Consider the following 57,671-nt stretch of genomic DNA (forward strand, 5'->3'; position numbering starts at 1 on the left):
GCGCGTTGTAGCCGGCGCTTTGGCCAAATTGGCGCTCCGCCAGTTGGGAGTCAGCATCACCGCTTATACATCGCAGGTAGGCGGCATCAAGCTGGAAGGTACGTATTCTGATTATGACCTCGACCTGATAGAAACCAACGACGTACGCTGTCCCGACCCGGAAAAGGCGAAGGAAATGGCGGACCTTATCTATAAGGTGAAAGGCGAAGGCGATACCATCGGCGGCACGCTGACCTGTGTCATCAAAGGATGCCCCATCGGACTGGGACAACCTGTTTTCGGTAAACTTCATGCTGCCCTGGGCAATGCCATGCTAAGTATCAACGCTGCCAAAGCATTTGAATACGGCGAAGGATTCAAGGGATTGAAGATGAGAGGTTCCGAACAGAACGATGTTTTCTACAACAATAACGGACGGATCGAAACACATACCAACCACTCCGGTGGTATCCAGGGCGGTCTGAGCAACGGACAAGATATCTATTTCCGTGTTGTCTTCAAACCTATCGCCACCATATTGATGGAACAGGAAACAGTCAACATCGACGGAGTAGACACCACATTGAAAGCCCGCGGACGCCACGACGCCTGCGTACTGCCGCGTGCCGTGCCTATCGTCGAAGCAATGGCAGCCATGACCATACTCGATTATTATCTGTTGGATAAAACTACACAGCTTTAATTTTTATTTAAGTTATGAACGAAATCAAGAGATATATTGCCGCGAACGAGTCAAAGATAATGGAAGACTTGTTCAGCCTCATCCGTATTCCAAGCATCAGCGCACTGCCGGAGCATCACGACGACATGTTGGCGTGTGCCGAACGTTGGGCGCAACTGTTAGTGGAAGCCGGAGTAGACGAAGCACTGGTAATGCCCTCTAAAGGCAACCCGATTGTCTTCGCCCAGAAAATAGTAGACCCGGATGCCAAGACTGTGCTGGTCTACGCCCACTATGACGTTATGCCTGCCGAACCGTTGGAACTTTGGAAAAGCCAGCCGTTCGAACCGGAAATACGGGACGGGTATATTTGGGCGCGTGGCGCTGACGATGACAAAGGACAATCTTTCATTCAGGTAAAAGCGTTCGAGTATCTGCTTAAAAACGGTCTGTTAAAGAATAATGTGAAGTTCATCTTCGAAGGAGAAGAGGAAATCGGTTCTCCCAGTCTGGAAGCGTTCTGTGAGGAACACAAGGAACTTCTGAAAGCAGATGTAATCCTCGTCTCCGATACGAGTATGCTGGGAGCGGAGCTTCCTTCGCTGACCACGGGCCTGCGCGGACTGGCTTACTGGGAGATAGAAGTCACCGGACCGAACCGGGACTTACATTCCGGTCACTTCGGTGGCGCGGTGGCCAATCCCATCAACACGCTTTGCCAGATTATCAGCAAAGTGACAGATGCCGACGGACGGATTACCGTCCCCGGATTTTATGACGACGTGGAAGAAGTTCCGCAAGCCGAACGGGACATGATTGCGCATATTCCTTTCGATGAGAAGAAATACAAAGAGGCAATCGGTGTGAAGGAAGTGTTCGGGGAGAAAGGATATAGCACGTTGGAACGCAACAGTTGCCGTCCGTCTTTTGACGTGTGCGGAATATGGGGCGGATATACAGGAGAAGGTTCGAAGACTGTACTCCCTTCAAAAGCATACGCTAAAGTTTCCTGCCGGTTGGTTCCGCATCAGGATCATCATAAGATTTCCCGGATGTTTGCTGATTATATCCGCAGCATCGCTCCCGATACGGTGCAGGTGAAAGTTACTCCGATGCATGGCGGACAGGGATATGTGTGCCCTATCTCTCTTCCCGCTTATCAGGCGGCAGAGAAAGGCTTCGAGATAGCTTTCGGCAAGAAACCGCTGGCTGTGCGCCGCGGCGGCAGCATCCCTATCATTTCCACTTTCGAGCAAGTGTTGGGAACCAAAACCGTATTGATGGGATTCGGACTAGAATCGGATGCTATCCATTCTCCGAATGAGAACTTTTCACTGGATATTTTCCGTAAAGGTATCGAAGCAGTGGTCGAGTTTCATAAGGAATATGCGAGACTCTAAAAGTGGGAGATACCACACCCGATAGAAAGACATAAAAAAGAACGGTGGACAAATGCTTGGGTACAAGCCTGTCCACCGTTCTTTTTTATTTATAGATAACGAGTCTTTACATCACCGGAGTTTGGAAAAGGAATGTAAATGATTTGCTATCCTTCAAGTCCTTCACTGCGTCACCGGCATATATCTCACCATTCGCCAAAGACAATTTCTTGATACCCGCTTTCGGACTGAAATCAATCTTCTTCAAATCCAGCCAAAACAAGTTCGGGGTTAAAGTCGATTCAAAATAATAGACTTTATTCTTTTGGTCGGAAACGGTACGCCAACGCGTAGAAGAAATGTAGGGTTTGTCGGGAGTTGTGATTCCGAACGGAACGGAAACATTACGCATTACGCTCAACACACTGGGTACAGCTATTTTAGCATCGGAAGTCTGAGGAATGGCATGGATATAGAAAGAGGCACGTACAAAACGGTCGCTCGAGCGATTGGTTCCCGGCAGCATTTGCAGACCGCCTACTTCTTTCCAATAGTCATTGATAGCCAACTGGTATTCATAACGGGGAGAGTTTGTCATCACCTGGTATTGTTTTCCTTCATGAATACTCAGTTTCCCGTCCAGATATTCCAATATGGCCGTATTTCCCGTTTCATCGGTAATAGCAAGATGCAGCGTCGATTCCGAACCATTCGGCAGACGTGGGGCGTCAATACGGAATGTTTCTTTCTTCAATTCATCCACTGCTTCACGCACGGTGGCAAAATTATCCAGTACGTATTGCGTCCAGATGCTTATTCCCATCACCGGACGGGTATCTCCCGGCAATGAATAGATCGTCTCCGGCAGGAAGAGCAGACTCGCCACCAATCCTTTTTCATTCATTCCGTCGCAAGTACCTATATCATAACCTGCAGCAACGATACTTCCATATTTGGCTGTCCAGTTCAATGTCTTCTCCTTATTGTGTCCCGTACGCTGGATGCCACGTGGAAACACGTAAAGATTTGATTGGAGATCTTCCTTCCAGTCCATCGTACGACCGGTTATCACCATTTGCTCCGGCCCTATATATACTGCGCGCGTACACGCTGCTACAGGCTGCGTGCTTCCCAGGGAAACGGCAGCCAATAATAATGCAACTCCTGTTAACTTCTTCTTCATTTTCTTTTTGGTTTAAATAATTGGTTACTCTTTTATAAATAACAACTGTATGATAACTATTGCCTGAAAGAAAGACGATTTTAATGAAAATAAAGAATTTATCCGAGTATTTCTCCGGCCTTTCAGTATCGTCCTAGTAAAAAAACTTGCCATTGGAAGGAAATATTATTTACTGCTTGCTATTCCACTCTCCTTTCGCTATTTTGGTAAATGAAGTTTTTACTAAACTAAGTGTGCCGGGCATCGGGCTCTTCAATAACGCTTCGTTAGGCTATCACTTAATCGAATTTTTTCTCATCGTGATAAGAACATTTTCTCACGGTGATAAGAATTAATTCTCATCCCTATGAGAATATTTTCTCATCGCGATGAGTATTTTTTCTCATAACGATGAGAATTGTTTGAGAATATAATAAGGTATATTATGCTATGTATTAACCTAATAACTATTTTACATTTCTCGTTTTACACATCCTAATTCATCGTTCAAAAAGCTCTTAATCTCTAAAAACATGTTTTTTACTGCATTTATTGAAAATGTATCGGGGATAATCCCGTTCTTTTACTCTTTTTTAAGCCCGAAAACGGTTAGTCCATAACCGTGCGAAAAGGAACTAAATAAATAGATTCAACTCATCAAGATAACATTTCCACCATAGTAAAAAGGATTCAAGAAAAAGATATCGGTCGTTCAGAAACCTGCACTACTCAAAATTCTTTCGGTACGTACATCCGTTTCTCCATTCAGAGCATCCGTAGGCTGTTTTCCCTTTTATAATCGTTCCCTTACCACAAGCCGGACAAGGTTGTCCGACAAATGAATCCGGATTATTGACCGGGGATGAAACGGGAGCAGGAGCTGATGCAGGAACTGACAGCGTTTCTGCTTTTGCATTTTCTATCCCTTTTGTTTCGGGCTTCGCTTTCTTCTCTTTGGGTGCACTTGCCGCTTTCCGTTCGCGCTTTTTAGGTTCTTTCTTCGCTTTCTCGTCGGCTTTGGCAGTTACTGCGTCTTGAATAGTAATACGACGATTCGTGTTATCAGACAGTACACTCATCACGACTTCCGAAACCATTTGCTTCAGTTCTTCGAGGAATTGGCGGGCGTCATATGTTTTCTTTTCAATCTCGCGCAACTTCTTTTCCCAAATACCTGTCAATTCCGCCGATTTCAAAAGTTCTTCGTGGATTAGTTGCACCAGTTCCACTCCTGTCGGTGTGGCAATCAGGTTCTTTCTCTCTTTGCGGATATAATTTCGTTTGAACAAGGTTTCTATAATAGCTGCACGGGTAGACGGACGACCGATACCATTCTCTTTCAAAGCATCGCGAAGTTCATCATTATCCACCAGTTTTCCGGCTGTTTCCATTGCACGGAGCAAAGTCGCTTCCGTAAAAGGTCTTGGTGGCTGCGTCCATTTCTCGTTCAAGTCGGGAATGTGAGGACCGCTCTCTCCTTTCACAAAGGCAGGAAGAACATTTTCGTCCTCGTCTTCTTTCTCTTCGGCAGAGTCTTTCACGTCTTTAGCGAATACTACACGCCAGCCCGGTTCAAGAATTTGTTTTCCGGTGACTTTAAATTCTATCTTATCCACTTCGCCCATTACAGTAGTAGTCGAAATCTTACAATCGGGATAGAACACTGCTATAAAACGACGGGCTATCAAGTCGTAGACACGACGTTCCATATCGGTAAGGTTTTGAGCATACACTCCGGTAGGGATAATAGCGTGGTGGTCTGTCACTTTCGAGTTATCAAATACCTTTTTTGATTTAGGTAGCGTGGAACCGTTCAGCGGAGCTGTCAAAACTTCGTAGTCACGAAGTCCTTTCAGAATACCGGGACATTTCGGATAAATATCATCACTCAGGAAAGTTGTATCGACACGCGGATAGGTAGCCACTTTCTTTTCGTAAAGAGACTGGATAAGTTTCAGTGTCTCATCGGCGGAATAGGCGAATTTCTTGTTACACTCCACCTGAAGAGAAGTCAAGTCGAACAAGCGCGGAGCGTATTCCTTTCCGTCTTTCTTGCCGACACTGGTTACTATAAATGGCAGGTCTTTGATACGTTCCACCAAAGCTTCACCTTCTTCACGATTGGCAATGGGGTCGATGCCCGGATTGTCTATTTTCTTTTTTCCACCGTTCTTCTCTTCCTCCGCAGCTATTTCTTCATCACTCTTGCGGATGAGGGCAGAGAAGGTAGTGTTGCGATAGTTTGTTTTCAATTCCCAATATTGCTTGGGTTGGAAATTGGCGATTTCCAACTGGCGGTTGACAATCAATGCCAAAGTAGGCGTTTGCACACGACCGATAGAGAGCACCTGCTTGTTTTGACCGTACTTAATCGTATAAAGGCGGGTAGCGTTCATTCCCAACAGCCAGTCACCTATTGCACGAGAAAGTCCCGCCTCATACAACGACTGAAAATCAGACTGATCTTTCAACTTGGAAAAACCTTCACGAATAGCTTCTTCCGTCAAAGAAGAAATCCACAGTCTCTTCACCGGACAGCGTGCTCCAGCCTTCTGCATCACCCAACGCTGAATCAATTCTCCTTCTTGACCGGCATCACCGCAATTGATGATTTCATCCGCATTCTGCATCAGCCCTTCGATGATATGGAATTGTCTTTCAATACCCGGATCATGCCCAATCAGCTTGATACCGAAACGTGGCGGAATCATCGGCAAACTCCCCAGGCTCCATGACTTCCACTTCGGCGTATATTCATGCGGCTCTTTCAAGGTACAGAGATGCCCGAACGTCCAAGTCACCTGGTATCCGTTTCCTTCTATATATCCTTCTTTTCTGGTATGAGCGCCGAGTACTTCGGCTATATCGCGTGCTACAGATGGTTTTTCGGCTATGCAAACTATCATTCTTTCTCCTCTTGTTTTTATACTAACAGTTTGCAAAGTTACACGAATATTTGTCTAAAAGAACAATATTCTGCAGAATATGTTACTCCTACCAAAGTAAAGCACTCATAATGAGAATACGAGCAAAATAACATCCCGTTTCTTCATTCTATCTATCTGGAGTGAAAAAACGGGATTATTACATTTTAGTCAATTAGTATCCATATAGCATTCCGCACCCAATCATGTTTTATTTCAGACCTGTGAAGTCACAGAAGAGAGGATAGTGTGAAGAAGCGGTCGCAACGTCGGCTCCGGTCAGATATTCCATCACGTCGGCTTGCGTCACAGTAACGTCATGGTCTTTCAAAGATACAATAAAGTCCAGACGACGCTGTTTTCCACCGTTTTCGGTCGACTTGTCCGCACTAAGAAGATTCCAATCTTCCTTTACTTTCTTGAAGAAGTCGCTTTCCAAATTACCTTCATTGAAATAGCCAGCCAAGAATGCCGGCTTGTTATAAGCGGACAACTTCGTATGCAATGTCTGAAGCGCCTCAATACGTTTAGCCATATCCGTATCAAAATTCGTACTGGCTACCACAAATTTCTCATATTCCACTACCATTGCCGCACGCATCTCACTCTTTCCCGGCATCTGATACCTGTCCACACTGATTGGTTCGTCTTTCGTCAATATACCTACGCCAAACTCTCCGCCCTTGTAATCAATCGCTTTAGCAAAATAATCATGCATATTACTCTTTTGCGCCAATGTATTCAACTGGTCTATGCCGCTTGAGCGCTCCGTCTCCTTATCCAGTCCCTGCAAGCAGATAATATCGGAATTCATTTTATTTATAACAGCAGCGATGCGGTCATAGTCAATAATTCCGTCCGTACCGGCACAGTTTTTCATGAAGTAATTAGCTATGCGCAAATCGCCCGCGGCTTTCGGAAATTCTTCGAGTGCCGTCACCTTGCGAAAATCGCAATAAAGAGGATAATGGTCGGAAGCCATCGAAACGTTAACACCGTCCAGATTATACACGACATTCGATTTCACCACACTCGTTGCAGGACTCTTCAATGCCACAACAAAGTCGATGCGCTTGGTAGATTGCCCCGTAGGAAAAGTATTTTCCGTAGAACTAACTACATTCCATTCCTTTTTCAACTCCGTAAAGAATGCCCCGTTCATCAAGTCTTCATTAAAGTCACCTGCCATATACACTACCTTTTTGTATTCTTTGGCAAGCTGTGTCAATAACTTCGCAGACTCTATTCTGTTATTTTCTTCCAGAGCCAGATGCGTGGAGATGACTACATAATTCTCAAATTCGGCTATGGCAGCAGAACGAAGTTCGGCACCGGGAAGCGGGTAAGTCCGTGTACTGACCGGTGTTCCTTTAAATAAAAGACCGTTTCCGTATTCACCTCCCTGATAGCTGATTGACTTACTGAAATAGTGGTTCATTCCTGTTTTATCTGCCAAGATTTTCAACTGGTCGACTTTATTGCTGCGGGTAGTCATATAGTCCACTTCCTGCAAGCAAACAATATCAGGCTCCATTCCATTGATAATAGCGGTAGTTCTGTCATAATTAATCACGCCATCGCTGCCAGCACAATGCCTTATGTTAAAAGTCAGTACTCTGAGATTATCCTCTCCTTTCGGGTAAGTATAAGAAACCTCCTGCTTGCCGTAGGGTATCATATTATCGAACTTGGAGTTGTCCATGTCATCGGCACAGGACAAGTTGGCAAACACTGCTGCCAGAAGACATATATAAGAAATCATATTTTTCATAAGAATTTATATTTCTGAATCTAATTAATTAAAGTTCAATCCGTCATTCCAACCGGGATTCTGTGTGACTGCACCATTGGACAAAGTACGTTCGCTGATAGGAACAGGATATAAATAATCTCTGTCTTCATTCCATTTTTTAGTAATCAGACTATGACAGATGATATAACCGCTCTCACCGTTCGACAAACGAATCTGTTCGCCAATTTCCAGATATAAAGGTACATTTCCGGCAGGTTTCGTTCCAACGTAGAAGCAGACATCATCCGTACCGTCCTGGTCCAAATCGTAAGTACCCGGACCGGGGATATAGATTCCCAGCAAGTCATTCTCGAATAATTTCCCTTCTTTCCAGCGCATGATATCGTAATAGCGGAAACCTTCCATCGCCAGTTCGATAGTCCGTTCACGGCGAATTTCAAGAATTACCCCCTGGTTAGCTCCTTTCACATTCGGATAACCTGTGGCAGCACTCATCAGGTACGGATCCGGTTTTGAATTAGCCAGTTCCATATCCAGATTCCCCATCCCTACCCTGTCTCTAAGTAACTTGATGGATTTATTAATATCCGCCTGCTTCAAAGTTCCCAATTCGGCTTTTGCTTCTGCAAAATTCAAGTATACCTCTGCCGTACGGAACAGTGGAATATCATTGCATGATTTATTATATTCATCATAATTAGCCGTCATCGAATATTTTATCAGGTGATATCCCGTCATTGTGTAAGCAAGGTTCGGAGCCTCTTTCTTTGTACTTCCTATTCTCGTATATCCGGGAGTACGGATAGTTTGTGCCAATCGTGGGTCCCGATTCTGACATTCCTGCTCGAAAGTCATTGTTTCATAACCGACTTTATCCGTGAAACGGCTTCCGTCCGCCATCAGATAAGAATTCACAATCTTCTTATTTAATCCCGGGCGCCCCATCGTAGTGGCATTCTCATAATTCTGCACATTATGAAGAACAGAAAGAGAGGCTTCATAGTCGCGACCGAAAATGATTTCATCCGCTTGCAGATTCATGGAAGCGAATAAATCCCTGTAAGGTGTGCTGCCCGATTTATAGAGCGTATATCCGCTTTCATTCATAAAAGTTTCGGATGCCGAGACACAAGCATCCAAATATTTCTCATAATCCTCTAATCCGTGATATTTTCGGAAAGTCCCCTCGAACAGACAGACACGGGATTTCAGTGCTAAGGCTGTCCACCGGGTCAGTATATATGCATTTTTTGTTTTCGGAAGATTGGTAATCGCAAAATCCAGGTCGGACAACATTTTCTGCATGACGAATTCCCGTGAATCCCGGGCCTTATACAAATCCGGGTCGTCCGAATCAAGTGCTTTGTCATACCAGGGAATGTCACCGTACCTCTTCACCTTCTCAAAATAGAAATAAGCTCTGAAAAAACGGGCGACACCATCATAACGGTTACGGGCATTCACATCCGTGCAGTTGTGAGAATACTGCAAATAGAAATTAATATCCCGGAGTGCAGTAAAATTCCAGCCGTTTCCCTCATCGGGGATGATACGCTGCCCGGACATTTCGAGCATCAAATCGGACTTGACAATTAAATCGGATGATTCGGAATAGATATCGGCGGCAGCCGGAATCAAGTTATTATAAAACTGATTCGTAAACAACCGCAACTCATCCTCAGTCTTGAAATACACATCAGGATACAGACGGTCTTTAGGTGTCTTATCCAACCAATCGTCGCAAGATACGAAAGATACCGCCAATGCGAGCAACCAAGATACTATATAAACAGGTTTCATAATTCAGATATTATTTAGTTTAAAAAGTTACGTTCACTCCAAAAGAATAGGTCTTCGACCAAGGATACAGTTTAGCGTTACCATTTGCCGACTTAATGGAGTTCTCCGCCGATGCCTGTTCCGGATCAATGTAATCACTCTTTAGTGGAGAGAAAGTAAACAGGTTCTCGCCACTGAAATAGATATGCAGGCGTTCTATCTTCACTTTCTTCGTCCATACGGCGGGAATCGTATAACCTACTGTTATATTTTTTACCCTGCAATAGGCTAGATTCTGCAAATAACGGTCGTTCACCACTCCCAAAGAACGATTATTGCCCAAAGCAAGATACCCTATCGGACGCGGGAAATAAGCATCCGGATTTTCCGGGCTCCATACATTACTCAAGAAATCACGGGGAATGAATGATGAGTACGGACGCGCATACGGCCCCCAAAAGAATACGGAGTTAGTGCCCGGATACCAGTCCTGATGTCCTACGCCCTGGAGATAGATAGAGAAGTCGAAACCGTACCAGTCGAAACCACCTTGAATACTATACGTATAACGCGGCAATGAGTTTCCGATTATTTTCCGGTCACCCGGGTCATCCGCTGTATTCGAACCGGAAGATATTTTATTGTTACCGTCCAAATCTACGAACTTCATATCACCGGCATGAAGTCCCGGATTCACCTGTGCCGTGTTGATAACGAAGTTCACTGCCGTTTGGTCAACGTTATAGTTTGCCGCTTCTTCGTCCGTTCTGAAAAGTCCGTCCACTACATATCCCCAAATATCTCCCAGTTTCTGCCCGACATAATAATCGCTCAATATCTTGGACGGATTATCGAATTTCGTTATTTCCGATGTATTGTCCGCCAAGCCTACGGACAGGTTATAGCGGAAAGGCTTGTTTGCCAGCTTGAAAGCGTCGTTCCATGTCAGCATCAATTCCCAACCTTTGGTACGCAGGTTGGCTGCATTTTGCTTGGGTTCATTAGCTCCGTAAGCACCGGGAAGTTTCTTGCCGGAAGTTTGCATACCTTTGGTATCCCTGATATAAGCATCGGCAGTCAAGTTCAAACGATTATTCAAAAAGCCGAGGTCTAGTCCCACGTTCCAAGTCGAAACGGTTTCCCAAGTCAGGTCGGCGGAATTCGGGTCGGAAACACTGGCATAAGAGCCTTTCTTCTGATCACCAAATATATAATTCATTGTACCATTGGTGTTAATGGTTTGTATATAGTCATAATATCCTACCTGCTGATTTCCCAACGAACCGTACGACAAGCGTAATTTCACATTATCAATATTCTTCTTTAAGTTTCCGAAAAACGGTTCTTCACTGATTCTCCATCCTACGGAAGCTGAGGGAAAGAAACCAAAACGGTGTCCGCTTCTGAAACGAGAACTTCCGTCATAGCGTCCGCTCGTCTCAAATAAGTAACGGCCGCCCTTGTAGGAGTAATTAAGACGATAAAATGCACCTAGAAGTGCGTATTCATTCTGTCCGCCGGACATAGTCATTGCGTCACCGACTGCCAGATTCAAGTCATTCAGGTCATCGGAAAGCAACCCTTGGCGGGAGACTTTAATGTCTTTCAGACGCTTGGTTTCATAGTTATAACCAGCCATAATCTTGAACTGATGACCGGCAAAATCCAACATATAGTCACCATACACATTGAAGGCCTGATACCAATGATTGGTTTGTGTTTCTTTCAACTGATTCACACCGTTTCCGGTAGTCAGGTAGGATATTTCACCTGGATATTTGGAATAGGGCACATTCACCGTTCTGTTCATGGTTTGATAATTATAGTGCAGGTAACTGTAATTGGCACGGATATTCAGGTTTTTCATTACATTGAAACTTGCCTCAAATGTTGTGGAAAACTCATACCGCTGGTCTTCATTTTTATGCTTTCCATAAGCAAGGATAGCCCCCATCCCATCCAAAACTGCGGAATTACTCAATGAGGTCAGATACACGGCACTACCGTCAGGATTGACAGGTACAAAGCTAGCCAACGCATGATTCACAGCAGTATTGAAGTTATTATTAATGCCCGACAGTCCCGGATAAGAGTAACTATTGTAATGGTACTTCGTATTATTGCTAATGGTCAGCCTCGGAGTTATTTTAGCCGAGATTTTACTTCTGAAGTTATATACCTTATACTTATCGGGGTTCTGCCTGAAGATACCAGTCTGGTCAACTGTATTTCCTGATAAGTAATAGTTCAGCTTGTCATTTCCCCCGCTAACACTGATATTATGCTCCCACATCGGTCTGTTTTTACGATAGAGATAATTATACCAGTCAAAATTACCGTAATATACATATGTGTCCCTTCCATCGCGTTGGTCGGTCACTACCCAGGGACGTTCCGGATTCTCCGTTTTATCATTCCGCCGTAACCAAAGCTGACGGTAATCTTCTTCCGTATAATTAGTATAAGGCTTTCCATTATAGTTGGTATAAAACAGGTCGTTAATACCAGCCGAATAATAGCCTCTGGTTTCAAAATCGGTAGAAGTCGTCTGATTACTCCATGAGTATCTCCCATCATACGAAACGGTAGTCTTACGGGCAGACCCCTCTTTGGTAGTCACTAGAATAACACCATAAGAGGCACGCGCACCGTAAATGGCAGCAGAAGAGGCATCTTTCAGCACTGAAATAGATGCGATATCATTCGGGTTCAAGCGATCGACATCTCCCTCTATACCGTCAATCAGAACCAGTGGCGATGCATTGCCGCTAATAGAATTGACACCACGGATATTGATAGTTGCCGAAGCCCCCGGATAGCCCGACCCGAAAGTAACATTCATATTAGGAATTGTTCCTTGCAACATCTGCGAAGCTCTCGGCACAGGTCTGTCTTCCATCGTTTTAGTGTCTACTACAGCTACGGCTCCCGTCAGATTGACTTTCTTTTGAGTACCATAACCAACGACTACCACTTCTTCCAACGTCGCTGTATCCTCACGAAGCATCACTCTCGAAGATTTCTGCAACTCGGAGACTTTGATTTCTTTCTTTTCAAACCCGATATACGACACTACGATTACCGCATTGACCGGAACGGACGACAACGTAAATTCACCATCCAAGTTTGTGACTGTCCCCATAGATTGTCCCACCACCTGTACACTGGCACCAATTATCGGTTCGCCATTCACATCGACTACTTTCCCCACAACCCGGTGTAAGGACTGTGACGGGACAGTAGCGGTATTGCGTGCTGTTTTCTTTGTGATGATAATCATCCGGTTTTGTAGCTTGTACTCTACGTCTTTATCCAAAACAGCAGCAAGCACATTGTTTACAGTTGTTTGTTGAAAGGAAGCTGTTATTCGCTTGTTTTCGTTAACCTCGTCTGTTTTATAGATAATGGAGTACTTTGTCTGCCGCTCAACTTCTTTCAATACCGCTTTTAGCGGCTCATTCTTAAAGACCTTCGTAACTGTCTGCGCCCTAAATGACTGGACGCCCATACATAACAGAATCAAGAGAAACAATCTAAAAAATGAGTTTCTTCGGTCATTCATAATTTTATCAATTAAGTTGTTACAATTTAAAGTGATTTATATTTAAGGATATATATATTCGATTGTAGTAATTTTCAAGAACCGCCTCTATAAGATAAAACAACTCATCGTCCATCTACCCAACTCCTATAAACACAAAAAAGCAGATTATTTCTGCTTTTTGTATTTATAGGCTCTTATTATTCAGACCACTGGAATATCGGATAACCGTCCGTTCCTTTTTTCCAAAGATTCGGATTCCAAGCTACGATAATATCTTCCAGCTCTCCGGTCGTTTTTGCCACTCCGTGAAATGTCGTTCCCGTAGCCGACGATTCGTCCGATGGAATAATTATACTTTCATTCACTTTCAGTACGATACCATCATAAGCATAACAATTCTCATAGCTGCCCAATGAAGCAGATACACCGACAATGCGTCCTACGGTTGACGAAGTATCTACTCCGGTCATATTACTCCATGCTGCACTGTTCTTGATGGCAATATCACTATTCTTGTCGATTTGTCCTAAAACACCACCTATGCCTCCTTTTGTCGCGCTGACCGCCCCATATGCATAACAGTTTTCAATAAAGCCACCGACACCAACTTTCCGCCCGACAATACCACCCGCTTTTCCACCGCTTGCAGCCTGGTCGTTGACCGTTGCACTTGAATAGCAGTTCTTTATATAGCTTTCCTGTCCGTCATAGCTGTTTGCCAACACACCGGCGATTCCACCAGCAGCACCGGATCCTATCACCTCACCGGTCGTATAGCAATTCACAATTCTTCCCGTCTTACTACCATTTCCCTTATCTTTAAGTCCAAGATAACCGGTGATAATTCCTATACCTTGCCGAGTGGACGAAACGGAAGCGTCAACAAAACCTACATTACGGCAATCACCACACAACACCCCGAAGAAACTCGGATAATCACCGGCAGAGCATTTAAAGTTCTTAATGACATGACTGTCTCCGTCAAAGTCTATCTCATAAGGGAAATCTCCTGAACCATTCAATGATTGCCAATCATCAATACCTGCCATATCAATGTCAGCGCCCAACTGAAAATAAACTTTTATTCCCGATTTCAATACACTACGCATATTCTTAATCTGCGTCCCATCCATTATCACATAAGGTTTGCTGTCCGTTCCGTTTCCTTTCTCGAACAAACCGCCGGCACCGTCTCCGTCACCATCACTAGTTCCATCGTCCGTTTCCGTCTTTTCAAATGGAACACGGGTATATGAGTCTAAAGGATTAGAGTCAGAACACGAAATTGCAACAGATGCCATCATCAACAGCATCCCCAATCTGCCTATTTGAGTAATATTCATACTTGATTTCTTTACAATTAAACATAGAGTTCTTATCTTATATATATATCCTTTTCCTTGTATTCTACTTTGATAGGTATGATTTCTTTAAGCGCATCCATTACGTCTACGATTGTCTCTTTATTACGCAACGAAACACGGAACTTCATGTCGCCCAGCTTCTCGGACTCCAACTGAATACGCACATCGTACTGACGGGAAAGTTTCTTCACCATCTCTCCCAATGTTATATCGTCATATTCGATTCTGTCTTCCGCCCACGCCATTGCCTGCCATGCATTGACTTTCTTTCCTTTCAACTGCCCTGTCTGCAAATCCAAAGAAATGGATTCTCCCGGCGACATCCGTATTTGTTCTTCCTTATAATTCAACTCTACCGTTCCTTCCTGTAAGGTAGTAGTTATATAAGAATCGTCCGGATAGGCGGATACATTAAACTTTGTACCTTTCACCACCACATCATATTCCTGCGTCTTTACCGTGAATCTCTTTCCATTCCGCCTGGTTACTTCAAAATATCCTTCTCCTTCCAGTTCCACAACCCGGTCGGCAGTATTGAAATGATTCGAATATCTTAGTACGGAACCTGAATTCAGCCATACGATAGTCCCATCCGAAAGCTGTATTTTACTCTTATCCCCCAGCGGGGCTTCGCAAACAAAGAACGTTTTCGGTGTAAACAGGTAAACAGTTTGCCGGATACCCAGCGTGCTACTGATAATCAACGCTACCACGGCAGCGATACGGGCTATCTTCCATATATTCAGTTTCGGTTTCTTCAATAATGGAACAATAGCTTCCTGCGTGTACATCTTATGCTTCAATGCTTCCCATTCGGCATCAGTCTGCGAATCAGACACCCGGTTGTTCATCCATTCTTTCTCCCATTGACGGAATCTGCCATAGCCACCCTCAGTCTGTTCAATACATTCAAACAGGGTCTTTTCGTCAGCTCTTGATATACGTCCTTCAAAATACTGAATAGCCAATTCTCGGATATTTTCTTCTTGCTTCATTATATTCACTTTCTATAAGATGTAACAACCCATATTTCATTTACCCAACTCCCGAAACAAAAAAAGCAGAAAAAACTTTCCTGCTTCTTATTCTTTAATATAACTAAAGAGCAAATTTATCAGTTTTGCTCCATCATCAGCCATGCCAATATCACCATATACAAATCTACCGGATAGTGCTCACTGAAATGCCTGGAAAAATATTGTAAAGCTCTTGCAATATGTTTTTCGACTGCCGTAGTCGATATTTGTAGTTTTTCCGCGATTTCCCTGTTCTTCAATCCTCTGAAACGACTTAACAGAAATATCTCACGCGACCTGTCCGGCAACTGATTGAGCACAAAAGCAATCTGTTCCTGTAATTCATTATATAATAATTTATGTTCCGCATCCTGCATAAAGTCTGCGTAGTAGAGTCTTTCTTCTCCATCCACCTTTGCCAGATACTCCACCCGGTACTTTTCAACAATCGAGCGATGTTTTAAATAATTCAGGCATCCATTACGAACCATAGAAAAAAGAAGAGAAGTGAGTGAAAGAGCAGATAACATTTCACGACGTTCCCAAAATCGCAAGAAACACTCCTGAATAATATCACGGACTGTTTCTTCATCTTCAATAAAACGGATAGCATACCCTCGCAAACGAGGATAATAACTCTTGAACAGAAACTCAAAAGCCACATTATTGCCTCTTTTCAGCTCCCCCAATAATTGTTTATCATCCATGAAATCTACCATAGTTTAGAATTTTATACGCAAAGGTACGGTCCAATAGTTAACAAAGTGATGACAATATTATGAATATTTTTTCAATAAATCAAATTTAAGGTACTTTTTATAAAATCCCCCAAAGGGAATATTTCAATAATAGGATACAAAAAAAGGGTCAGCAACTGACCCTTTTTTAATTATCATTTCATGGTTTATACAACCCGTTGATTGCCTTATTCTTCATCCATAAGAATTTCCAAAATCTGACAAGCAGCTTTCGCAACCGGAGTACCCGGACCGAAAATAGCGGCTACACCTGCCTTATACAAGAAATCATAATCTTGTGCAGGAATAACCCCACCGGCAATCACTACGATGTCTTCACGTCCCAGTTTCTTCAACTCTTCGATAATCTGCGGAACCAATGTCTTGTGTCCGGCAGCCAGTGAAGAAACACCCACTACGTGAACATCGTTTTCTACTGCTTCGCGAGCCGCTTCCGCAGGAGTCTGGAACAATGGCCCCATGTCCACGTCGAAACCGCAGTCTGCATAACCTGTCGCTACCACCTTGGCACCACGGTCGTGACCGTCTTGTCCCATCTTTGCAACCATGATACGAGGTTGACGTCCCTCTTTTTTCGCAAACTTCTCTGCCAGTTCACAAGCACGCTTGAAGTCGCTATCGTTTTTACTTTCTGATGAATACACGCCTGATATCGTTCTAATTATTGCTTTATAACGTCCTACAATCTGTTCGCACGCATAAGAAATTTCGCCCAAAGTAGCACGAACACGAGCTGCTTCAACTGCCAGTTCCAGCAAGTTACCCTTGCCAGTCTTCACACATTCAGTGATAGCAGCCAATGCTTTATCCACTTCTGCCTGATTACGTCCTTCTTTCAAACGTTTCAGGTTTTCAATCTGTTCAAGACGAACGGCAGTATTATCAATTTCAAGAATATCAATTGGAGCTTCTTTATCCAAACGATACTTGTTCACACCAACAATAGTCTGCTGACCGCTGTCGATACGGGCCTGTGTACGTGCGGCAGCTTCTTCAATACGCATCTTCGGAATACCGGTTTCGATAGCTTTCGCCATACCGCCCAGTTTTTCGATTTCCTGAATGTGTTCCCAAGCCTTATGAGCCAGTTCGTTCGTCAGGGACTCTACATAGTAAGAACCACCCCACGGGTCAACGTTCTTACAGACATAGGTTTCTTCCTGAATATAAATCTGAGTATTACGGGCAATACGTGCGGAGAAATCTGTCGGAAGAGCGATAGCCTCATCCAATGCATTGGTATGCAAAGACTGAGTATGTCCCAAAGCAGCGGCCATAGCTTCGATACAAGTACGTCCTACGTTGTTGAACGGATCTTGCTCCGTCAATGACCATCCGGAAGTCTGTGAGTGAGTACGCAATGCCAGTGATTTCGGGTTCTTCGGATTAAATTGTTTCACAATCTTTGCCCACAACATACGTGCGGCACGCATCTTGGCAATCTCCATAAAGTGATTGGTTCCGATTGCCCAGAAGAAAGAAAGACGCGGAGCAAATGCATCGATATCGATACCTGCCGCTGTTCCGGCACGGAGATATTCCAAACCATCGGCCAATGTATAAGCCAACTCAATATCTGCGGTAGCACCTGCTTCCTGCATGTGATAACCGGAAATAGAGATAGAGTTAAACTTAGGCATCTTCTGTGAAGTGTATTCGAAGATATCAGAGATAATCTTCATAGAGAATGCAGGTGGATAAATATAGGTATTACGCACCATGAATTCTTTCAAAATATCGTTTTGGATAGTACCTGCCATTTCTTCGAGTTTAGCGCCCTGTTCCAAACCGGCATTGATATAGAATGCCATAACCGGAAGTACAGCACCGTTCATCGTCATGGATACAGACATCTTGTTCAAAGGAATACCATCGAACAAAACTTTCATGTTTTCCAATGAACAGATAGATACACCTGCTTTACCTACGTCACCCACTACACGTTCGTGGTCGGGGTCATAACCGCGGTGAGTAGCCAAGTCAAACGCTACTGACAAACCTTTCTGACCAGAAGCCAGATTACGGCGATAGAAAGCATTGGATTCTTCGGCAGTAGAGAATCCGGCATACTGACGGATAGTCCAGGGGCGAAGGGTGTACATTACTGAATACGGACCACGCAGATAAGGAGGAAGTCCGGCAGCATAACCGAGATGTTCCATTCCTTCGAGGTCTTCTTTTGTATAAACAGGCTTCACTTCAATGTGTTCCGGCGTTTTCCAGTCAGCGGAGATACCGTTAGCCTTTTGCCATTCAGCACCGTTAACTGGCTGAAATGCGGCATATATATCTAAGTTCTTAAAATCTTTTCTCATCTTACTTCAATAGTTTGGCGTTAAACTCTTTCAAGGTATCCAGTACGTTGACACGAACATGGATGAAGTTTTCGATACCTGCTGCTTTCAGTTCATCCATACAAGCAGGAGCACCGGCAACGATAAACATAGCGCGACCGTTCAATGCCTTGAATGCTGGAATTGCATATTCCGCATATTCATCATCACTGGAACAGATTACGACAATATCAGCTTTCGCAGCCATCGCAGCTTCCACTCCGGCTTCTACTGTTTCAAAACCGAGGTTATCAACCACTTCATAACCGGCACAAGCCAGGAAGTTGCAAGAGTATTGTGCACGTGCCTGACGCATAGCCAGGTTACCGATAGTCAGCATGAACGCTTTCGGACGTTTGCCCGATACTTCCGTTTCAAGACGGAGTGCTTCAAATTCACTGGCAGCACGGTCGAATACCAATGTATCCACATCTTTCTCGCAGGTATGGTCTTTTCCACCGCAGCAGCATTTTGCTTCAACCGGGCGTTTATCACCGGCCTTTTCATTGAAGTTAGGGAATTGGTTAGTACCCAGCAAAACTTCACGACGCTGAGCCACTGCCTTATGACGGGCTTTATTACTTTCGTTCACAGAAGCCTGAACAGTTCCGGCTTTCAATGCAGCATAGAAACCACCGGCTTCTTCTACTGATAAGAACAGATTCCATGCTTGCTGTGCAATAGATATTGTCAAGTTTTCAATATAGTAAGAACCGGCAGCCGGATCAATTACTTTATCGAAATGCGATTCTTCTTTCAACAGCAGTTGTTGATTACGGGCCAAGCGTTCTGAGAAGTCGTCCGGAGTTTCGTAAGCCTTGTCAAATGGAGTGACAGTCATTGAATCTACGCCACCCAATGCAGCACTCATCGCTTCAGTTTGTGTACGGAGCAGGTTCACGTGCGCATCAAACAGAGTAAGATTGAAAGTCGAAGTTTCGGCATGAACCGCCATTTTCGCCGCGCAACGACATTCACCGTTAGGGCCTTTGTTTTCACAGTCGCGCAGGCATTCAGGATTGTAAGAAGCTACGATATTCGCCCATAACAGACGTGCAGCACGGAATTTAGCAATTTCAAGGAAATAATTGGAGCTGATACCGAAGTTGAATTTGATTTTCTTAGCCACTATAGCAGCAGGAACACCGGCATCGGCCAGTTGGGTCATATATTCGTTACCCCAAGCCAACGCATAACCCAATTCCTGTGAGATATAAGCTCCGGCATTGTTCAAAGTCAAAGCGTTCACATTCAGTACACGGTAGAAAGGAAGCGGTTGGATAGCTTCAATCAGTGCTTTGGCAGTTTGTACCATATCGCCCTTTTCCTTGCCGCGGGTCAGCATCTTGTTGAAGAAATCATAATTGATGGAACCTTTCAGCTTCTTCACATCATAATCCTTCTTTTGGAAATAAGCTACCAGCAGATTAGCCAGTTCTACAACGTGTCCCTGGCAAGTAGAGAAGTTCAGTTCAACACACTCAGCCTGAATATCATTCAACAAAGTTTCAAGATATTCTGCATTGAGTTCTTTTGCCTTTACATGGAAAGAAAGTGAATCGACACCCTTGTTCAGGATATCCAGTGCTTTCGCATTGGCCTCTTTGGGGCATTCCACTCTGATTTCCTGGCGAACCAGCCACTCATTGTTGTCTTTCTTAGTTCCTCTCAGATACGGGAATTCTCCGGGAAGCGCATCAGTAGTCTTTAAACCTTCCAGATCTTCCATCCGGTAGAAAGGTTTCACTTTGAACCCTTCGTTTGTCTTCCAAACGAGCTTCTTCTCAAAATCAGCACCTTTCAAGTCGGCTGTAACCTTCTCCATCCATTGTTCGGTGGAGACAGGAGAAAAGTCTGAGAAGAGTTTTTCTTTTTTGTCTGCCATAGTTTATCTAAAATTAAAACAAGAATTAATATTGTCTTTATTTTTATCTGTCTCTTTCCAAATGTCTGTTGTTCGACTTGCAAATATAACTAATTAGTTAAAACAAAGCTCTTTTTTATAGAAAATTCGCATAGCCCGCTTGCAGAATGTCGGACATTTGATGAATAAAATAAAAGAGAAGAAATACTTGATTTACATCAATGTTATAAGTAATTTTGCACCCGTTTTGAAAAAGACATTATAAAAACTGCTATATTTATGGATTGGTTACAAAGTTTATTGTGGGACCCCAGTTCCGTGGCACACATCGTGTTCCTCTACGCATTTGTAGTGGCAACAGGCGTGTATCTCGGCAAGATAAAGATATTCGGTGTATCGCTGGGAGTCACTTTTGTTTTGTTTGCCGGCATCCTGATGGGACATTTCGGCTTCACAGCCGATACACACATCCTACATTTCATCCGTGAATTCGGATTGATCTTGTTCGTATTCTGTATCGGTCTTCAGGTGGGGCCGTCTTTCTTCTCTTCTTTCAAAAAGGGGGGAATGACATTGAACCTGTTGGCTGTAGGCATCGTAGTGTTGAATATTGCCGTTGCACTAGGGCTTTATTACCTGTGGAACGGCCGTGTGGAACTGCCGATGATGGTAGGTATCCTCTACGGAGCTGTGACGAACACTCCGGGACTTGGTGCCGCCAATGAAGCCCTGAACCAATTGAGCTACAACGGCCCGCAGATTGCGCTGGGTTATGCATGCGCATACCCGCTTGGTGTAGTAGGTATCATCGGCTCTATCATCGCTATCCGCTACATCTTCCGTGTCAACATGGCGAAGGAAGAAGAAAGTCTGAAAACACAGAGCGGAGATGCACATTTAATGCCTCACATGCTTAGCTTGGAGGTGCGCAATGAATCTATCAACGGAAAGACACTGCTGGAAGTTAAGGATTTCTTAGGACGCCAGTTCGTCTGCTCCCGCATCCGTCATGAGGGACACGTAAGTATCCCCAATCATGAAACCATTTTTAATCTTGGCGACCAGTTATTCATTGTCTGCTCTGAAGATGATGCTGCTGCCATTACCGTATTTATAGGTAAAGAGGTGAATATAGACTGGGAGAAGCAAGACCTTCCGATGGTATCCCGCCGTATTCTGGTCACTAAACCGGAAATCAACGGAAAAACTTTGGGTTCCATGCACTTCCGCAGTATGTACGAGGTCAATGTAACCCGCGTTAACCGCTCCGGTATGGATTTGTTTGCCGACCCGAACCTTGTGTTACAAGTGGGCGACCGTGTCATGGTAGTAGGCCAACAAGATGCTGTAGAACGCGTAGCAGGTGTATTGGGTAATCAACTTAAACGTTTGGACACACCGAACATCATCACTATTTTCGTCGGCATCTTCTTAGGAATTCTTTTAGGCAGCCTGCCTATCGCTTTCCCCGGTATGCCGACACCATTAAAACTTGGCTTGGCCGGTGGACCGCTGGTAGTTGCCATCCTTATCGGACGCTTCGGTCATAAGTTCCACTTGGTGACTTATACGACAATGAGTGCCAATCTGATGCTTCGTGAAATCGGTATCGTGCTCTTCCTTGCCAGTGTCGGTATAGATGCCGGTGCCAATTTCGTACAAACGGTAGTCGAAGGTGACGGTCTGCTATATGTAGGTTGCGGTTTCCTTATCACAGTCATTCCGCTGCTTATCATCGGTGCTGTCGCACGGTTATATTATAAGGTAAACTACTTTACCCTGATGGGATTGATAGCCGGTAGCAACACCGATCCACCCGCATTGGCTTATGCCAACCAGGTAACATCGAGCGATGCTCCCGCAGTAGGATACTCTACCGTTTATCCATTATCAATGTTCCTCCGTATTCTGACAGGACAGATGATATTATTAGCGATGATGTAAATCGAGCTTAGCATATAAGCAGTAAAGCCGGCTATATCTTTCAAAGGAATATGCCGGCTTTATTTATTTTACATATGTTCGTTTTATACTATCAACTTCAATTTCTTCACTACAAATTCTTCCACAAACCGCACGGTTTCTTCCACCCCCAAAGAAGAGGAATCCACACACAAATGATAGGTAGCTGCCGCTCCCCAAGTCTTATAACTATAATAATTATAGTATTCCGAACGTTTCTTGTCTGCTTTCTCAATAATCTCTTCCGCAGCCTCTTCATTCACCTGATGAATCCGGCATACCCTTTCAATACGGTCTTCTTTGGAAGCTGAAATAAAGATATTCGCACAACGGGGATGTTCACGCAAGATATAATCCGCGCAACGCCCTACGAACACGCAGGACTTCTCTGCCGCCAAACGACGGATAACATCACTCTGCACTTTAAACAGAGCATCATTGCTCAGGCAATTAGTACACGGCATCGCCCCTTCACTGATAAACGGGAAGCGCATACCGAACAATCCGCCAATAATTCCCTGCGAAGCCTTTTCGTCCGCTTTCTCAAAGAATTCCTTACACAGGCCGCTTTCTTCGGAAGCCAAATTAATCAGTTCCTTATCATAGAAGTCGATTCCCAAACGAGCTGCCAACTTCTCTCCGATTTCCTTGCCGCCGCTACCCAATTGTCGACCGATGTTAATTACATAATTACCGCTCATAGTACATTTTGTTTTATGGTTTGGTAGCAAACATACGAATTATTTCTAAAACTCACATCATCAGACGAAAGTTATATTTGAAAGTAACGATGAAATATCCTTTAATTTCCTGCGTGCGGAACTCATAAAAACCATCGGCAGTGGGCATGCGATTGAAACTTTTCCGTCTCCCTAATATATCCACCCAATGAGCCGATAACTCCGCCTTCTTCTCTTTCAGGAACCGCCAGGTAGCAGTCGCGTTCCACACAATCTCGTCATCTTCCCCTTTCTGGATATTCGTACCGCTACGCAACATATAAGCGGCATCCGTACGCAACTGCAAACCAAAAGGAAAATCCACATAACCGTCAAAACGGAAATTATAATAGCGGGTATAGTTATCATTATCATTCAGAGAATTAAGCGAATACTGGTAATTCCAGGAAGCGGCAAGTTCAAGTCCGCCCCAAGCAGGCTGATAGCCCGTCCGCACTTCGCAATCCAGTCCGACATCACGCGTCGTACTCTTCTCCGGTTGCACATTCCTGTCCTCATTTACCATACTGACACGGTTGTCATACCTTCCCCCCGAATTCAGCCTTAAAGAAAAATGTCCCCAACGCTTCCACCAGTCCGCATTTCCATAGGTATTCCAATTGCCATTGATATTTATAGGATACGTTTCCCGCCCGCCGCTCTGTACATCATAAAGCATCACTTGCGTCACACTGTTCTGCTCCATCTGCCATCCCGCATTAGCCGATATGCCTTTAGTAGGATACTGAAAGCTCAAACGGATATTGTGAATAAACATCTGCTTCAAGTCCGGGTTTCCACGAGTGATGTACAACGGATTACTATTATCCGTCAACGGCATCAAGGCCGATAAAGAAGGCTGCCGCGTCCTGCCGTCATAACTCAGGTTGACACGCATTTTCTCCTTTTTCTGCCACCCCACCCAAAGCATAGGCTGATAGTCAATGATATTCATCGCAGTATCCGCATGAAGCGTCCCCACTTTCCGATCGATGGTACGTTTTTGCGGAGTGACGCCCAACGACGCATTAAACATCCAGACATCATCCGAATAATTGAATCCCACATTCAAGTCATGACCATTGCTACGGCTATGGCTCCGGTTGCTCAAACTATCCACATATCCGGTTTCATAACCGGAAGGCAGTTCACCGAAACCCGCCGAATGAGTCAATGAAGCCAAGTCATAAGTAGAGCGATTGTCCCGCTCATACCGGGTACTCCAATTATATGCCGCCCGGAAATGTATCTTTTTACCGACGGGCTGAGTGAAATTCACCCCTACCCGCCATGAATTATTCCGTTGGGGAGAATCCAAATACTGATTCCGATAAAGCACCGAATCATTTCCATACTTGTCTTCCAACTTAAAATACGTTGTCTGCGACAGCGCAAAACTTTCATTATCTCCCCACGATTCCGAATTCATAATGTTCACCCCAATAGTTGTCCCTTTCTCATTCAGACGCCGCATAATCCCTACCGTCCAACTGGTATTATTGGATTTTCCGTCCGAGAGCGAACGGTTCTCACTACGATTCACCTTTATACTTTCAGGGATAGATTCAAAATCGTCAAGCAACCTTTCATGATTCACACTGGGCGGAGCGTCAAAAGAAGCGCTCTGGCTGTTACTTTCATTCTGATTAGGAGAAAAACCTAAATTTACATTGAAATGAACCTGTGTACGTTTATCCAGCTTACCGAATCCCATAAAACTGGAATTTATCGACCGACTTTTAGAGTTACCCTCATTGGCAGACGCAGAATACTGGTTACCGGTCTTTAGATACTGCTCCTGATACATGGAAGTAATGTTTCCATTCCGGTTGAGATTATAACTCACATTTCCATTCAGAGTAAACTTCTTGCCGAATTTATGTGTCATATTCATCCCGATGGAATTATTGATATTATCTTTGTATGTACTATTCTGATAGCGGTTGGTAGAACGGGCGATAAAAGAAAGATTCTGTCCGTCCTTGCTAAAATAGTTCACCTGCCCTTCCAAATCCCTCTTCTTATTGTTACCATACCCTACCGTCGCATTTGTCAGCCAAGTTTTGTTCAATTCCTCTTTGGTTTGCAAGTCGAGCACATATTTCTTTTCTCCCGAGCTGATACCCGTAAACTCTTCCTCTTTTGATTTCTTGTCATACACCCTTAGTTTACTAATCAAGTTTGCCGGCAGATTTTCAAGTGCCGTCTTTTTATCTCCTGAAAAGAAGGACTCCCCATTTACATTGATTTCGCTGATGGGCTGACCGTTGTAAGTCAGTGAATGATCTTTCTTGTTATACACCAATCCCGGAATACGTTTCACCAAATCTTCCAGATAAGCTCCTTCGGGAGTTTTATAGGCGGAAGCATTGATAACGGTCGTATCCCCTTCCATTACCACTTCCTGCAATTTTCCGGTCACTACCACTTCACCAATCCGAAGATCATCATCCTTCAACACAATAATGCCTGCATTTATGGATGTGGAATCTCCCAGCGTGCGATAGAAAGACTGCATTCCCATAAAAGAAACTTTCAACAGGTATTCTTTCTTGTCCTGCGCCTGATAAGTTAGAGTAAAGCGACCATTTTTATCACTTGCCGTACCTTTTACAAAAGTAGAATCCGTCTTTTCCAGAACGACAATGCTGGCAGAAGGCAAAGACTGTTTCTTTTCACTTCCGGTTTCCAGCATTTGTACCCTTCCTCTGACAGTCCTCGCCTGTTGTGCATACATTATTGTATGTACACAAAATAACAGTAAAAGTAATCCGCCTAGTCTGCAAGTTTTCATGTCAATAGCAGTATAAGTCTGTATTTTAGTTTGAGCCTCAATAATGCATGTAAAATTAAGAAGTTTATTTAGAAAACTTACTACTTTATTCGTTTTATTAAAACAAATTACATTCCAATCACACAAAGCATAGATACGTACATCTGAAAATCACCTTTGAAAATAGCAAGACGAAAGCATAGTTTCCGAAAACTGGAGAGTATAAAGAAAGCGGCTAAAAGCAAGAGTGGCTTATTCTTGCTTTTAGCCGCATTTTTAGTAGTTGCTAATTATTTATTTATTTAAACCTACATCCACACGTACTTTTTTCTCTACTCTCTTTCCATTCGAAATAGCAGTTATCTTACACTCTGTACTACCAATGTGCTCTTTAGCAGTCACAGTCAACATTCCAGCTTCCAAAGAATAGTCTACTAGTTTATTTTCTGCAAATTCCACCTGACGGATGATTGAAGCAGAAGTATTATCCGCATCAACTATTTTTTCAGTCAAATCAATGCCCTTGGTTTCTCCCGGAGACAATACTATCTGATTAATTAAGATTTCCGGTTTGTTGGCATCCTCAAAGAAAGGTACCGCAGGAAACCAGTAATACCCACTTTCTCCGGAATCTCCTCCACCTTTCACTTCTATTTCTTTTTCCAAAGCTCCACTCGGGCTGATGATATAAACCCAGTTATAATTTTCATATCCACGAGCTACTGTGGCAATTACACAATCTGTAATAGGGTCTATACGAATACCGGCTCCATAGAAAGTCAATTGTTTATTTTCATGTTTTCCCAAAGTATAAAAAGCCGAATTAAACGTCTGGGTATCTATATCATATTTCACTACTATAGTACTGCTCCAACCACCCTTTGTCCAATAGAGAGTATTACTTTGTGTACCAGCGCAAAGACTTCCCGCATTCCAAGCTCCCCAAGAGCCACTGATTTTTACTTCTTCAGGATATTCCATCGTTTCTTTTTCCAATGTGACAGGATTTACTTTTAAGAAGTTATCAGCCGTAGCAATCCATATTGTTCCATCTTTGCTTCTCGTTAAAGTATTAAATGACCCCTCTAATGTCTTTTCGACTTTATTGGTCGCTACATCAATGATATAGACTTTTTTATTTGTCAAAGCAAAAACACGTCCTTCCGCAAAGCACATTGCTCCCATCTGGTCGGAAATACCTTCCACCGGATTTCCCAGTTGCAAATTAGTTATATCAAACTGACGGATACCACCACTGTAACCAATATACCCCAATTTATCATCCACTCCAACGAAAGAACGTCCATCTCCTCCTATATCCGTAAATACTGCTTTCTTCTTTAATGTATTTGCGTCTGCTACAACAAAGCGGTTTTCTTGTTTAGAAAGCAAATAGATATTATCTCCCCATGTTGTTCCAAATTGAGTTGTCACACCTAATTTTTCGTCCTCATTAGCTGCCCGATAAGCCCGATATACAACATCGTACCCGTCTCCATTCACTTTAAAATAGTTCACAGTACCATTATCATGTCCGAACCAATCCTCATTAGCTACATAAAAGCCTTTCGCCGGAATGACAGCAGACGGCTGTGAATCCTCTATAACTTCAACATACTCCAATTTTTCATCATCATCACAAGCTGTAAAGCCAATACCAAGCGCGACAAACGCCAATAAAAAATACTTTTTCATTTTCTTCTGTTTTCTATATTAAAAAATTATTGATTTGCTAACACATGAAGATCCTCAATCTTACCAACCTCGGTAGAAACCTCTCCCACCCAGCCACAATACTGGTTAACTCCTGTATATACTTTTATGAAATCAGCTCCCGGCAACTTTACAACCTGTCCTTCGGTATCGACAGCCCAACCAATATCAAATACATCTCCATCTTTTGTATTATCGGCATATCCCCAATCATAAGCATTCAATGTCCAACGTGCATAGGCGTCAGGTCCATTATCAACCCCATTATCAGCCAATAATGTACCTTTGAATACTATCTGATTATCAGTAATCCATTTCGGGAAATAATCTTGGTCATGGTATATGTTTTTATACACATAGCCACTTCTACCCTGGTTATCAGTCCAAGGGCAGTACGTGTCATCGGATAAATAGTTTTCAAGATCCGGAGTAGGTACGTGGTCTTTTTCGTTTCTGAAATAAGTGATCTCATACCCTTTAATCGTAGGCTTTTTATAATACTCACTGCCAGCCAATTCATACCATTCATCAGCGTCCGGTTTTCCATTCTGGTTTTTATCATAAGCTACCATCACAATAGCTGGTTCACTATTACCGATAAATGCATTTCCAACTATCCGAAAATCCTTTTCTCCTTCCACATTCTGAATAGTATGGTCGAAGCCAACAACTACATATCCCCCATAAGCTCCTAAGGTAATAACACCGTTCTTTCCGTTTCCGATAGTAGACAGTACTTTCGCATTCATAGTTTCCTGTGTATCACCCTCCTCGTAGGACGGCATCGTATTAACAAACTGTCCCGGGGCAGGACGATAGTCAAGTACTTGTGTAATGTAAGGACTACCCTCAAAATTCAACTCCGGCTCAGACTCTCCACTTCCTCCTCCTTCGCCACCTTCATTTCCGTTCTTTTCTTCCTCAGAACAAGCGGTCAACAAACTTCCACTCAATAATGCTGCCCCTATTAGAGCAAACATCCATTTTAAACTTTTCTTCTTCATAAAAATAAGAGGTATTAATAATGTGTATATATTATTTAATCAGACTTTCAGTTATAAAAGCAAAATGCCCGGGGATATTCCCCCCTTCTGTTTTCCATTTCAACTTTCCTTCGGGTGAGAAACAATAGACGAAGCCGGTCACCACATAATTTTGGGCATCCGACATAAATATCTCTTTAGTTTCAGGATTAACGGCAATACCATAAGGTATCATAATATCCTCATCAGTGCCATCAGTAATAATCCGATCCGTTATTTGCTTCTTAGTTCGGGTATCCAAAATTCCATATGTTACCTTATTTCCGCCCGATGTCATGCTATAAGCTACACTATAATAATAAAGTTTATCGCCGTCTACGCACATTCCTCCCACCGGAAGATCCAAACATTGCTTTACTTCATCGGTCGTACTATCTATCACATACAGATTAGAAGGAGTATTCTTATAATCTCCGCGAGAACTCACATAAATATCTCCACGTTCATCAATCGCCATCCGATACAGATTGATAGCGACATCTATTTTCTTTTTCTCTTTAAATGTTTCCAAATCCACCACAGACACCGTCCGGTCATAATTCGGTGCACGATATCCTCCCGAATTAGCCACATACAGTTTCTCATTATGTACAACCATTTCTTCCGGCTGATACCCCACCGACACTTTCCGGGTCACTTCCAAGCTAGCCGTATCTATTTCCGCCACAAATCCTACTTCCGAATTTGGAGCAATCTGCACAGGCCCCGCATAGGAACTTATATACGCCTTATCCTTCCAAAATGCCAGATAACGGCAATTAGGAACCTCTATCTCCTTGATTCTACGCGCAGTACGCACATCAAACACAACGATCAGATTGGAAACATTAATTACCGCATATACTTTCTGCCCATATACTTTAATATCATTCCCCACATCTCCCAACTCTTTTACAATCTCTGGATTACGTTCGGAAAAAATATCACGGGTATAATGTCCTGTCGTATAATCAAAATAATCAAGTGAAGCACGATTCATTCCCATATTTCCCTCGTTGAGTTGATAAAACCCTTTAATACGGGTTCCTACCATAGGAAGCGCCACTTGCACACTGTCCGAAAGGAAAATCTGTTCATCCTCCCGACAAGCCGACAAACTCATAAAAAGTATCAGCAGATATATAAAATGTATTTTTTTCATAAGCTAAGACTAACAATAAACCGGAAATTCCGCCCCGGCATCGGATAATTGAGTACCACATCGTAATATTGGTTCAGCGCATTGTTCATCTCTACCGAGGTCTTCAACAGATAACGACTACGAATCCGGAACTCCTTTTGCAAGGAAAAATCATGTGTGTACCACGGTTCCACATAGTTACGCGGAATATTATTCACAGCCCCGTTATAACGCTCACCCACATAAATGAAACTGTAATTCAACGTCCACGTACCATATTCCACTCCCGCAATCACCGAGCCGCTATGCCAGGGAGTATAAGGAATCTGGTCGCCATACGAAGACAGTTTCTTCCCGTTGATTTTTGTAAAATCCTGCGCTTTCGCGAAAGAATAAGAAAGATTGGCATTCATCCTTACCGGTCCTGCATGGCCGAATACAGCCGCCGAAACATCTACCCCCTTACTCTCCACTTTTCCCATATTTGTCATCATCCAGCGAAAACTGCTCCCGGTAGGCGCAGCAATAATCTTATCGGTAATCGCGGCATAGTAAATATCAGCCTGTACAGAAATCCGGTCAATAAATCCTTTTTTGAATGTCTTTTGATAACTTCCACCAATATTAAATTGGTCGGTAAATTCCGGATTCAACTGACTAAAGCCTATTTGCGCATAATAAAGGTCATTGAAAGTAGGCAAACGGAAGATACGCTTATAGAAAGCACGCAAATTAAAATCATGGTTGCAGAAAGGTTTATACCCGACGATAAATGCCGGAGAAAGTTCCGATTTGTCAGGGGCTTGCACATTATTACGGACTTTCTCGATAACGAATGTCCCCAACACATCAGCCTGTAATTTCCATTTTCCCAGATTCAACGCCGTAGCCAGTGCCGCCCAAGTTGTATAGCGTTGCGGGAACGTGAAAGGAGTCCCTACTCCACGCATGACAGCATTTAACTTATTATATTGAAAATCGACAGATAAAGAAACATCCCAAACAGGCAGAATACTATACATATTCACCACCGACAAATACCTGTCCTGCTGATAATAGGTATTATCGAACTGCATCTTTTTTGTCACACTCTCTTGCAGAAACTGCACTGTATCCCTTGAAAGATAATGTGTATAGTCATAGGCAAACTTCCCGTTCAGTTGCAACTTATATTTCGGGGTGACATCTTTCACAAATGTAGCTTGGGCAAAGAAATTCTTATCCCCCTGCCGTTCTCCATTCTGCCATACATTTTTCACGATAGCTCCGGGCAGTCCTCTGTCCGAATCATAATAATACAGTTTAGCCTGCCAATAGCCGTTATGAATAGTGCCATATACACCGGCTTCGATACGATAAGCCTCGATATCACTGTTCCATCGGGTAGCTGTCGTATCATAAGCCACTTTACCCTCCTGATTCAAGCGTCTGTAACGAAACTTATATTGCCCGTCGGATTTCGTATATTCACCGCTCAGACTCAAGCTAAGGTTATCGTTCAGTTTATGTTCCAACCGGATGGAAGGATTAATCAACTGGATACTTCCTGCCTTATAGCGTACCAGCAGATTCGTTTTCTTTCCTGTTTCAAACTTCGGTTTCCGGGCTTTCATATATACAGCCGAAGCCGAAGCAAAGTCTTTGGCAGACTGGAATATCTCACTTTTTTGTCCGTTATAAAGAGATAATTCTTCCAAATCATCCAGCGAAAAACGTCCCAAATCAACCACTCCGTTTTGTGCGTTTCCAATCTGAATGCCGTCATAAAACACCCCGACATGGTGAGAACCCATATTGCGGACATCTATCGTTTTCAATCCGCCCATACCACCGTAATCTTTGATTTGCACACCCGAAAAGTAACGCAAGGCATCAGCTACATTATGCGTATTCAGCCGTTCCAGTTGCAGCCCGTTCAGCCGTTGGGCAGGGATTACTTCTTTATACGGCTTCGCCGTAACCACTACCTCATCCAAGTGTTGCAAACTATCCAAACGGCTTTGAGCTCCCAGCAACGCCGGAAGTCCTAAACAACCTACTGTCCATAGAATTTTTCGAATCATTCTTCCTGTTATCTCGTCTGTTTATTTTCTTTCGATTATAAACTTTCAGGAATACACAAAGACAGAAAAGGGCAGTCTGCTCCCCTTCAAAAAGAGCATAAGCCAGCGTCCTGCACAAACAGACACTGCGCACTTTGTACGTCGCATAAAAACAAGTACTATGTGATTACTAAAAACTGCACTCTTCAAACTTTAATCCCGGAAAGTTTCAAGAATTCAACTTTGGCAGGTCTTCTGACTTACTCCATTTCCCTAACGCCCTTCCCATTCCTCCAAAGCGGAACAGTGGATTTGAGTATTGTAGGAAAACTTTTGGCGGAGCTTACAGCAGCGGGTCTGTTCAGGACTTACACCTGATTCCCTTTTCACCACTCTTTCCGTAGAATCGGAAAAGTGACACCAAAATTTCTTGGGAACAAAGATACACAAATAGAAACAAAATGGAAGAAAAATCCAATTAAAATAAAAACAAACTAATAATAAGTCCTATCTTTGCCGTCCGAAAGGATCCACTATTATTTTTATCTAATTAAAATTCTTATAAAAGTGAAATCTCCTGTTCTGACTATCACGTTGCTTTGCCTGCTCTTTTTGGCAAGCTGTATCACCCGTAATAAGACATCTTTGGAAGCATTCAACCAAGATGTATATACCCCTGAATACGCTTCGGGATTTAAAATCCTGGGTGCCGAGAACGCCGCCAGTACGCTTATACAGATTACCAACCCGTGGCAAGGCGCCAAAGACGTAACAATGTCCTATTTTATAACACGCAACGGCGAGCAAGCGCCTGCCGGATTCAACGGTCCCGTTATCCCTGCCGGAGCCAAACAGATTGTATGTATGTCTTCTTCCTACATCGCCATGCTTGACGCACTAGGAGAAATCAACCGGATTGTCGGAGTTTCGGGTATCGATTATATCGCCAATCCCTACATCCTTGCCCACAAAGATTCAATCAAGGATATGGGTCCTGAGATGAACTACGAACTGCTGATTGGATTAAAGCCCGACGTAGTTTTGCTCTATGGCATAGGTGACGCCCAAACCGCTGTAACGGACAAGTTAAAAGAACTTTCCATACCTTATTTATATATGGGTGAATATCTGGAAGAATCACCGCTCGGCAAGGCCGAATGGATGATTGTTCTTTCCGAATTGACAGACAAACGGGATAAAGGAATAGAAATATTCCGGGAAATCCCCCAACGTTATTATGCACTGAAAGCCCTCACGGATTCCGTCAGCCAGCGTCCTACCGTTATGTTCAACACTCCGTGGAACGACAGTTGGGTAATGCCTTCCACCCAAAGTTATATGGCACGGCTCATTGCCGATGCAGGCGCAGAGTACATTTATAAAGAAAACAGTTCCAACAGTTCAACCCCAATCGGACTGGAAACAGCCTATGGACTGATACAAAAAGCCGATTACTGGATTAATGTCGGTTCAGCAACTACGCTTGATGAGCTGAAAGCTGTCAACCCCAAATTCGCAGACGCAAAAGCCGTGAATGCAAAGACTGTTTATAACAATAACTTACGGTTGACACCGACAGGCGGAAACGACTATTGGGAATCAGCAGTTGTCCGTCCCGATGTTGTATTACGCGACTTGATTCATATTTTTCATCCGGAACTTGTATCCGACTCACTTTATTATTACAGGCGTCTGGAATGAAACAACCTCGCAAACATACCGCACTTTTATTTATCGCGCTAGGCATAACCGCCCTGTCATTACTAGTCATAGATATGGCAACCGGAGACACGTATATCCCTGTCTCCAAAGTATGGGCAGTGCTCACCGGGGGTGAATGTGATGAAATGACACGCAACATTCTTCTTTCTATCCGGTTTATACGGGTAATAGTAGCGGCACTGATAGGTATAGCACTCTCTATAAGTGGTTTGCAGATGCAGACGGTTTTCCAAAACCCATTGGCAGACCCCTATTTGCTGGGAGTTAGTTCGGGGGCAGGATTAGGGGTTGCCTTGTTTGTACTGGGAGCCCCATTACTCGGTTGGTCGGAATTTCCACTACTTCAGTCATTAGGCATCGTTGGTTCCGGCTGGATAGGAACGGCTGTCATTTTATTGGGAGTAGCCATTATCAGCCGGAAAGTAAAAAATATACTCGGTGTATTGATTATGGGAGTCATGATAGGTTATGTGGCAGGCGCCATTATCCAGATACTACAATATCTGAGTTCTGCCGAACAGTTGAAAATGTTCACACTTTGGTCAATGGGCTCTCTCGGACACATCACCACTACCCAACTGGGAATCATGACGCCTATGCTATGTCTGGGACTACTCATTTCCGTGGCCTGTATCAAACCGTTGAACCTGTTGCTTCTCGGAGAAAACTACGCACGGACAATGGGAATGAATATCAAGCGCTCACGCACATTCATCTTCATTTCTACCGCATTGCTGACAGGAACGGTGACCGCATTCTGCGGTCCGGTAGGTTTTATCGGGCTGGCAGTGCCGCACGTCACACGGTTACTATTTAACAACGCCGACCACCGGATACTTGTCCCCGGCACTATGCTGACAGGACTTATCAGCATGCTTCTCTGCGACATCATCGCCAAGCAATTCCTGCTTCCGGTGAACTGTATCACCGCCTTGCTCGGTGTTCCGGTCATTTTATGGGTAATAGCTAAAAACTTGTATAGATTCAAATGATTGAGCTTAAGGAACTGACACTAGGATACGGACAGCGCACGCTGTTGAAAACGGTAAATGCCCGAATCACAGGCGGACAACTCGTCGCACTGTTGGGACGCAACGGAACTGGAAAAAGTACCCTCCTACGTGCTATTATGGGACTGGAAAGTCCCCAATCGGGAAAAATCAATCTGCAAGGAAAAGACATAGCTTCACAAAAATCGGAAAAACTAGCCCGGAACATCAGTTTCGTAACCACCGACAAAGTACGCATCACCAATCTTCGTTGCAAGGATGTGGTAGCGTTAGGACGCGCTCCCTACACAAATTGGCTCGGTCAGCTTCAATCAGAAGACCAGAAAATAGTGGATAATGCCATGCAGTTGGTCGGCATGTCCGGCTATGCAGAAAAGACAATGGATAAGATGTCCGACGGTGAATGTCAGAGAATCATGATTGCCCGTGCACTTGCGCAGGATACTCCGGTTATCCTGCTCGACGAGCCGACTGCCTTTCTTGACTTGCCCAATCGTTATGAACTCTGCTTACTACTGAAAAAATTGGCACAAAAAGAAGGCAAATGTATCTTGTTCTCCACACATGACCTTGACATCGCATTATCGCTTTGTGACTCCATTATGCTGATAGATAACCCGTATATGTACACTTTACCCACTTCGGAAATGATAACCAGCGGACATATAGAAAGGCTTTTTCGTAATGAATCGGTGACATTCGATGCTCAAGAGATGAGAGTGCGTATCAAATGAAGTTTTTCTACATATACCATCAATCTGTCGTACAAATATATCACTAACATAAGAAAATCTCACTGACCGGACAGAAATTACCAAATGGTAATTTTTATCTCCTTTCATACCTCTACCTTTGCATCCGCTTTAATAAAAAAAGATAGAAAGTTATGAAAGATAGTATAGATTTCGACAGTATGGACATCTCCACGTTATTCCGTAAATTACTGATACCTACGGTTCTTGGAATGGTTTTCTCCGCTATATTCGTCATTACGGACGGTATATTTGTAGGGAAAGGAATTGGTAGCGATGCACTGGCAGCCGTCAATATCACAGCACCACTTTTTATGATTGCCGCCGGTGTCGGGTTGATGTTCGGAATTGGCGGTTCGGTAGTTGCCTCCATTCATTTATCGCAAGGCAAACGGAAGGCGGCAAGTATTAATATCACTCAGGCACTTGCTTTCTCCGCACTTATCATACTGATTATGTCAGCTTTGTGTTTCTACTTTGTAGAACCGTTGGGACGATTGCTCGGTAGTTCAGAAAAGTTGTTGCCGCTTGTGATAGAATATATGTTGTGGTATCTGCCTTTCCTTGTGTTTTACGAGTTATTGAGCACAGGTATGTTCTTTATCCGCCTGGACGGTTCGCCCAATTATGCAATGATGTGCAATGCCATAGCAGCAATACTCAACATCATTTTAGATTATATTTTCATTTTCGAGTTCGGCTGGGGAATGATGGGAGCCGCTTTTGCCACCAGCTTGGGAACAGTAGTAGGGGGATTTATGACAGTGGTTTACCTTATCAGGTTCTCCCGCTCTATCAAACTGTACCGCATCAAGTTAAGCCTTAAAAGCCTGATGCTGACATTGCGTAATGTAGGCTATATGATAAAGTTGGGAACTTCCGCTTTTATCAGTGAGGCATCTATCGCCTGTATGATGTTTTTAGGAAACTACGTTTTCATCCGTCATCTCGGAGAAGACGGAGTAGCCGCATTCAGCATTGCTTGCTACTTCTTCCCTATCATCTTCATGGTCTACAATGCCATTGCGCAATCCGCCCAACCGATTATAAGTTATAACTTCGGAGCCGGACAAGCCGGACGTGTCAGGAAAACTTTGCATCTTGCTCTTCGGACAGCTCTAATCTGCGGAATCAGTTTCCTCGTTATCACCGCTCTGTGCCGTCAGGAAATTGTTGCATTATTCATCGACCGCAGCTATCCGGCATTTGATATAGCAGTGAACGGTATTCCTTATTTCGGTATCGGATTTATTTTCTTTGCAGTGAATATGATAGGAATCGGTTATTATCAAAGCATTGAACGGGGACAAAGAGCTACTATCATTACCCTTCTCCGAGGAATCGTCTTTATGTTGATCGGATTCTTTGCATTACCACCGCTTCTTGGCGTGAAGGGTATTTGGCTCGCTGTTCCGTTAGCCGAGTTCCTGACAACACTTTATATTATCGGAATTTATCTAAAAGACCGATTCATTGTCCGCCAATGATGAGTATATTTGCAGCATGGATGCATTCATTGAGAAACTTAGCGACAGATATAAAGTATCAAAAAACGACATACAGACTTTATTGGACTGTATGGAAGAAGTAGATTTCAAAAAAAGAGAATTGATAGTACGCGAAGGAACAAAGAACAACAATCTTTATTTCATAAGAACAGGAATCTGGCGGGCATATTACCATAAAGACGGAGTAGACACCACTATCTGGTTTGCTTCAGACGGAGAAGCTGCTTTCTCCGTCTGGGGATATGTGGATAATGCTTATTCACTGATAAATATTGAAGCGATGTGCGACAGCGTAGCTTATCGCATTTCCCGTGTCGCTTTGAATCAGCTATTTTCTTCCTCTATCGGACTTGCCAATCTGGGTCTTCGCCTTATGGAGCATCAATTACTTTTACAGGAAAACTGGCTTATCAGTTCCGGAAGCCCACGAGCTAAAGAGCGTTATCTCACTCTTATCAAAGAGACTCCGGAACTGTTGCAATACGTACCCTTAAAACACATCGCTTCTTATCTGTGGATAACACCCCAATCATTGAGCAGGATTCGGGCGGAACTTGCCTCTACATAATGTGTATTATAGACTAAGCAAGAAAATATCATTTCTCCGCTGAAATTCCCGATGCAAAATGTGTTGTAAAATATAATTAATTGACTATCAGTTGGCAACTTTGATAAAAATACTTCAAAGGGACAAACGAGGGACAAAAAATCGCATACAAAAAGAAAGAAAAACAATAAAACCATTTCAGAAAAACCACACTAAAATGTCGGGGACAAAATTTGTTCCCCATTGTCTTGTTCTGCTTGTCCCTCGGATTGAACGTTAGGTTTGGTGTTAATTCTAAAATTACCAAAAGCTTTCATATATAGTTTTTGTATATCTAATCAAGTTCTAAACCAAACTGCTTCCAGCCTCAGAATAGCAGGTATTGGTGATGAATCTCTTATTTTTCTTTTCGCCAGCAAAAAGACTACTTTAATCCTATTTGCTCTATTTTAATGCTGAATTAAAACATAGCAAAATTAGTATTTATTGTTATGATAGTTTGGTGGATTAGAATTAAAAACTTACTTTTGTAGAACAAAAATGCGTAAATACGCAATTGTGGTATAAATTGTATTTCATATGGAGATAAAGCGTGACATACATCTTGATAGGCTTATCAAGAGCAAACATAATGGCATGATTAAAGTCGTGACTGGTATCAGAAGATGTGGTAAGTCATATCTTTTGATGAATCTTTTCAGACAGCACTTGCTCGATGACGGGGTAAGTGATAATCATATAGTAATACTGGATCTTGAAAATCGAAGAAATAAAAGATTAAGGGACCCGGATGCCTTGCTGGAGTGGATTGACTCTCAGATTGTAGAATATAAGGCTTCTGATGATGTTCCCAAAGAAGAGTGGTACTATGTGATGTTGGACGAGGTACAACTGGTACCAGAGTTTGAGGATGTGTTGAACTCATACCTAAGTATACGGAATGTAGATGTGTATGTGACTGGAAGTAATTCACGGTTCCTGTCGAAAGATGTGATTACTGAGTTTCGTGGACGTGGTCATGAAATTCATGTTACGCCTTTGTCAATGAGTGAGTTTATCGGTGCACATCCGGAAATGACTTTTGAGGAAGCTCTGGATCAGTATATGACATACGGGGGCTTGCCGATGGTTTGTCTGGAACCCGATATAAAGGAGAAGGAAGCGTATTTGAAAGGATTGTTTGAGAAGACCTATTTGACGGACATCCAGGAACGTTATCATATTAGGGGAAGTGATATAATGAGTGAACTGATTGATGTAGTAGCTTCTGGTATAGGAGGACTGACAAACCCGACGAAGATAGAGAATACGTTCAAGACGGTTAAGGGTATCGGAGTAGGCAAGAATACCATCAAGCAGTATTTGGAGATGTTGGAGGAGTCGTTTCTTGTTAGGAAGGCGGTACGTTATGATGTAAAAGGACGAAAGTATATTGATACGCCTCAGAAATACTATTTCGAAGATTTGGGTCTCAGGAATGCACGCATTGGTTTTCGTCAGGTAGAAAAGACGCATCTGATGGAGAATATGGTGTATAATGAACTTTGCCTTCATGGATACACTGTGGATGTGGGAGTTGTGACGCACAATACAAAGGATGCAGAAGGTCGTAGTCAGAGAGTGCAACTTGAAGTTGACTTTGTATGCAACCGCGGACCGGAAAGAATATATATCCAATCTGCCTATGCGTTGCCCGACAAGGAAAAGGTGGAGCAGGAACAGGCTTCGCTTTTACAAATCAAGGACGGGTTTCGAAAAGTAATAATTGTGGCTGACAGATACTTGTCGGGATACAACGAAGACGGTATCAGGATTCTTAGTCTTAGGAACTTTCTGATGGAAGGAATAGCGCTGGATTGATATACCTATTTGTAGTGATTCGTTTCACTTACATAATGCGACAACAGAGTATTCAAAAGAAAAGTCTGAAGCTATAAATTAGGGATCAAAATAAAAAATCTTGTGTATAACTATGTTTTATCCAATTGCTATTAGAGTATTGAGTGACGACTGTATAGGTAGAAAGAAGTTATCTACAGGCGTTTTCTATTATTTTATCAAAGGTTATAATATCTCGGAGGATGCTAGTTCAATTAAAGTCGATAGATCGGAGCTGGAAGAGAATATATATAATTGTGATGCTATAGATGGTAGCGTACATGTCTCTTTTTCTGCTTTAGTAGGGGAGAACGGTTCTGGGAAAAGTACGCTCATAGAGCTGTTCATACGTATAATCAATAATTTCTCGGCTTCTGTGTTTGGCGAATATGCTGAAAGAGCAAACGAGGCGCACTTGCACTATATCGACGGGCTTGCTTGCGAGTTATATTATAGGAAGCAGACGGACCCTTTTGATGAGATTTACCGTATTTTGATTCAAAATAGATGTGTTGAAACCTATGTCTATTTAAAAAATGATGATGCGAAAGAGGAGGTCTTCACGCTAAAGGGTGATGACCCTATGAAATTTATTTTATTCAGTTTTGCAAGTGACGAAACGCCATTTCTGCCGAATAAAGGACTGAAGGAAAAAGATTTTATTGAAAACTTTTCAAAAAAAATCTTCTATACCTACGTTTCCAACTACAGTCTTTATGCTTATCGTTGCCAAGATTTTTTATTGGAGGCAAATCCTACTCAATATGAAAGTAAGTGCAGGAAGGTTAATCCCAAACAAATTTCTTTTGCACAACGCCATTGGTTTGAAGGTTTGTTTCATAGAAATGAGTTGTACCAAAAGCCTTGTCTTTTGTACCCCAGCCGAGAGTTGGGCAACATTAAAATCAGTGAGGAGACGGACTTGGCATATGCGCGTTTCCTAAGTGCGATTCTTTCAAAGAAATCGTCATACCGTGAAATCAATGACCACTTGACGGTGACAGGTCTTGTTTTTGGCTCCACTCCATATCACTATAATGTAAAATATATTAATCAAAAAACTGATTATCATTTTGTTACAGCCGGATATGATAAACTGAGGCATGCCATTCTACTGGAGTGGTCTAGAATCTCAGATTGCGATTTGCAGCTGGTTGCCGGCTCTCGGCGATATGGTGAAGATGCTTTGGATTATTTGGTCTATAAAACCTTAAAAATCTCGTGTCATTACCCGAGCATGCATAGATGGTTCTACAATTCTCACAAAAGGGCAAGGTCAAAAATCCAAATTGATCAGCTCAAACAGTTAATCCTTCAGATTGCGAAAGACTCCAGTCATTTGTCAAGAAAGCTAAGGCAAACGTTAATATACTTGAAGTTTGGCTTGTATGACTATGAAACGCAAAAAGAAATCTCCGTTGATGTGGTGAGCGATGATTGCGAAAAAGTTCTGCGTCAGCTGTATAAACCCGCAGAGGCCCCATTCTTGTTGACATTAAGAGCTTGGGGAATCGAAGACCTAACCCCGCCGCCTTTTATCTTTTCCGATGTTGTTATAAGAGACAATGCAGGAAAAGTTTGTCCGTTTAACACTGTCAGTTCCGGCGAGAAGCAGTTTATTTTCAGCCTTACCGGTATTCTTAGCCATTTAATTAACTTGGATTCTGTAGATGCCAGCAGCTATTCAAACCTCATAACATACTCAGATGTAAACATTATATTGGAGGAATTGGAGCTATATTTCCATCCCGATCTGCAAAGGCGTCTGGTGAACCACTTGCGAAATGGACTGCGCCAATGCAAGTTCCGTCATATCAAGAATGTTCATTTCCTGATGGTGACCCATTCCCCATTTGTTTTGTCTGACATTATCGCGAAGAATGTGCTAATACTTCAAAAGGATGGTCTACCAGCCTCTGATATACATTATCAAATATTTGGCGCGAACATTCATGAAATACTTCGGCATCCGTTTTTCTTAAAGAATGGGGCTATGGGAGAGTTTGCAAAAGTCGTTGTCAACCAAATCGCGACACAAATTGAAGAGAACAATGACGTCAATCTTTCACCAGAAGCTAAGGAAAGGCTGCTTCAAAAGATTTATTTGATAGACGAACCTATCCTTCGAAAAATACTGCTGGATCAATATCACAGGAAATATGGTACTCCTCAATCTGAAGTGGCTTTGGTAGAGGCAGAACTCCAGCGTTTGCAACAATATAAAGAATCTTTGTTAAACAACTGAACAATATGTGGAAATTAACTCCGCCGAGTCAACAAACTATAGACTGGTATCTTGATAAGAAACTTGCCGGTTTGAAAAATCGCATCACAAGTAGCGACAAACTTCCTGATGATGTCAAGGCAATTCTTGTTCCCAACTATCATGACTCGGATACTTCGGATGATTCGGAACTTAGAGGATTACTTATTGAATGGCCACAACAATCATTTGCCAGAAATCAAAGGCTGATGGCGGAAATATGCTGTCTGGAGCCATATCACTCTAATCAGGAGGAGCTGGAGAAATTAAAGAAACTGTTGGTTGATGTGTTCGATTATGAGAATCAGATTAGTGGAAGCAAAGCGACGTCTTACTACCTGACGTATATGCAGGGGCGTTTCACCTGCACTTATTGCAATATTCATTACATCATTACCGCAGTATCAGGCATGAAGCATGCCAAAGGAAATAAGTTGGGTAAGAATGATGAGGAAAGAATAGCGCGTCCCCAGCTAGACCATTGGTTTGATAAAGGTGACCATCCTCTTTTGTCGTTGAATATCTTCAACCTCATACCTTCTTGCCCGACTTGCAATACTACAGCAAAAGGTCGCACGCATTTCAGTTTGGATACACACATCCATCCCTATCTGTACGCAGAGGAGGATCCACGCTTTAAGTTTCAGATTGAGAAGTCACCCAATGACGCTTTGTTTCCCTTTCAGGTTGTTCTTGATATGCGGGAATCAACGCCTCAAGAAAAAGAGATGATTAAGGCTCTTTCTTTGCGGGAGATTTATGCTTATTACGGAGGTTTGGAGGCAAAGGACATCTATGATTTGGTAACCAGCTTCAGCCCTGTCTATCTTCAAACGCTGTTTAGGAGTTTGGGAGATAAATTTCATTTACCTATGGAAAACCTATATAAGATGATTTTTGGTGTTGAGTATCAAAACAACAATAACTTAGACAGACCGTTGTCTAAACTTAAACGAGATATTCTTACGCAATTAGGTTTCTTAGACGTCAATGGAAAATTTATTCTTTAGGACGTCAGATAAAATGTTGCGGTGAATCTGTCAGAAGACCGTAAAGAAGGAGAACGAATATTAAGCGTTTTTGATATGTTCGGATATCACATTACTTGATACCACATGAGATATTTAGAGTATTCTTATCAAATATCATATACAGCATACAAAGGCTTGCACACTTTTTGAGTTCTTAAAACATAGAGCAAATCATCATATTTAGACAGGATAAAATCGCGTTCCAACTTCTTTTCTTCTACAACTCTCGACAGGTAATCCGCCTCTAAATCAAGTTTTTTTTGTGAGCTTCCAGATAGGCAAGCAGAGTATCATCATCCAGAAACAATTGTTCACCAATTCGGGAACTATGCGTTGGTATAAGACGTGCCGGAAAATGGGCAGACAAACTCCGAAAGTAAAAAAAAACGTTCAACTAATAAGAGGTTATCATAGAAAATGAATATTTTTGCACTCAGATTGAATTAGATTTTTTATGACGAGGTTTAATCCAAAACATCCACAGGGCAAATACCCGGGCACAGCGACAATGAAGCCACAGTATGTGCTCATTACCGGGAATGGCGAGGAGCGCACAAGTCATGTGACCGTGCCAAAAATCATGAAGGCTGTGTATGAAATTGACTCCAACAAGTATGTCACTCTTGAAAAATGCTGTCCGGTCCGTCTTGTACGGGAAGCTGAGTTTTTCGCCATGAGTTTCTATCGCGACTCACACATTGCAGTTTATTTCAGAGTAAGGAAAAAGGTGCTCCGAATGGTTAAGAGCGGTTTTTCCTGCGAGGCGGCGGCCGACATGATGTGCGATTTCTTTCAGTCAGCCGGATTGTCCGATATGTCGGACTGGACGTGCGAGGAATTGAACCCCGTACCCCGAAAGAGTGAATCAAGCCTTAGTGTCGATGGCGAAGATTTCCGCTATTTCGGTAGTGCTGATGTTGTGGCAGCTCTTGAAAATATTATCGATGGCAAATCCGTATGGATGCTTTATGATTTTACCTGCGAGAACGGAGGGTATATAAACATTCGACGGTGTGGCGATGACTCAATACACACAGCAAAGTACAAAGTGGAATGTGTCAGATGGACTGAACCGACACCGACCGGATACCGGGCTGTCATATCTGATGTCACCCCCTTGCGGAACTGGCTGTGGAATCTGGTCGATGGTCGCAAATTTCCTGACCCCACACCTGAATGGGAGAGTTTTGATGTGACCGACTATTTCCAACGATTGGCTTTCAGGTTTTTAGACGAAGAAGATAAATTAGATAACGATGAACGGTAAATACAGTTTGCCCGTAGTGAAGGCAGTAGATATGATCTGGACGAGTTTCGACCGTGAAGAAATACGACGCGGCTACGCGATGCTTTTCCAGGCGGCGCAGCAAGGCGACGCCGATGCACTGGCATTCGTTGCCCGGTGCTTTATGGGTGAGGAATATGTGTGGAGCGGAGCCGGCTTCGCCACCGACAATGCCAATGCCTCAAAGCTGATTCAGAAAAGTGCGTTGATGGGCAGTGCCACCGGCGTGCTCTGTGCTGTAAGAAGCGGCAACTTCACCCCTGCCGTGCAGCGGGGGATGCCTTTCGCATCGTTCAAGGAAGCTTTCGAGGAGATTCTCAGTCAGGCGGAGCGTGGCAATGCGTTTTGCTGCTATATGATAGGCAATGTCTATTACTGGGGCGACTATCTACTTGTCGAACCAGAACTTGCCAAGCAATTCAAAACAGAGAACAAATACTATGCCTGGGCCTACCTGATAGCCAAAGAATGGTATGAGCGCAGTTTCAACGGACGCATCTGTGCCGGTTGGGGCAACTACTGCAAGATCCGCGAGTCGGGACTGTGCGACATCAAAAAAGATGTCTTTGAAGCTTATTACCAAGCCCTCGCAGAGATTTCCCCGGTGATTTGCAACAACTACGGACATTATCTCGGGCATGATAAGAAAAACCCTCAAGCAGCTCTGACATACTACGCTAAAGCTGCTTACCGTGGCGACCCACAGGGTGCGTACAATGCCGGTCACACCTACGAGGGAGGCGAGGAAGTGGAGGAAAATATCGAGGTCGCCTATCAGTTCTATGAAATGGCTGCCAAAGGAGGACATCCCGCGGGACAGTTCGAGATGGGTTACTATCATTTTGAAGGATGCGGCAGTGTGGAACAGGATTACGCCAAGGCTGTACAATGGTTTGAAAAGGCGTATGAGAATCCCAAATGCAGCGACGTCACCAAGACGCAGGCAGCCGCCTATCTCGGCATTTGCTGTCAGGACGGTTTGGGAGTGGTGCAGGACGATGACGCGGCGTTGGAGTATCTTCAGGAAGTTGAAGAGAGAATGGACGATTTATGGGATAGCATCAAGGGGAAGGTGCTCAATGCGCTGGGGGTGGCATACGCTTTCGGTCGTGGCACCGATGAAGATATAGAACTTGGCTACCAATATTTCGAAGATGCTGCAAAACTCGATTCGGAGGAAGCAAAAGAGTATCTACAATATATAAATTCATCGGAGTACGAATCTGATGAACGGGTAAAGAAAACAAAGGATATAGATTCGTTTTATCAGGGATTGGCAGAAAGAATCAGAGAGGCTGCCGAAAAAGATTTGCATGAAGTTCTTGAGCAAATAGGAGATGAACATATTTATACGGCAGCCTTGGTCACCGACAGATACTGCTGCACCCTGTTCCTCGCAGTAAACACCGTTGAGTTTCTGAATGGGAACGGCGGACCGGACAGCGAGAGCAAATGGTATCCCGATGAATGGGGGTATTCTGACGCCGACAACAGCGAACTGTCGAAACTCAGCAAATTGCTGTGGGAACATCACGACAATCTGCCGGGCGAAGCCTTTTTCTTCGATGCCATCATATCCGCTATGAAACAACTCAAGGAGGCGGGAACATTCGGGGGACGCTCGGAAGAGATAACATTCTTTGTCTCCATATCGGATGATGAAGAGGCTGAGAATCTTGAAGATTTTTCAGCAAAACTGCTGAACTCGCCGGAACTGGCAGCCGCGTTTTTGAATCGGGACAAATGAACCAATCTACAAGAATCATGATAAAGTATCAGGACAAATACATTCGCTCACTATTTGAAAGCAGCGGAAGCAAAATAATCAAATTCACTAATTTGCCTTACGATAAAGAACCTCAATGTTTAGCGTGTATAAACCTCCTGAATTATCGGTAATTGTGATAGTCGAATTTCCCGTAGAGAGCGGAGTAATGTTAATATGCATACTCTCCAGAGTAACATTAACTACTGTTTCGTCCGAGTTGCTGATAGCATAATGACCATCACCACCGAAAATTATCAATTGAGTTTTGTCAGATGCAGGAAACAATAAGCTAACCCGATTACCTTCTACCGGATTTGGCTTGTCATTATAAATGGCATAATGTAATTGAATGGGCTTGTTATCATCATCTTTACTACATCCTGTACTAAAAACAACCAATAGAGACACTAGTAAGAGACTTTAGAGCATCAGGTATTTTCTTTCGCATTATCATGTACACATCCTCATAATCTTTTGCTACCTCATTCGCCAACTCCTCGTATGTCATTTGTGCAGTTATCATATTTTCATTTTTTAATGTTTCATATTATTGTTCGACAACGAAAACTGCCGGAACTGCCACCAAAGCATTGTTCCCGCTATCAGGCTGGCTGTCAGGTCGGAAATCGGCATACTTATCCAGACTCCTAATTGCCCATAATAGTGAGGAAGAATCAGTAGGCAGGGAATGAGAATAAGAACCTGGCGGGATATCGAAAGGAAGATTGCCTTACTTGCCATACCGATGCTCTGAAAGAAATTGGAAGTCACCATTTGAAAACCGACAATGGGGAAGAACATCACCACAATACGTAACCCTTTGGCAGAAATATCCACCAATTCTTCGTGCGTCGTAAAGATAGAAACCGCTAAATCGGGAATCAACATTCCCATCAGGAATCCGGCAGTAGTAACAATCGTTGCGGCATAAATCGTTATTTTCAATACTTTTGTCACACGCGGATATTGTTTGGCTCCATAATTGTAGCCGGCAATCGGCTGCATACCCTGGTTCAGTCCCATTACAATCATGACAAAGAGGAATACCAGCCGGTTTACTATTCCGAACGCTCCGATAGCCAAATCGCCGCCATGATGCTGCAAGCCTTGATTGATTAGAATTACGATGAAGCAGGCTGCCAGATTCATAAGGAAAGGCGCCATACCAATAGCCAAAGAATCGGCTACTATTTTCTTCTTCAACCGGAAAATTCCTTTATGGAAATGCAAGAGTTCTTCTTTGTTAGAAAACAGTTTGAACTGCCATGCCAATGCGATGACCTGTGCCGTAATAGTAGCAATAGCCGCTCCCTGTATCCCCCAGCCGAAGCCATAAATAAAAACAGGATCGAGTATTGTATTAATCACCACCGTAGCAATTGTGGCATACATCGCCTTCTGCGGATGTCCCGCCGAACGAAGCACGGCATTCAGCCCTAAATAAAGGTGAGTGATGACGTTACCCAATAAGATAACGACCATATAATCACGGGCATAACCTACCGTGGCGTCACTACCGCCGAAGAAATAAAGAATAGGGTCGAGAAAAATCAGTGTGACCACCGTAAAAACAAGTCCGATAATGATATTCAGTACCAGCACATTGCCGAGTACCCGTTGTGCGGTGTCGTAATCTTTCTGACCCAGTTTTACAGAAACCAGTGTAGCCGCTCCCACACCGACCAGCGAACCGAAAGCAGCGGCAAGATTCATCAGCGGAAAGGTCAGCGCCAATCCGGAGATAGCCATTGCCCCTACCCCGTGACCGATGAAAATACTGTCTACCATATTATATAAAGAAGACGCCGTCATGGCGATAATTGCCGGAATGGCATACTGCATTAAAAGCTTCCCAATCTTTTCCGTTCCCAACGCAGTGGGTGTCTTTTGTCCTGTCATACCTATTAGTTTGAGGGCGCAAAGATACAAAAAAGAGACAGATTACGGGATATATGAGAAAAGTTTCGTATTTTTGCCCACAAAATTGAGTTAATACGTAACGAAATGAATATACTAGAACTAAGTGAACAGGAAATCATTCGACGCAACAGCCTGAATGAGCTTCGTGCAATGGGTATCGACCCATACCCTGCAGCAGAGTATGTAACCAATGCTTTCTCTACAGATATCAAAGCTGAATTCAAAGATGAGGACGAGCCGCGCCAGGTTTCCGTAGCCGGTCGTATCATGAGCCGCCGCGTAATGGGTAAAGCTTCTTTTATCGAATTGCAGGACTCTAAAGGCCGTATCCAGGTGTACATCACCCGTGATGACATCTGCCCGGGAGAAGACAAGGAATTGTACAACGCTGTATTCAAACGCCTGCTCGACTTAGGTGACTTTATCGGTATCGAAGGTTTTGTATTCCGCACACAAATGGGTGAAATCAGTATCCATGCAAAGAAACTGACCGTACTTGCAAAATCTATCAAACCGCTACCTATCGTAAAATACAAAGACGGTGTAGCTTACGACTCTTTTGAAGATCCCGAACTCCGTTACCGCCAACGCTATGTAGACCTGGTGGTAAACGATGGCGTAAAAGAAACATTCCTGAAGCGTGCCACCGTAGTGAAAACACTGCGCAACGCTCTCGATGAAGCCGGATATACTGAAGTGGAAACTCCTATCCTGCAATCCATCGCCGGCGGAGCAAGCGCACGTCCGTTCATCACTCACCATAACTCACTGGATATAGACCTTTACCTGCGCATCGCAACGGAACTTTATCTGAAGAGACTGATTGTAGGCGGTTTTGAAGGTGTATATGAAATCGGCAAGAACTTCCGCAACGAGGGTATGGATAAAACTCACAATCCGGAATTTACCTGCATGGAACTTTATGTCCAGTACAAGGATTATAACTGGATGATGAATTTCACCGAAAAACTGCTGGAACGTATCTGTATCGCTGTAAACGGTTGTACGGAAAGCGTTGTTGACGGAAAGACTATCAGTTTCAAAGCTCCTTACCGCCGTCTGCCTATCCTTGATGCCATCAAGGAAAAGACCGGATACGACCTGAACGGCAAGAGTGAAGAAGAAATCCGCCAAGTCTGCAAGGAACTGAAGATGGAGGAAATCGACGACACAATGGGTAAAGGCAAGCTGATTGACGAAATCTTCGGCGAATTCTGCGAAGGTACTTACATCCAGCCGACTTTCATCACCGATTATCCTGTTGAAATGTCTCCGCTGACCAAAATGCACCGTTCCAAACCGGGGCTGACCGAACGTTTCGAATTGATGGTGAACGGCAAGGAACTTGCTAACGCCTACTCGGAATTGAACGACCCGATTGATCAGGAAGAGCGTTTCAAAGAACAGATGCGCCTGGCTGACAAGGGTGACGACGAAGCAATGATTATCGACCAGGACTTCCTGCGTTCTTTACAATATGGTATGCCTCCAACATCGGGTATCGGTATCGGTATCGACCGTCTGGTTATGTTAATGACCGGTCAGACTACTATCCAGGAAGTACTATTCTTCCCGCAAATGCGTCCGGAAAAGGTAGTGAAGAAAGATGCAGCCGCCAAATATATGGAATTGGGAATCGCAGAAGAATGGGTTCCGGTTATTCAGAAAGCCGGCTACAACACTGTAGAAGACATGAAAGATGTCAATGTGCAAAAACTGCATCAAGACATTTGCGGCATCAACAAGAAATACAAATTAGAATTGGCCAATCCGTCGGTAAACGATGTAACTGAATGGATACAGAAAATTAAATAAGTTCTTCATCCAAATCCATACAAATGAAATTACCCGGTAAGATAGCGATAATGGGCGGTGGAAGTTGGGCCACAGCTATTGCGAAGATGTGTCTGGCTCAAGAAGACTCTATCAATTGGTATATGCGACGCGATGACCGTATCGCCGATTTCAAGAGATTAGGGCACAATCCGGCTTATCTGACAGGAGTGAAATTCGACACAAAGCGTATCACTTTCAGTTCCAACATCAATGATGTTGTGAAAGAATCGGATACGCTGATTTTCGTCACTCCGTCCCCTTATCTGAAGGCTCACCTGAAAAAGCTGAAAACCAAGATAAGGGATAAGTTTATCATCACCGCTATCAAAGGAATCGTACCCGATGATAACGTTATCGTATCAGAATACTTCACCAAAGAATATGGCGTCCCTCCCGAAAACATCGCTGTACTGGCAGGTCCCTGCCACGCAGAAGAGGTAGCCCTGGAACGCCTTTCTTACCTGACCATCGCCTGTCCGGACAAAGACAAAGCACGTATCTTCGCGCGTCGGCTGGGAAGCAGTTTTATCAAGACATCTGTCAGCGATGACGTCGCAGGCATCGAATACAGCTCGGTACTCAAAAATGTGTATGCCATCGCCGCCGGTATCTGCAGCGGACTGAAATATGGCGACAACTTTCAGGCCGTACTGATTTCCAACGCCATCCAGGAAATGAACCGTTTCCTGAATACGGTGCATCCACTGAACAGAAACGTGGATGAATCTGTTTATCTGGGTGACTTGCTGGTGACGGGATATTCCAACTTCAGCCGTAACCGGACATTCGGTACGATGATAGGAAAAGGATATTCCGTAAAAAGCGCACAGATTGAAATGGAAATGATTGCCGAAGGTTACTACGGTACGAAGTGTATCAAAGAAATCAACAAGCATCATCATGTCAATATGCCGATACTGGACGCTGTATACAACATCCTGTATGAACGTATCTCGCCTATGATCGAGATTAAATTACTAACTGATTCTTTTAGATAACCTTTAAACAAGAACGATATGATTAGCTTGAACATTGAAAAGACTTTTGGATTTATCTCCAAAGAAAAGGTTTTTGCTTACGAAACTGAAGTAAAAGCCGCACAGGAAATGCTTGAAAAAGGAACAGGCAAAGGTAATGACTTTTTAGGATGGTTACACCTGCCTTCTTCTATCACCAAAGAACATCTGGAAGATCTGAATGCTACTGCAAAAGTATTGAGGGATAATTGCGAAGTAGTAATCATTGCCGGTATCGGTGGCAGCTATCTGGGCGCGCGTGCTGTAATCGAAGCGTTGTCTAACAGTTTCACCTGGTTGCAAGACAAGAAAACGGCTCCTGTCATGATTTATGCCGGACATAATATCAGCGAAGACTATCTGTATGAACTCACTGAATATCTGAAAGACAAGAAGTTCGGTGTTATCAATATCTCCAAATCGGGAACAACAACCGAAACAGCACTTGCGTTCCGTCTGTTGAAAAAACAATGCGAAGACCAACGTGGCAAGGAAACTGCAAAGCAGGTTATCGTAGCCGTTACAGACGCCAAGAAAGGTGCTGCACGTGTTACTGCCGATAAGGAAGGATACAAGACATTCATCATCCCCGATAACGTAGGCGGACGCTTCTCTGTTCTGACTCCGGTTGGTTTGCTGCCGATTGCAGTTGCCGGATTCGATATTGAAAAGCTGGTTGCCGGTGCTGCCGATATGGAAAAAGCATGCGGTGCAGACGTTCCGTTTGCCGAAAACCCTGCTGCTATCTATGCCGCTACCCGTAACGAACTGTACAGAAGCGGAAAGAAAATCGAAATTCTCGTCAACTTCTGCCCGAAACTGCATTATGTAAGCGAATGGTGGAAACAGCTTTACGGAGAATCAGAAGGTAAAGACAACAAGGGGATTTTCCCTGCATCAGTAGACTTCTCTACCGACCTTCACTCTATGGGACAATGGATTCAGGAAGGTGAACGTTCTATCTTCGAAACTGTCATCTCACTGGATAAGGTAGACCATAAACTGGAAGTTCCTTCTGACGAGGCTAACCTCGACGGTCTGAATTTCTTAGCCGGCAAACGTGTGGACGAAGTGAACAAGATGGCGGAACTCGGCACTCAGTTGGCTCACGTAGATGGTGGCGTACCTAATATGCGTATCGTTCTCCCTTCATTGAGCGAATACAATATCGGCGGTCTGCTGTATTTCTTCGAAAAGGCTTGCGGTATCAGCGGTTATCTGCTGGGCGTGAATCCGTTCAATCAACCGGGCGTAGAAGCATACAAGAAGAATATGTTTGCTCTGCTCAACAAACCGGGTTACGAAGAAGAATCTAAAGCTATTCGTGCTAAACTGTAATAGAATAAAGTCTGTATATAAAAAAAGAAGCGATTTTCTGTAAATCGCTTCTTTTTTTATATACTGTACCGAAGTTGTTTTTATTCTTCTTCGTCACCTTTATTCTTTTTCGTCATCGACTTTTGTTTTTAAGCCGATTTCTTCTTGAGCTCCTTCACATTCAGCTTTAGAGGAAAGATAGAATTCCAGTCTTACATCACCATTCTTATCCACATGCTCAATGGTAGCCCGCACCATAATTCTGGTTTGCTTCACACCGTCTTTAAAACGCAGTTGTCCTTTCTCTTCATCCGTCAGATTTCCTTCGGTAGATACTTCTGTCTTTTCATAGAAAAGTTTGGTATCCAGTTCGTCATCGTTCTGAAGTTTAAAGGTTTTCAGTTCGGCACCGTTCCCATCCAAAAACAAAAGGGCTTTTACTTCATCACCCACTTTCAAGTCCGGCAGTTCATCCATCTTATTGGCATAGTCTTCTTCCTTAGCTCCATCACTATTCGATTCAGCCTTCACATATAGCTTTTCGATTTTAATCACAGGACTTTCCCCGCTATTGGAACAAGCGCCTAAAAACAATGGTAGCAACAATAATACTCTCTTTTTCATGCTATCGTCGAGTTTATAATGCTACAAAAATACACATAATCTTCTAAACAACAAACATTTGTGTAGTTAATCACATAATAGCCTTGTTTACAACTATCTTGGCATTCTACTTCATCTCTCATTTTTTATCATTATCTTTGTCTCGTATATAGAGATAGTTAAAAAAACGACTCAACTAAAAAAATAACAAAATGGAACGGAATCTATTAAAGAAATCCTACGGATTCGTGCTACTATGTAGCTTATTATTATTGATGGTATCAATCAGCAGTTGTCAGGAAAGCAAACTCAAAGCAGTGATTGCCATCGCAAATAAACAATGCCCAATGGACATGGGAGAAGTCGGAACAATTACCAGCATCGTTTATGATGGCGGTAATGTAGTGTACACGCTCAATATGAATGAGAGTATTACCGATATAGCCATATTGAAAGACAATCCCGAAAGCATGAAAGAGTCCATAAAAATTATGTTCCGGAATCCGGCGAAGGATGTCAAAGAAATGCTAAAACTGGTAGCCGAATGTAACGCAGGACTTCAAATGAAGTTCGTAGGAAAAGACTCGGGCGAAGAAGCGGTTTGCGGCATCACTCCCGAAGAAGTGAAAGAAGTTCTCAAGGCAGAATCCGACCCGTCACAAAGCGAACGTGCCAAACTCGAGGCGCAACTGAAAATGGCGAACTTGCAATTCCCGATGCAGGCAAGTGAAGAAATTCTTATAGAGAAGATTGAACTCAGTGACGAATCGGTCGTATATATCTGTAAAGTAGATGAAGACGTATGCCCCATCAGTCAGATTGAAACAAATGCGGAAGAAGTAAAGAAAGGAATTGTAGCAAATTTGGCGGCGCAGTCCGACCCGGCAACCCAGGTATTCTTGAAAACCTGTATCAATAATGACAAAAGCGTAGCTTACAGATATATCGGAACGAAATCAGGCAATCACTATGATATAGTCGTCACCCTGCCCGAACTGAAGAAAATGATAATAAAAAAATAAGTATTACGAAAAAAAAGATTCTACGACGTACTGAGTATGAAAAATAAACTGAAAGCCGTCCTGTTCGACATGGACGGCGTACTTTTCAACTCTATGCCTTATCATTCCGAAGCCTGGCATAAAGTAATGAAATCTCACGGGCTTACTCTCAGCCGCGAAGAAGCGTATATGCACGAAGGACGGACGGGAGCTGCCACTATCAATATCGTATTTCAACGTGAATTGGGCAGAGAAGCTACTCAGGAAGAGATAGAAAGCATCTATCAGGAGAAAAGCGTCCTGTTCAACTCATATGCGGAAGCGGAACGTATGCCCGGTGCATGGGAGTTATTACAGAAAATAAAGAGCGAGGGACTGGTTCCTATGGTAGTGACCGGCTCAGGTCAGCTATCACTGCTCGAACGACTGGAACATAACTTTCCGGAAATGTTCAAAAAGGAACTGATGGTTACGGCATTCGATGTAAAATACGGCAAGCCGCATCCGGAACCTTATCTGATGGCGCTTAAAAAAGGCGGATTGAACGCGGACGAAGCCGTTGTTATAGAGAATGCTCCGTTGGGAGTGGAAGCCGGACACAAAGCAGGTATCTTCACGATTGCTGTAAACACAGGGCCGCTGAACGGACAGGTATTACTGGATGCGGGAGCCGGTTTGTTATTCCCCTCCATGCAAGCGCTTTGTGATGCCTGGGACAACCTGGACATATAAACATCTGTTTCATTCATTAATACGTTTATCTTTAAAATACCGATTCTACCATGCAAAAGTTATTATCCTTACCCCCTAACTTAATCCATTGTTTTCACGAACTGGAAGAAGTGAATCACGCCGACTGGTTTTGTACGTCAGACCCTATTGGAAGCAAACTGGGTTCCGGCGGTGGAACTACCTGGCTGCTGCAAGCCTGCCATCAGGAATTCGCACCTCAGGATACTTTTAGCGACTGGATAGGGCGTGAGAAGAGAATACTGCTTCATGCAGGCGGACAAAGTCGCCGTCTGCCAAGTTACGGGCCTTCCGGTAAGATATTAACTCCCATTCCCATTTTCAGTTGGGAACGGGGACAAAAATTAGGACAGAATCTGCTGTCATTACAGCTCCCATTATACGAAAGAATCATGAAGCAGGCCCCCGCCGGGCTGAACACTTTGATAGCCAGCGGAGATGTGTATATCCGTTCGGAAAAGCCGTTGCAAGACATTCCCAATGTAGACGTCGTGTGCTACGGTCTTTGGGTGAACCCATCCCTGGCAACGCACCACGGTGTGTTTGTATCCGACCGGAAGCGCCCGGAAGTTCTTGACTTCATGTTGCAGAAACCCTCACTCGAAGAATTGGAGAGTTTATCCAAGACGCATCTTTTCCTGATGGACATCGGCATTTGGATACTGAGCGACCGTGCCGTGGAAGTATTGATGAAGCGTTCATTAAAAGAAGGGACGAACGATATTAATTATTATGATTTATATTCGGACTACGGACTGGCTTTGGGCGAGCACCCCAAAACAGAAGATAAAGAAATCAACCAACTGTCCGTAGCCATATTGCCTTTACCAGGCGGAGAATTTTATCACTATGGCACAAGCCATGAACTGATTTCTTCCACACTGTCCATCCAGGATAAGGTACGCGACCAAAGAAAAATCATGCACCGGAAAGTAAAGCCCAATCCGGCCATTTTCATTCAGAATTCCATCACGCAGATTTCTCTTTCTGCCGATAATGCCAACCTTTGGATTGAGAACAGCCATATAGGAGAAGGCTGGAAACTGGGGTCCCGCCAAATCATCACCGGAGTACCAGAGAATCATTGGGACATTTGTCTGCCGGATGGTATCTGTGTGGATATTATTCCTGTCGGGGAACATGATTTCGTAGCCCGCCCATATGGATTGGATGATGTATTCAAAGGAGCGTTGGAAAAAGCCACGACTACTTACCTCAATATCCCGTTCCCACAATGGATGGCAGAAAGAGGGATTACATGGAACGACATAAAAGGACGCACGGACGATTTGCAAGCAGCTTCCATTTTCCCAAAAGTCGCTTCCGTAGAAGAGCTGGGTATATTAGTACGCTGGATGACATCAGAGCCGCAACTGAAAGAAGGAAAAGAACTTTGGTTGAAAGCAGAAAAAGTTTCGGCTGATGAAATTTCGGCGGGCGCTAATCTTAAACGCCTTTATACACAACGCAGCAGTTTCCGCAAAGAAAATTGGAAAGGGCTGGCAGCCAACTACGAAAAGAGTGTTTTCTATCAACTCGATTTACAGAACGCTGCCAATGAATTTGTACGTTTAGATTTAAATGTTCCTAATGCTCTGAAAGAGGATGCCGCACCAATGGTCCGGATACACAACCGGATGCTTCGTGCACGGATTATGAAGTTACGTGGAGACGACTCCTGGCAAAAGGAAGAACAGGCAGCTTTCCAATTGCTTCGTGACGGTTTACTGGGAGTTATGCCGGAACGCAAAAACCGTCCTGTGCTCAGTGTCTATTCCGACCAAATCGTATGGGGACGCAGTCCCGTGCGGATTGATGTTGCCGGGGGATGGACAGATACTCCGCCCTATTCTCTCTATTCCGGTGGAAGTGTAGTTAATCTCGCCATCGAATTGAACGGGCAGCCACCATTACAGGTATATGTGAAACCCTGTAAAGAATATCACATCGTACTCCGCTCCATCGACATGGGAGCAATGGAAATTATCAGGAATTATGAAGAACTGCAAGACTATAAGAAAGTCGGCTCTCCGTTCTCCATTCCCAAAGCAGCGCTTAGCCTGGCAGGCTTTGCACCGGCGTTCTCTGCTGAAGTTTACGCCTCGTTGGAAGAGCATTTGAAAGCTTTCGGCTCGGGAATAGAAATTACGCTATTGGCTGCCATCCCGGCAGGCTCCGGCTTGGGAACCAGTTCTATCCTGGCGTCCACCGTTCTCGGAGCTATCAACGATTTCTGCGGACTGGCATGGGACAAGAATGATATTTGCAGCTACACATTAGTATTAGAACAACTCCTGACCACAGGCGGTGGTTGGCAAGACCAATACGGCGGTGTATTCTCAGGCGTCAAACTGCTCCAATCCGAAGCCGGTTTTGAACAAAACCCTCTAGTACGCTGGCTACCCGACCAACTCTTTGTCCATCCCGATTATCGCGACTGCCACTTGCTATACTATACAGGAATCACCCGCACGGCCAAAGGCATATTGGCCGAGATTGTCAGCTCCATGTTCCTCAATTCGGGTATGCATCTGAGCTTGTTGGCTGAAATGAAAGCACACGCCATGGATATGAGCGAAGCTATTCTACGCGGCAATTTTAGTAGTTTCGCCAATTTGGTAGGCAAAACCTGGATACAAAACCAGGCATTGGACTGCGGCACGAATCCACCGGCAGTAGCGGCTATTATCGAGATGATTAAGGATTATACATTAGGATACAAACTTCCCGGAGCAGGTGGGGGCGGTTACTTATACATGATAGCCAAAGACCCGCAAGCGGCAGGACAAATCCGCCGGATACTGACGGAGCATGCTCCTAATCCTCGTGCCCGCTTCGTAGAAATGACGCTTTCCGAAAAAGGACTCCAAGTCTCAAGAAGCTAAGAACCTCAAAAAACAAGCTTGGGCATAGAATCCGATTTTCCGTCTATGTCCAAGCTCTAATTCTCAAGCCTCAATTACTGTTAATATATAATGCAAAAGTTGTACATTTGCAAACTTTATAAATAAAATCAAGCTTAACACAGTAAACAAAGAAAAAATATAAAACCTATAAAATACAAATATGAAATTACTTAAATTATTATTCGTTGTTCTGTTATTCTCTTGCAATAACGATTCAACAGAGACTCTGGAAACGGGAGAACCAAAACAAATTATCGTAGAAATGGAAAATCCTGATGCTACGGATATAACAGATGTCTCTGGTACTTATAATCTCGAGAAGAATAAAGAATACTGTGTTCGGGAAGATGGCAAGTATAAGATTTTTTTAGCCAAAGATTATTATACGGATGAAAAAGAAAAGGAACAGGAAATTCTTTTCTACTCCATTTTTGACGTAGCAAAGCAAGCCCCCGTCTACTTTACCGAAAAAATAGACGTAGCCAAAAGACTTGAAAGGGAGTGGGAATATTATGATAAAAAAAACACTCCAGCAAACACTGATAAAAAACTAGTTTGTACTTCTCGGATAAAAGAAGAAGAATAAATACATCATCACTTATATTTTTAGCAGATACCGGACAAGTAGTGAAAACATCATAAAGAAAAA

38 protein-coding genes, 1 pseudogene and 1 riboswitch (1 of these 40 only partly in view) are annotated in these 57,671 nt (G+C 43.5%); of the genes and pseudogenes, 20 read left to right on the top strand and 19 right to left on the bottom strand.

All coding sequences use genetic code 11. The features are described 5' to 3' along the window. Together aroC and ACGHVY_RS14900 are read left to right on the top strand one after the other, a co-directional pair. On the top strand, positions 1-682 hold the 3' portion of the coding sequence (gene aroC / locus ACGHVY_RS14895; protein ID WP_308747188.1) for a chorismate synthase. It extends 395 nt beyond the left edge of the window; 682 of the gene's 1,077 nt are visible here — the last part of the coding sequence; its start codon lies beyond the left edge, outside the window; the stop codon is at positions 680-682. A gap of 14 nt (positions 683-696) precedes the next feature. Further along, positions 697-2,061: a dipeptidase gene (locus tag ACGHVY_RS14900; protein ID WP_390599586.1), complete on the top strand. Its 1,365-nt coding sequence runs from the start codon at positions 697-699 to the stop codon at positions 2,059-2,061. Positions 2,062-2,167: 106 nt separating this feature from the next. On the opposite strand, the gene ACGHVY_RS14905 is transcribed toward ACGHVY_RS14900, so the two are convergent. The 10 genes from ACGHVY_RS14905 to mutA form a co-directional block, all read right to left on the bottom strand. After that, a complete protein-coding gene (locus tag ACGHVY_RS14905; protein ID WP_390599587.1) occupies positions 2,168-3,223 on the bottom strand; it encodes a linear amide C-N hydrolase in 1,056 nt (351 codons plus the stop codon). Between the two features lie 704 nt (positions 3,224-3,927). After that, positions 3,928-6,108 (bottom strand): DNA topoisomerase 3, encoded by a 2,181-nt coding sequence (locus tag ACGHVY_RS14910; RefSeq protein ID WP_390599588.1) that lies wholly within the window; start codon positions 6,106-6,108, stop codon positions 3,928-3,930. A 229-nt stretch (positions 6,109-6,337) separates the two neighbouring features. Further along, complete coding sequence (locus ACGHVY_RS14915; protein WP_308745358.1) at positions 6,338-7,897, bottom strand: endonuclease/exonuclease/phosphatase family protein; 1,560 nt, start codon at positions 7,895-7,897, stop codon at positions 6,338-6,340. Between the two features lie 24 nt (positions 7,898-7,921). Beyond that, positions 7,922-9,679 (bottom strand): RagB/SusD family nutrient uptake outer membrane protein, encoded by a 1,758-nt coding sequence (locus tag ACGHVY_RS14920; protein WP_390599589.1) that lies wholly within the window; start codon positions 9,677-9,679, stop codon positions 7,922-7,924. 19 nt (positions 9,680-9,698) lie between these two features. After that, positions 9,699-13,220 carry a SusC/RagA family TonB-linked outer membrane protein gene (locus ACGHVY_RS14925; protein WP_390599590.1) on the bottom strand — a complete coding sequence of 1,174 codons (3,522 nt, stop codon included), beginning with the start codon at positions 13,218-13,220 and terminating at the stop codon, positions 9,699-9,701. A 179-nt stretch (positions 13,221-13,399) separates the two neighbouring features. After that, on the bottom strand, positions 13,400-14,545 hold the full coding sequence (locus ACGHVY_RS14930; RefSeq protein ID WP_390599591.1) for a peptidase M26: 1,146 nt from the start codon (positions 14,543-14,545) through the stop codon (positions 13,400-13,402). 32 nt (positions 14,546-14,577) lie between these two features. Further along, positions 14,578-15,561 (bottom strand): FecR family protein, encoded by a 984-nt coding sequence (locus ACGHVY_RS14935; RefSeq protein ID WP_390599592.1) that lies wholly within the window; start codon positions 15,559-15,561, stop codon positions 14,578-14,580. A gap of 119 nt (positions 15,562-15,680) precedes the next feature. After that, positions 15,681-16,301, bottom strand: a complete 621-nt coding sequence (locus ACGHVY_RS14940) for an RNA polymerase sigma-70 factor (RefSeq protein ID WP_390599593.1) — start codon at positions 16,299-16,301, stop codon at positions 15,681-15,683. Positions 16,302-16,507: 206 nt separating this feature from the next. After that, entirely contained in the window at positions 16,508-18,655 is a 2,148-nt protein-coding gene (gene scpA / locus ACGHVY_RS14945) for a methylmalonyl-CoA mutase (RefSeq protein WP_308745364.1), read from the bottom strand. Position 18,656: 1 nt separating this feature from the next. Beyond that, complete coding sequence (mutA, locus tag ACGHVY_RS14950) at positions 18,657-20,558, bottom strand: methylmalonyl-CoA mutase small subunit (protein WP_390599594.1); 1,902 nt, start codon at positions 20,556-20,558, stop codon at positions 18,657-18,659. A gap of 258 nt (positions 20,559-20,816) precedes the next feature. Between mutA and ACGHVY_RS14955 the strand changes: the two genes are divergently transcribed. Beyond that, the gene (locus tag ACGHVY_RS14955) at positions 20,817-22,481 is read left to right on the top strand and encodes a putative transporter (protein ID WP_390599595.1); all 1,665 of its coding nucleotides are present in this window, start codon (positions 20,817-20,819) and stop codon (positions 22,479-22,481) included. An 83-nt stretch (positions 22,482-22,564) separates the two neighbouring features. Here ACGHVY_RS14955 and ACGHVY_RS14960 read toward each other — a convergent pair whose 3' ends face one another. From ACGHVY_RS14960 to ACGHVY_RS14985, 6 genes are all read right to left on the bottom strand, one after another. Continuing rightward, the gene (locus ACGHVY_RS14960; RefSeq protein ID WP_390599596.1) at positions 22,565-23,200 is read right to left on the bottom strand and encodes an AAA family ATPase; all 636 of its coding nucleotides are present in this window, start codon (positions 23,198-23,200) and stop codon (positions 22,565-22,567) included. Between the two features lie 52 nt (positions 23,201-23,252). Next, positions 23,253-26,012: an outer membrane beta-barrel protein gene (locus ACGHVY_RS14965; protein ID WP_390599597.1), complete on the bottom strand. Its 2,760-nt coding sequence runs from the start codon at positions 26,010-26,012 to the stop codon at positions 23,253-23,255. A gap of 273 nt (positions 26,013-26,285) precedes the next feature. After that, positions 26,286-27,686, bottom strand: coding sequence for a DUF5074 domain-containing protein (locus tag ACGHVY_RS14970; RefSeq protein ID WP_390599598.1), 1,401 nt, complete (start codon positions 27,684-27,686; stop codon positions 26,286-26,288). Between the two features lie 26 nt (positions 27,687-27,712). Beyond that, positions 27,713-28,708: a PKD domain-containing protein gene (locus ACGHVY_RS14975; protein ID WP_390599599.1), complete on the bottom strand. Its 996-nt coding sequence runs from the start codon at positions 28,706-28,708 to the stop codon at positions 27,713-27,715. 31 nt (positions 28,709-28,739) lie between these two features. Next, on the bottom strand, positions 28,740-29,888 hold the full coding sequence (locus tag ACGHVY_RS14980) for a YncE family protein (RefSeq protein ID WP_390599600.1): 1,149 nt from the start codon (positions 29,886-29,888) through the stop codon (positions 28,740-28,742). After that, positions 29,885-31,930, bottom strand: coding sequence for a TonB-dependent receptor (locus ACGHVY_RS14985; RefSeq protein WP_390599601.1), 2,046 nt, complete (start codon positions 31,928-31,930; stop codon positions 29,885-29,887). Before ACGHVY_RS14985 ends, ACGHVY_RS14980 begins: the two co-directional genes overlap by 4 nt. Before the next feature lie 206 nt (positions 31,931-32,136). Beyond that, a riboswitch (cobalamin riboswitch) is annotated at positions 32,137-32,349 on the bottom strand. 127 nt (positions 32,350-32,476) lie between these two features. Here ACGHVY_RS14985 and ACGHVY_RS14990 point away from each other — a divergent pair. The 8 genes from ACGHVY_RS14990 to ACGHVY_RS15025 all read left to right on the top strand — a co-directional run bounded on the left by ACGHVY_RS14990 (position 32,477) and on the right by ACGHVY_RS15025 (position 42,599). Continuing rightward, on the top strand, positions 32,477-33,610 hold the full coding sequence (locus tag ACGHVY_RS14990; RefSeq protein ID WP_390599602.1) for an ABC transporter substrate-binding protein: 1,134 nt from the start codon (positions 32,477-32,479) through the stop codon (positions 33,608-33,610). Further along, positions 33,607-34,623, top strand: a complete 1,017-nt coding sequence (locus tag ACGHVY_RS14995) for an iron ABC transporter permease (RefSeq protein WP_308745374.1) — start codon at positions 33,607-33,609, stop codon at positions 34,621-34,623. The genes ACGHVY_RS14990 and ACGHVY_RS14995 overlap by 4 nt, the downstream gene beginning before the upstream one ends. Further along, entirely contained in the window at positions 34,620-35,375 is a 756-nt protein-coding gene (locus ACGHVY_RS15000; protein WP_390599603.1) for an ABC transporter ATP-binding protein, read from the top strand. The genes ACGHVY_RS14995 and ACGHVY_RS15000 overlap by 4 nt, the downstream gene beginning before the upstream one ends. A gap of 152 nt (positions 35,376-35,527) precedes the next feature. Next, positions 35,528-36,880, top strand: coding sequence for an MATE family efflux transporter (locus ACGHVY_RS15005; RefSeq protein ID WP_390599604.1), 1,353 nt, complete (start codon positions 35,528-35,530; stop codon positions 36,878-36,880). A 16-nt stretch (positions 36,881-36,896) separates the two neighbouring features. Beyond that, on the top strand, positions 36,897-37,469 hold the full coding sequence (locus tag ACGHVY_RS15010; protein WP_390599605.1) for a Crp/Fnr family transcriptional regulator: 573 nt from the start codon (positions 36,897-36,899) through the stop codon (positions 37,467-37,469). 558 nt (positions 37,470-38,027) lie between these two features. Beyond that, positions 38,028-39,308 carry an ATP-binding protein gene (locus tag ACGHVY_RS15015; RefSeq protein WP_390599606.1) on the top strand — a complete coding sequence of 427 codons (1,281 nt, stop codon included), beginning with the start codon at positions 38,028-38,030 and terminating at the stop codon, positions 39,306-39,308. Positions 39,309-39,420: 112 nt separating this feature from the next. Continuing rightward, positions 39,421-41,571: an AAA family ATPase gene (locus tag ACGHVY_RS15020; RefSeq protein WP_390599607.1), complete on the top strand. Its 2,151-nt coding sequence runs from the start codon at positions 39,421-39,423 to the stop codon at positions 41,569-41,571. Between the two features lie 5 nt (positions 41,572-41,576). Next, positions 41,577-42,599: a hypothetical protein gene (locus ACGHVY_RS15025; RefSeq protein WP_390599608.1), complete on the top strand. Its 1,023-nt coding sequence runs from the start codon at positions 41,577-41,579 to the stop codon at positions 42,597-42,599. 140 nt (positions 42,600-42,739) lie between these two features. Here ACGHVY_RS15025 and ACGHVY_RS15030 read toward each other — a convergent pair. Continuing rightward, positions 42,740-42,948: pseudogene (locus tag ACGHVY_RS15030) on the bottom strand (hypothetical protein); the annotation flags it as partial. A gap of 126 nt (positions 42,949-43,074) precedes the next feature. Between ACGHVY_RS15030 and ACGHVY_RS15035 the strand changes: the two are divergent. Then, positions 43,075-43,887, top strand: a complete 813-nt coding sequence (locus tag ACGHVY_RS15035) for a hypothetical protein (protein ID WP_390599609.1) — start codon at positions 43,075-43,077, stop codon at positions 43,885-43,887. Then, on the top strand, positions 43,877-45,652 hold the full coding sequence (locus ACGHVY_RS15040; RefSeq protein WP_308745379.1) for a DUF4303 domain-containing protein: 1,776 nt from the start codon (positions 43,877-43,879) through the stop codon (positions 45,650-45,652). The genes ACGHVY_RS15035 and ACGHVY_RS15040 overlap by 11 nt, the downstream gene beginning before the upstream one ends. Before the next feature lie 555 nt (positions 45,653-46,207). On the opposite strand, the gene ACGHVY_RS15045 is transcribed toward ACGHVY_RS15040, so the two are convergent. Then, complete coding sequence (locus ACGHVY_RS15045; protein ID WP_390599610.1) at positions 46,208-47,602, bottom strand: MATE family efflux transporter; 1,395 nt, start codon at positions 47,600-47,602, stop codon at positions 46,208-46,210. 75 nt (positions 47,603-47,677) lie between these two features. Between ACGHVY_RS15045 and lysS the strand changes: the two genes are divergently transcribed. Genes lysS through ACGHVY_RS15060 form a run of 3 tightly spaced genes read left to right on the top strand, consistent with a single transcriptional unit; the run spans position 47,678 to position 51,783 of the window. Further along, positions 47,678-49,408, top strand: a complete 1,731-nt coding sequence (lysS, locus tag ACGHVY_RS15050) for a lysine--tRNA ligase (RefSeq protein WP_390599611.1) — start codon at positions 47,678-47,680, stop codon at positions 49,406-49,408. 23 nt (positions 49,409-49,431) lie between these two features. Further along, a complete protein-coding gene (locus ACGHVY_RS15055; RefSeq protein WP_308745381.1) occupies positions 49,432-50,427 on the top strand; it encodes an NAD(P)H-dependent glycerol-3-phosphate dehydrogenase in 996 nt (331 codons plus the stop codon). Between the two features lie 18 nt (positions 50,428-50,445). Beyond that, positions 50,446-51,783, top strand: a complete 1,338-nt coding sequence (locus tag ACGHVY_RS15060; RefSeq protein ID WP_390599612.1) for a glucose-6-phosphate isomerase — start codon at positions 50,446-50,448, stop codon at positions 51,781-51,783. A gap of 99 nt (positions 51,784-51,882) precedes the next feature. Here the strand turns inward: ACGHVY_RS15060 and ACGHVY_RS15065 are convergent, their stop codons facing one another. After that, positions 51,883-52,386, bottom strand: coding sequence for a DUF5035 domain-containing protein (locus ACGHVY_RS15065; protein ID WP_308745383.1), 504 nt, complete (start codon positions 52,384-52,386; stop codon positions 51,883-51,885). A gap of 191 nt (positions 52,387-52,577) precedes the next feature. Here ACGHVY_RS15065 and ACGHVY_RS15070 point away from each other — a divergent pair, with 191 nt between their 5' ends. The 4 genes from ACGHVY_RS15070 to ACGHVY_RS15085 all read left to right on the top strand — a co-directional run bounded on the left by ACGHVY_RS15070 (position 52,578) and on the right by ACGHVY_RS15085 (position 57,608). After that, on the top strand, positions 52,578-53,387 hold the full coding sequence (locus tag ACGHVY_RS15070) for a hypothetical protein (protein ID WP_308745384.1): 810 nt from the start codon (positions 52,578-52,580) through the stop codon (positions 53,385-53,387). Between the two features lie 36 nt (positions 53,388-53,423). After that, positions 53,424-54,098: an HAD family hydrolase gene (locus tag ACGHVY_RS15075; protein ID WP_390599613.1), complete on the top strand. Its 675-nt coding sequence runs from the start codon at positions 53,424-53,426 to the stop codon at positions 54,096-54,098. 50 nt (positions 54,099-54,148) lie between these two features. Then, positions 54,149-57,001 (top strand): bifunctional fucokinase/fucose-1-phosphate guanylyltransferase, encoded by a 2,853-nt coding sequence (locus tag ACGHVY_RS15080; protein ID WP_390599614.1) that lies wholly within the window; start codon positions 54,149-54,151, stop codon positions 56,999-57,001. A 181-nt stretch (positions 57,002-57,182) separates the two neighbouring features. Then, positions 57,183-57,608 (top strand): hypothetical protein, encoded by a 426-nt coding sequence (locus ACGHVY_RS15085; RefSeq protein WP_390599615.1) that lies wholly within the window; start codon positions 57,183-57,185, stop codon positions 57,606-57,608. Positions 57,609-57,671 lie beyond the last annotated feature (63 nt).

Source organism: Bacteroides sp. f07, assembly GCF_042854785.1.
In the GTDB taxonomy this organism is placed as follows: Bacteria; Bacteroidota; Bacteroidia; order Bacteroidales; family Bacteroidaceae; genus Bacteroides.

Excerpts from the sequence above, each read along its gene's own strand:
- ACGHVY_RS14900 (WP_390599586.1), top strand. The coding sequence starts at position 697 with ATGAACGAAATCAAGAGATATATTGCCGCGAACGAGTCAAAGATAATG.
- ACGHVY_RS15080 (WP_390599614.1), top strand. The coding sequence starts at position 54,149 with ATGCAAAAGTTATTATCCTTACCCCCTAACTTAATCCATTGTTTTCAC.
- ACGHVY_RS14980 (WP_390599600.1), bottom strand. The coding sequence starts at position 29,888 with ATGAAAAAAATACATTTTATATATCTGCTGATACTTTTTATGAGTTTG.
- ACGHVY_RS14930 (WP_390599591.1), bottom strand. The coding sequence starts at position 14,545 with ATGAATATTACTCAAATAGGCAGATTGGGGATGCTGTTGATGATGGCA.
- ACGHVY_RS15035 (WP_390599609.1), top strand. The coding sequence starts at position 43,075 with ATGACGAGGTTTAATCCAAAACATCCACAGGGCAAATACCCGGGCACA.
- ACGHVY_RS14940 (WP_390599593.1), bottom strand. The coding sequence starts at position 16,301 with ATGGTAGATTTCATGGATGATAAACAATTATTGGGGGAGCTGAAAAGA.
- ACGHVY_RS14995 (WP_308745374.1), top strand. The coding sequence starts at position 33,607 with ATGAAACAACCTCGCAAACATACCGCACTTTTATTTATCGCGCTAGGC.
- ACGHVY_RS15010 (WP_390599605.1), top strand. The coding sequence starts at position 36,897 with ATGGATGCATTCATTGAGAAACTTAGCGACAGATATAAAGTATCAAAA.
- ACGHVY_RS15020 (WP_390599607.1), top strand. The coding sequence starts at position 39,421 with ATGTTTTATCCAATTGCTATTAGAGTATTGAGTGACGACTGTATAGGT.
- ACGHVY_RS15025 (WP_390599608.1), top strand. The coding sequence starts at position 41,577 with ATGTGGAAATTAACTCCGCCGAGTCAACAAACTATAGACTGGTATCTT.
- ACGHVY_RS15040 (WP_308745379.1), top strand. The coding sequence starts at position 43,877 with ATGAACGGTAAATACAGTTTGCCCGTAGTGAAGGCAGTAGATATGATC.
- ACGHVY_RS15055 (WP_308745381.1), top strand. The coding sequence starts at position 49,432 with ATGAAATTACCCGGTAAGATAGCGATAATGGGCGGTGGAAGTTGGGCC.
- ACGHVY_RS14925 (WP_390599590.1), bottom strand. The coding sequence starts at position 13,220 with ATGAATGACCGAAGAAACTCATTTTTTAGATTGTTTCTCTTGATTCTG.
- ACGHVY_RS15085 (WP_390599615.1), top strand. The coding sequence starts at position 57,183 with ATGAAATTACTTAAATTATTATTCGTTGTTCTGTTATTCTCTTGCAAT.
- ACGHVY_RS14970 (WP_390599598.1), bottom strand. The coding sequence starts at position 27,686 with ATGAAAAAGTATTTTTTATTGGCGTTTGTCGCGCTTGGTATTGGCTTT.
- ACGHVY_RS15005 (WP_390599604.1), top strand. The coding sequence starts at position 35,528 with ATGAAAGATAGTATAGATTTCGACAGTATGGACATCTCCACGTTATTC.
- ACGHVY_RS14905 (WP_390599587.1), bottom strand. The coding sequence starts at position 3,223 with ATGAAGAAGAAGTTAACAGGAGTTGCATTATTATTGGCTGCCGTTTCC.
- ACGHVY_RS14985 (WP_390599601.1), bottom strand. The coding sequence starts at position 31,930 with ATGATTCGAAAAATTCTATGGACAGTAGGTTGTTTAGGACTTCCGGCG.
- ACGHVY_RS14910 (WP_390599588.1), bottom strand. The coding sequence starts at position 6,108 with ATGATAGTTTGCATAGCCGAAAAACCATCTGTAGCACGCGATATAGCC.
- mutA (WP_390599594.1), bottom strand. The coding sequence starts at position 20,558 with ATGGCAGACAAAAAAGAAAAACTCTTCTCAGACTTTTCTCCTGTCTCC.
- scpA (WP_308745364.1), bottom strand. The coding sequence starts at position 18,655 with ATGAGAAAAGATTTTAAGAACTTAGATATATATGCCGCATTTCAGCCA.
- ACGHVY_RS14935 (WP_390599592.1), bottom strand. The coding sequence starts at position 15,561 with ATGAAGCAAGAAGAAAATATCCGAGAATTGGCTATTCAGTATTTTGAA.
- ACGHVY_RS15015 (WP_390599606.1), top strand. The coding sequence starts at position 38,028 with ATGGAGATAAAGCGTGACATACATCTTGATAGGCTTATCAAGAGCAAA.
- lysS (WP_390599611.1), top strand. The coding sequence starts at position 47,678 with ATGAATATACTAGAACTAAGTGAACAGGAAATCATTCGACGCAACAGC.
- ACGHVY_RS15065 (WP_308745383.1), bottom strand. The coding sequence starts at position 52,386 with ATGAAAAAGAGAGTATTATTGTTGCTACCATTGTTTTTAGGCGCTTGT.
- ACGHVY_RS14955 (WP_390599595.1), top strand. The coding sequence starts at position 20,817 with ATGGATTGGTTACAAAGTTTATTGTGGGACCCCAGTTCCGTGGCACAC.
- ACGHVY_RS15075 (WP_390599613.1), top strand. The coding sequence starts at position 53,424 with ATGAAAAATAAACTGAAAGCCGTCCTGTTCGACATGGACGGCGTACTT.
- ACGHVY_RS14965 (WP_390599597.1), bottom strand. The coding sequence starts at position 26,012 with ATGAAAACTTGCAGACTAGGCGGATTACTTTTACTGTTATTTTGTGTA.
- ACGHVY_RS14975 (WP_390599599.1), bottom strand. The coding sequence starts at position 28,708 with ATGAAGAAGAAAAGTTTAAAATGGATGTTTGCTCTAATAGGGGCAGCA.
- ACGHVY_RS14960 (WP_390599596.1), bottom strand. The coding sequence starts at position 23,200 with ATGAGCGGTAATTATGTAATTAACATCGGTCGACAATTGGGTAGCGGC.
- ACGHVY_RS15000 (WP_390599603.1), top strand. The coding sequence starts at position 34,620 with ATGATTGAGCTTAAGGAACTGACACTAGGATACGGACAGCGCACGCTG.
- ACGHVY_RS15070 (WP_308745384.1), top strand. The coding sequence starts at position 52,578 with ATGGAACGGAATCTATTAAAGAAATCCTACGGATTCGTGCTACTATGT.
- ACGHVY_RS15060 (WP_390599612.1), top strand. The coding sequence starts at position 50,446 with ATGATTAGCTTGAACATTGAAAAGACTTTTGGATTTATCTCCAAAGAA.
- ACGHVY_RS14915 (WP_308745358.1), bottom strand. The coding sequence starts at position 7,897 with ATGAAAAATATGATTTCTTATATATGTCTTCTGGCAGCAGTGTTTGCC.
- ACGHVY_RS14920 (WP_390599589.1), bottom strand. The coding sequence starts at position 9,679 with ATGAAACCTGTTTATATAGTATCTTGGTTGCTCGCATTGGCGGTATCT.